We start from the raw sequence: 47,477 nt of genomic DNA on the forward strand, positions 1-47,477 counted from the left end.
CCCGCGTGCCGATCATGATCGACAGCTCCAAATGGGAGGTGATCGAGGAAGGCCTGAAGTGCGTTCAGGGCAAGCCCATCGTCAACTCGATCTCGATGAAGGAGGGCGAGGACGCCTTCCGCCATCACGCCGTCCAGTGCCTGCGCTATGGTGCCGCCGTCGTCGTCATGGCCTTTGACGAGCAGGGTCAGGCCGACACCGCCGCGCGCAAGATCGAAATCTGCACCCGCGCCTACAACATCCTCGTCAACGAGGTCGGCTTCCCGCCCGAAGACATCATCTTCGACCCCAATATCTTCGCCGTGGCGACGGGGATCGAGGAACACGACAACTATGCCGTGGACTTCATCGAGGCGACCAAGGTCATCAAAGACACCCTGCCCTACGCCCGCGTTTCGGGCGGTGTGTCGAACGTGTCGTTCAGCTTCCGTGGCAATGAGCCGGTGCGCCGCGCCATCCACTCGGTCTTCCTGTACCACGCGATCAATGCGGGCATGGACATGGGCATCGTCAATGCGGGCGACCTGCCCGTCTATGACGACATCGACCCCGAACTGCGCGAAGCCGTCGAGGATGTGATCCTCAATCGCCCCCAGCGCACCAATGTCTCGAACACCGAGCGTCTGGTGGACATGGCCCCGCGCTATAAGGGCGAGAAGGGCGCGGCCAAGGTCGTCGATCTGTCGTGGCGCGAACAGCCCGTCGGCAAGCGTATCGAACACGCCCTGGTAAACGGCATCACCGAATTCATCGAAGCCGACACCGAGGAAGCCCGCGCCCAGTCCGAACGCCCGCTGCACGTCATCGAAGGCCCGCTGATGGACGGCATGAACGTCGTCGGTGACCTGTTCGGGGCTGGCAAGATGTTCCTGCCGCAGGTGGTGAAATCCGCCCGCGTGATGAAACAGGCCGTCGCCTATCTGGAACCCTTCATGGAGGCGGAAAAGGCCGGCAAGCCGCGCGAACAGGCGGGCCGCATCCTGATGGCGACCGTGAAAGGCGATGTGCACGATATCGGCAAGAACATCGTCGGCGTCGTGCTCCAGTGCAACAACTACGAGGTCGTGGACCTGGGCGTCATGGTGCCCGCCGACAAGATCATCGACGAGGCCATCGCCCACAACTGCGACATCATCGGGCTGTCGGGCCTGATCACGCCGTCGCTGGACGAAATGGTGTTCGTGGCGTCGGAAATGGAGCGTCGCGGCCTGAACATCCCATTGCTGATCGGTGGTGCCACCACCAGCCGTACCCACACGGCGGTGAAGATCGAGCCTGCCTATAAGGCCGGATCGACAACCTATGTCGTCGATGCCAGCCGCGCCGTCAGCGTCGTCTCGGGCCTTCTGTCCAAGACCGACAAGGAAAAGAACGAGGCCGCCACCCGCGAGGAATACGCCCGCATCCGCGAGCAATATGCCCGTGGTCAGGAAGTGAAGGCCCGCGCCGCCCTGCCCGCGGCCCGCGCCAACCGCTTCCGTGCCGAAAATCCGGTACCGCCGCCCGCGCCGTCCTTCATCGGCACCCGCGCCTATGAGTGGGACCTGAAGGATCTGGCCGACCACATCGACTGGACGCCCTTCTTTGCCAGCTGGGAGCTGATCGGGCGTTTCCCTCAGATTCTGGACGACGATATCGTGGGCGAGGCCGCACGCGACCTGTACCGCGACGCCCGCGCCATGCTGGACCGGATCGTTTCCGAGAAATGGTACACGGCCAAGGGCGTGGTCGGCTTCTGGCCCGCCAATGCCAAGGGTGACGACATCGTGGTCTGGGCCAACGATGACCGCCGCGAGCAGATCGCCACCTTCCACGGCCTGCGCCAGCAGATCGCCAAGAACAATGGCAAGCCGAACCTGTGCCTGTCCGACTTCGTGGCCGAGGACGGTGCCGACTATATCGGTGCCTTCGCCGTCACGGCGGGCCACGGCGAGCTGGCCAAGGCGGCCGAGTTCAAGGCGGCGGGCGACGACTATTCCGCCATCATGGCGACGGCCCTTGCCGACCGTCTGGCCGAAGCCTTTGCCGAGCGCCTGCACAAGGAAGTCCGCACCAAGCTGTGGGGTTATGCCGCCGACGAGGACCTGTCGGTTCAGGACCTGATCGAAGAGAAGTACAAGGGCATCCGCCCTGCCCCCGGCTATCCGTGCCAGCCGGACCACACGGAAAAGGCAACCCTGTTCCGCCTGCTGGACGCCGAAGCTCAGGCCGGTATGGAGTTGACCGAAAGCTATGCGATGAACCCGCCCGCCTCGGTCAGTGGCCTCTATTTTGGCCACAACGAAAGCCACTATTTCGGTGTCGGCAAGATCGACCGCGATCAGGTCGAGGACTACGCCGCCCGCAAGGGTTGGGACGTGGCCACAGCCGAGCGTTGGTTGGCACCTATCCTCAACTACTGAGGCCAGGACCATATTGAAAAGGCCGCCCCAACGGGCGACCTTTTTGTTTGGGCGCAGACCAAGACGACAAAAGAATAAGGCGGTGATCCGAAGATCACCGCCTCAAAGTCTTTGATCCATCAGGGAGGCGGCGAACCGCCTTCCCTTCATGGATTAGAACTTCGCGGTCAGACCGATGAAGTAACGACGACCCAGGATGTCGTAGGTCGACGGGTCGGTGTTGGCCTGAACACCCGGATCCCAGGTGCGCGGCTCTTGGTCCGTCACGTTGTTGATACCGCCACGAAGCGACAGGGTGTCATTGATGGCCCAGCTACCGCTCAGATCGAAGTAGTTGGTCGCCTTCAGCACATCCGTCGAGCCGTAGACAGTCATTTCGCCAACACGACGCCAACGCGTCGTCACCGACCACGGGCCATTAGCCCAGTTGGCCGAGAACAGCGACTTCCATTCCGGGAAGGTATTACCGAAGTCGTCCGAGATGGTGCCCAGACGGTCGGTCAACACGCCACCGGCGACAACCGAGTCCTCACGGGTACCCATCCAGCCAACAACGGCGTTGAAGTTCAGCATACCCCAGTCCGGAGCGCCGATATCAGCCAGTTGCAGGCCCCAGTCGACTTGCAGGTCAACACCCGAAGTCTTCAGCACGCCGAGGTTGTCCAGGTTCTCGATCGCATCGACGATCGAACCGTTGAGGGCATCACGACGGAACAGCTGGCAATAACCGTTGCTGTTGCTGTAGTCGGGGTTTTCGCCAGTGCCGTTGAAGCAACCGTTCAGAGCATCCGAGATCGAGATGCTCGAGATCACGTCTTCGATTTCGATGCTGTAGTAGTCGATCGAAGCCGAGAAACGCGAGAACCACGGCGACTGCGACTGCGATTGGTAAACCAGACCGATCGAGTAGGTATCGGCGGTTTCTTCCTTCAGATCGACGTTACCGCCAGACCAGCCGTTAACCTGGCTGTTCGAGAACTCGTAAGTGTCGATAACAGCAGGCGACAGGCCTTGGGCCAGACACAGGTCTCGGACCTTGGCAGCATCCGGACCTCTACGGAAGAAGCCGCGAACGTCGCACGGGTCACCGCCAGGGGCCGACGCGCTAACGCTGCCGATGGCCGGGAAGTCCACGCCCGACGGCGAGAACAGCTCACCGATCGAAGGCGCGCGAACCGAGCGGTTGAAACCACCACGTACGCGGAAGCCGTTGACGACTTCCCAGTCGATGTCGGCGCGATAGGCGGTCGTACCACCGATCGAGCTGTAGTCGGCGTAACGCCAGCCCAGGGTCAGATCCAGCTGCTGGATGAACGGCTTGTTCGAGATCAGCGGCAGAAGGGCTTCACCGAACAGGTCGATACTGCGTACCGAGCCGCTTACCGAAGGTGCGGCGTTGAAGCCGGCGATTTCCACACCGCCGATGTTGCCGCCATCCGGCTGACCATTGGCACCAAGGTGCGGCGTGATCGGGTTGACACGTGCCAGCGACGGGTCCGACTCGAAGTCGTAGGTGTTCTCACGGTACTGGATACCGACAGCCACGCGGGCTTCACCGGCCGGAAGGTCGAACGCCTTACCTTGCAGGGTGCCTTCGACGACGATCTGCTCGTTTTCAGTCACGGTGCGCGACTTACGGCCGATGTAGTCGATACAGGCTGCGGAGATCGGTTGCACACCAAACGGGTTGAAGCCGCCTTCGCAGAGGCTTCTGCCACCGTCAGGTGCATCAAGCAGGGTTTGAACGGCCGAACGCGACACGTTGCCGGTCTGGGTTTCAGCATTGTTCACACGACCGTACTGGGCGTACAGGTCATAGGTCCATTCAGTGTTCGGCAGAGTACCGCGTACACCACCGGTCAGCTGATAGACGTTATAGTCGTAGGTCGCATTACGACCGCCGAGATCCGTAAAGCGCTTGTTCAGCTGGAACGAGCTCAGCGGGTTCGGACGGCTGTTCAGGAACGCCTTCAGATCCGCCGGGATGAACGGGTTGGTCGCCGGAGCGCGGAAGCCCGTGCTGGATGCAGCAGGCGTAGCCGCCAGTTCCTGACTGGCCTTGTACTGGTTCAGGATGGCGTCTGCATAGAACTCGGCGTTCTCGCTGATGGTATAGCGACCGCTCGTGTAAAGGTTCCAGCGCTCCATCGGCAGTTGCAGATAGTTCAGAGCGCCCGTGTTGAACAAATAGTTCGAACCCGGAGAATAGAAGCCATCATATTCAATACCGCCCGGGCTCTTGAAGTTCAGAGCCTTGGCGTGGCTGAAGACGGTGCCGTCATTGTTGAAGCCGAACGCACCGGTCAGTGCCAGGGTCGGGTCATTGAAATAGCTGCGCACCAGAGCGGCCGACGGCAAGTTGGCGCTGTCGAAAACGGCTGAACCCATCGGGCTGGTACCCGAAGCGCCCGAAACAGCAGCAAACTCACGAGCCGCGTTGAAAATGTTCTCGCGGGTCGAACGGTTGATCGAGATCACAGCATTACCGCGATCATCGGCGAAGTTACCGCCAATGGTCATGGTGTAGCTTTGGTTCACACCGTCTTCACGGTCGGTTTGACCGTACTGGGCGTCCACTTGGACACCCGAGAAGTTGTTGTTCAGAATGAAGTTCGCCACACCGGCGACGGCGTCCGAACCATAGGCGGCCGATGCACCGCCAGAGATGGTTTCAACGCTGCGGACCAGTGCCGACGGGATCAGGTTAACGTCAGCCGAACCGTCGCTGTTCGACGGGACCAGACGGCGACCGTTGACCAGCACCAGGGTACGCTTGGAACCCAGGCTGCGCAGGTCCAGGTTGGCCTGACCGCCATTCGACGGGTTGTTCGACGTCGACGAGATCGACGGCGTAAACTGCGGCAGATCGTTCATCAGGGTATCGATCGTAATCGAACCCGTAGCTTGAATGTCTTCGCTGTCGACAGTGACGATCGGGCTAACCGACTTATAGTCCTGTCGAGCGATACGGGACCCCGTAACGACGATTTCGCTGACTTGGGTAACATCGTCTTGCGACGATTGCGCGTGCGCAGCAGTCCCCACACTGGCGAGGGCAGCACCAGCCAACACACTGCTGGCGAGCAGCCACTTACGCCCACTCATATTAGACATATCGAGTCCTCCTCCGTGGAACGCCGATACGGTCGCATCCGAGCAAAACCGTCAACGGGCGGTCGCAAAATTTGGTTATTTGTGGCGAATAAGCTGTAATTGCGTCACATTTCGATCACAGTAACATTACGATCAGGCGGGCTTTTTTCATAGATGGTGCAAATATAGGTTTTGTGAAACATCCGGCATTTTCCAGGACAATCCGAACCTTTTTGTTTCATTTTTTATCATTAAAAAACAATGCGTTATTGAATATTGTCAAAGCTTGATACCCCACCCTACGCGACCGAGCTTTGCTTCAAAGTTTTCGAATGCGAGATGGATGATCCCGTTATTTTCATCAAAAACTGACACATCAATATGCAACCAACCTCAATGAGGCCATTCACAGGCCACATTTAGGTTACGCGAACGCGACTCACCGGCACGAAATGCGGCACGAACAGAAAAAGCGGCAACCGGAGTTGCCGCCTTCACTCCATAGATCTAGCGGCGCTTAGAAGCGGGCGCGCGCACCGATGTAGAAGTATCGACCGATCACGTCATATGTCGACGGGACTGTTTGGTACTGGTGGCCGCTTTCGTAGATGGGCGGGTTCCTGTCGAACAGGTTGGCGTCCGTGGCCTGGATCGAACCGCTCAGGCCAACGTTCGTCAGCAGGTCACGGACTTCAGCGCTCAGGGTGCCGGTGGTGGCAACCGGAACCGATAAGGCAGCCGACGATTCAGCCAGTTGGTTCGAGCTGGCATAGGTGCTGTACAGCATGTCACCATAGAACTCGACGCTGTCATTGATGTCGTATTTCAGCGTGGTGTTGAAGTTGGTGCGCTCGTACAGCGATTGCAGCAGGTTGACCGGGTTGAAGTCGTACCGGAAGTCCGAAGCCGCATCGCAACCGTTGGTGTTCGGGCCCTGCAAAGCCTGCGATCATAGACGTGGCGAGCCAACGCTCGCGCTTCGTGATTTAAGTCATAATTCCTCCGTGGTGGAGGTGACACAGCACGACATCCCCCGGTCTGTACCGCCCCCATAGAAACTGCAAAAATAGACCTTCATCAGTTCTGTCGTTTGCGCCATTCGGTGAACCTTTTCCCCGCCCATACACACAGGTCCCGTGACGCGCGCAGAAACAAAAGCTTTCAAGTATTTTGATTGAAGGCCTAAGCGCGGCTATAAATATCAATAGTTTGCAATGATTTGGGCAGTGACCAACTAGCCGGATCACAACCGAGGCGCTAACCTTTAACGGCCCTCCCCTTCACGCAGACAAACCCGCCATGCAGTTCATCAAAGCCTTTGATTTTGCCTATGGCCGGTGCGACCGGATCTCCCCGCTTGTCGAACGTGTGATCGCCAACAATCCAGGACCGTTCACATTTACCGGCACCGGAACCTATATCGTCGGTCGAGGCGACGGAGCCGTAGCGGTCATCGATCCCGGTCCTGCGGATGAGGCGCACCTTGATGCCCTGCTTGGAGCTATCGGCTATCGAAAAGTCAGCCACATACTGGTCACCCACACCCACGCCGACCACGCCCCCCTGAGCCGACCGCTTTCAAACGCGTGCGGCAAGCCACCGATCTATGCGGCTGCGCCCCCGGAACGCTCTGGCGAAAGCGTTCGACTGGATGAAGCAGACGATGAAGCCTTCTCGCCTGACGTGATTATCCGTGGCGGAGAAACGATCGAGGGCGATGGCTGGACGATAGAGGTAATGGCCACCCCGGGGCATGCCTCGAACCATATGTGCTTTGTGCTGGCCGAAGAGAACGGCCTGCTCAGCGGCGATCACATAATGGGCTGGTCCACAACCATCGTCGCCCCGCCAGACGGGGACATGTCGGACTATATGGCCAGTCTCGAGGCGGTTATGGCCCGTGATTTCCATATCGTCTGGCCCACCCACGGTGCCCCGATCACCGATGTCGAGCCCTTTCTGAAAGGGTATCACGCCCATCGGATGGCCCGTGAAGAACAGATCATCGAGCGGTTGAAAGCAGGCGACACCACGATCGAGCGGATGGTGCCTGTTCTCTATGCCACGGTGAGCCAAAGCCTGTGGCCGGCAGCCAGCCTGTCTGTGCTGTCACATCTGATCAAACTGGCCCGCGAGGGGCGCGCTGTGACCGATGACGAGAATAGCCTGTCAGGGCGCTGGAGCCTGATCGGCTAGATATCAACGCAGGGCATTCATTTCCGAGACGATCCGCCTGGCCAGATCGCACGCCTGAGGCCCGATTGGCAGGCTGTCCCGAGCCGAGACGCGAACATCTGTACGCCCGGGCCGGATGCGTACTGTGACGTCATGCTGGATGCCGAACCACATGCCTTCTTTCCAACCGTCCACTCTGAACGGCGACATTCCCATAACCGTCACGCCCGACTGTTTGAGCGCCCAAGCGACAACTTCGGGAGACAGCTGGCTGTCGATCGCTTCAAGCCCGTCGCATGCAACCGTATCTGTGGCACGTACACCCGCCGCGCGGCGGTCGGACAGCATGGCGCGCCCGAAGACCGGCGGGTCATCTGCATTCGAAGTGACATCCCGCGGCGCAGGGCCGAAACGCGTAAGCTGGTACTGCGTCGCCCCCAGCGTCACCGCGCCGATCACAACGGCAGCGGCCGCATAGGTCCAGAGATCGCGGTAACGGATCAGGAGCAGCAGCGACACCGCTGCCGCCCCTGCCCCGATCCATGCCAGAACAGGGGCCACCTTCAGGCCCAGCGTACCGAAACCGGTATCCAGGCCGATCATGCCCGTTCGGGTCGCCAGAACGGCACCCAGCACCAGCAACGGCACCAACAAGGTCACCAGAACCAGAAACTTGGCCAAGGCCGTTGGCGATGTTTTCCCTGACGGCATCCAGACCCCCTAAATGGCTGTTAGGCTATTGAAGGCAGGCGATAATCCTTCATTCGCTCACGCAACAGCTTCTTGTCGATCTTGCCCGTCGCGCCAAGCGGAATCTCTTCGACTGCGACAACATCATCCGGCATCCACCACTTGGCGATCTTGCCCTGCAGGAAGTCCAGATGCTCCTGCTTGTCGAGAGTTTCGCCCTCTTTCAATTTGACGATCAGCAGCGGACGTTCGTCCCATTTGGGATGCGCGGCACCGATCACTGCGGCCAGTTCAACCTTCGGATGGCCAAGGGCCAGGTTTTCGATTTCGATCGAACTGATCCATTCGCCGCCGGACTTGATTACGTCCTTGGCCCGGTCGGTGATGTGCATGAAACCGTGGGCGTCGATGGTGGCCACATCGCCGGTGTCGAAATAGCCTTCATCATCGACCACCGAGCCTTCGCCCCGGAAATAGGCCTTGGCCACGGTCGGACCCTTGATCAGCAGACGCCCGAAGGTTTCGCCATCGTGCGGCAGTTCCTCGCCCTTGTCGTTCTCGAGTTTGAGCGAGACACCAAGCGGCGGAATTCCCTGTTTCACACGCTGGCGGATTTGATCGTCCTTGGGCCAGCTGCGCATTTCAGGACGCAGGTTGGATACCGTACCGACCGGCGATGTCTCGGTCATGCCCCACCCCTGAACGACCTCGACGCCGTATTCGTCCTCGAAAGTGCGGATGAGTACTTCCGGCACAGCCGCGCCGCCGATCAGAACACGTTTGACGGTGGACAGACGCGAACCTGTTTCGCGCATATGCTGCAACAGGCCTTGCCATACGGTCGGCACCGCCGCCGAGAAGGTCACGCCTTCGCTTTCCAGCAGTTCGTAGATGGAGGCACCGTCCATCTTGGCCCCCGGCATCACCAATTTGGTGCCGGTCGCCGGTGCCGCAAAGGCAATGCCCCATGCATTGGCGTGGAACATCGGCACCACCGGCAGGATGACATCATCCGGCGTCGCGCCCAGAACCGAGGCCTGCATGGTGATCAAGGTGTGCAGGAAGTTCGAGCGGTGCGAGTACAGCACCCCCTTCGGATTTCCAGTCGTGCCCGAGGTGTAGCAAAGACCGCAGGCGGTATTCTCGTCGAACCCGCCCCAGACCGCATCGGCCGACGCCTGATCGATCAGATCCTCATAGGCCTCGCAGTTCGGCAGCTTGGTCTGCGGCATGTGCGCCTTGTCGGTCATGATGACAAAGCGTTCGACCTTGGGAATGTGCGGCAGGATGGCTTCCAGCAGCGGTACGAACGTCAGGTCCGTCAACACCACGCGGTCCTCGGCGTGGTTGATGATGTAGACCAACTGCTCGGCGAACAGGCGAGGGTTCAGGGTGTGGCAGATCGCGCCGATCCCCATGATGCCGTACCACGCCTCGATGTGACGGTCGGTGTTCCAGCAAAGGGTAGCGATACGGTCGCCCGCCTCCACCCCCCAGGCCTTGAGGACGTTCGAGAATTTTTTGGCCCGACCGTACATATCGGCATATGTCGTGCGGGTAATCGGGCCTTCGACCGAGCGGGTGACAACCTCCGTTCGCGGGTGCCAGTCGCGGGCGTGATCGAAAATGCGATCTACAGTCAGCGGCCAGTCCTGCATAAGTCCGAGCATCAGGCGTTCCTCTTAAATAAATCCCTGTCGTGCGCTCTTGTTGTTCTTTGATCGGCGCTATTTGGAAACGCTATGCCAATAAGGCGAACGCTTGCAACGTGACCTTAGGTAAGCTTATCGGACAAACCGGTGATTTTCGCCCTTGTTCGTCTTGCGCCAAAGCCGGCGACAGTGAATGAGAACGCCTCATGACCATTCTTATTGCCATCACCGGCGGCTCTGGCTCGGGCAAATCCACGCTGGCCGAAGCCCTGATTTCTGCCCTTCCCGAGGGCGTTGCAGCCCTTATTCGCGAGGATTCCTATTATAAGGACGCTGCCTCGGTTCCCGGCTTCGATGCGGCAACGCACGACTTCGATCATGTTGACGCGCGCGATCACGATCTTCTGATCCGCGACCTTACGTCACTGAAGAACGGTCAGGACATTGTCGCCCCGGTCTATTCCTTCATTACCCACGGTCGCGAAGCCGGTGGCGAGCCGGTGCATGCTGCCGAGGTGGTGATCATCGAAGGGACCCACCTGCTGTGCAATCCACAGCTGGCATCCCTGTTCGATGTGAAGGTGTTTGTGGACACGCCCGCAGACATCCGCTTCATCCGGCGCCTGTTGCGCGATCAGGCCGAGCGCGGCCGCACGGCGGATTCCGTGGTCAACCAGTATCTGCTGACCGTGCGCCCGGGACATGAGTCCTTCACCGAGCCATCGCGAGTACATGCGGATTTCATCGTTGCCGATGCAACAGCCGCCGTACGCCTTGTAGATCGCGATGTTGTACTACGCCTGATTGCACCAGTGTTACTGCACCCGTTACTAGTGCAATATGTCCGCTAAGACGTCGGGGATTAAATACAACAGCTACAACTCACTGCGGTCTTAATACGCACCAAGTAGTAACGCTGTTATCCTTGCATCAATAGCAAAGCTCGGTCACTATCCGGGGGCAGATGAAATCTCATCAACCCCCGGATTTTCATGCAAGTACCCCTGGACCCGCGGGTCCCCACGATTATCAACGAAGCTCGCCTTCGGTTTGTCACCGAAGGCTATGCTGCAGCTCGCATTGAACCCATCGCACGCGCCGCAGGCGTTTCAACCGCAACCCTGTACAGTTTTTTCGCCAGCAAGGCCGATCTGTTCGACGCCGTGCTGGAAAGTGCGGCAACGGAATTCTACGACAAGCTGTCACGTGTTTCGGACACTGCGGACAGGCCGACAAAGGCCGATCTGGTGGACTATCTGACCCGCTATACCGAGTTTCTGTCTGACGGGTTCGTGCGCAAGATGTTCAGGCTGATCCTTGCCGAACGCCCACGGTTCAGCAAACGCGCTGCCGAGTTCTTCGACAAGGGCCGGGGCGATATAGCCCACAGGCTGATCCAGACCTGCGAAAGCATGGCAAACAACGGCCTGATCCGGGTGGAAAAGCCCAGTTGGGCGGTCAGCCAGCTGCTGGGCATGATCGAACACCCGGTACTGCTGCTGCCGTTGGCGACCGACAAGGACCCCATCCAGTCCCGCAGCGCCCGCGCCATTGCAGAGGATGCGGTTGAGACTTTTTGGGCGCGATACGCTGTCTGATCAGGGGTAAAGGCGTTCGGTCACCCACACGCCGCCTTCGCGCACAAAGCGCATGCGGTCGTGCAGGCGGAACTTCCGGTCCCGCCAGAACTCGATAGCCACAGGCACAACGCGCCAGCCGGACCAGTGCGGCGGGCGCGGCACGTCCTGCCCTTCAAAGCGCGCGGTTTCTTCGGCAACGCGCTGTTCCAGCGTGGCGCGGCTGTCCAGCCCGCGGGACTGGGATGATGCCCAGGCTCCGATGCGGCTTTCACGCGCGCGGCTGGCGAAATAGGCATCGGCCTCTTCTGCGGTTACCGGCTCCACCACACCGCGCACCCTCACCTGACGGCGCAGCGACTTCCAGTGGAATACCAGCGCAGCCTGCGGATGGGCGGCCAGTTCCTGTCCCTTGGCGCTCTCGACGTTCGAGTAGAAGGTGAAGCCCCGCGCATCGATGTCCTTCAACAGCACGATCCGCGCATCTGGCATGCCGTTCGCATCAACCGTGGCCAGCGTCATGGCATTGGCATCGTTGGGCTCGGACTGGACGGCTTCTTTCAGCCAGTCCGCAAACACCGCCATCGGATCGGCACCGTCAAAGATGCTGTCGTCAGAGTTGCGGACCAACTGCGCTTCATAATCGGCGCGCGACGGGCTGGGTGGAATAGCAGCGTGACTCATGGCAAGGCTTATAGACCCCTTCGACGCTTTGACCCAAATACTGAACCGGGCCTCGTCGAATGTGATTACGGTTAACGCCCCTTTGACCATATTGGCCGCAAGCTCCCCCCTATGGAGCAAAGACGGCTGACAGTTCACGAGGCGCGCCAGATCCTGGGCCTGACAGGTCCGGTATCGGCTGCGGATTTGTCCAGCGCATTCCGGCGCATCGCCAAGGCCGTCCACCCTGACTCGCCTCATGGCGATGTCGTGCTGTTTCGCTATGTGGTTGACGCCTATCACCTGTTGCAGAACCAGCCTCCTCCGCGACCGGCGCTGGGTGCACCTGTGCGCAACCTGCATGTGGTGCGCCCCGATCCCGTCGCCGTGATCACCCCGCTACAGGCCATCGTCGGTGGCACGTCAGAGGTCTGGATCAATGAGAAGCTATACCGGCTGAAACTGCCCGCCGGACTGCGCCACGGCGACAGGCTGCGCCTGAAGGATGTCGGCACCATCCCTGTGCGCATCCGGCCCCAGCGCGGGATAGAAGTGTTCGGCTCCGACCTGTTCGTGCACAAACGCGTGCCCGCCCACTATCTGCGCGACGGGGGCCGGATCGAGCTGGACACCCCTGTCGGCCCGCAAAGCGCATGGCTGGTGCCGGATATGAAGGAGCCGGTGCGCCTGTCCTTCCCCGGAAAGGGGCTTCCCGCCAGAGGCTCCTACCCTGCGGGCGACCTTTTCATCACCCTTGAAGCCCGCGACAGCGATATTTCCGACGCCCAACATCTGCGCCAGCGCTTCACTGAGGTCTGGACGGCACGGGCGACTGCTGCGTAAAGCCGTACCCATGTCACATAACAGCTTCGGTCACCTGTTCCGCATCACCACCTGGGGCGAAAGCCACGGGCCGGCCATTGGCGTCGTCGTTGACGGCTGCCCGCCGCTGATCCCGTTGACCGAAGCGGACATCCAGCCTTTTCTGGATCAGCGCAAACCGGGCGGCAGCCGCTTTGTCACCCAGCGCCAAGAGGCCGATGCGGTGAAAATCCTGTCGGGCGTATTCGACGACGGTAACGGCCCCGTCACCACCGGCACTCCGATCAGCCTGATGATCGAAAACACCGACCAGCGGTCCAAGGACTATGGCGAGATCGCCCACGCCTTCCGCCCCGGTCATGCCGACTTCACCTATCAGGCCAAGTACTGCATCCGTGACTATCGCGGCGGTGGCCGTTCATCCGCCCGCGAAACCGCCAGCCGTGTCGCCGCTGGTGCCGTCGCCCGCAAGGTTCTGGGCGACAGCATCCAAATCCGCGCAGGCGTAGTGCAGCTGGGTCCGCACCGCATTCCTGACGATCAGATCGACTTTAGCGCCGTTTACGACAACGCCCTGTTCGCCGCATCCAACGAAGTGGTTCCGGAATGGGAAGCCTATCTGGATACCGTGCGTAAAGCGGGCTCCAGCATCGGCGCGGTCGTGGCGCTGGAAGTCACCGGCGTGCCCGCCGGATGGGGCGCACCGCTCTATGCGAAACTGGATAGCGAACTGGCTGCGGGCCTGATGACCATCAACGCCGTCAAGGGCGTGGAAATCGGCGCGGGCTTTGAGGCCGCCATGCTGTCCGGCGAGGAAAACGCCGACGAATTGCGCATCGGACCGGACGGCGAGCCTGTCTTCCTGTCAAACAAGGCGGGCGGCATCCTCGGCGGCATATCGACGGGCCAGCCCGTCACCGCCCGCGTAGCCTTCAAACCCACCTCCTCCATCCTCACCCACCGCCAGACCATCAACCGCGACGGTCAGGAAGTGGACCTACGCACCAAAGGCCGCCACGACCCCTGCGTCGCCCTTCGCGGCGTTCCGGTTGTAGAAGCGATGGCAGCGATTGTGCTGGCGGATGCCAAGTTGCGGCATCGGGCGCAGGTGGGCTAAGGAGCCGTAAGGGCGTCAGTATTGGTTTAAAGTTGTTGCGTGAACTCATTCAGACTTCCACACCAACCCAAGAGCGTACCAATGGCCCTCAACATCGCAGATGTTCTTCAGCAGCTTGGCGACGCTCTGGATTCCGACGCCTACAATCCTGACAAGGACGGGCTCTCACCCGATGACATCAGTGACATGCTGGGCTGGATTTCAGCGGCTAACTACGGTGCTTCAGTCCTACTGAGCCGACTGCGACGCGCGGGCGTCGATCTACGTCATCCCGATGGCCGCAACCTCGACGCCTGGACCGTCGAGCAGGTTAAAATGGGTAACTCGGCGCGAAACGCGCGGCATATGTACTGCCATGCGCACGGGATACCGCTTGAAGACTGACACCTCAGGTGTCGGCATCCTGCGCCATCGACCATTTTACAGATTACCGTTATTCAAATGAGTGTTAAGCTGCGCGCTGATGTTCCAAACGCGCGCCATTCACTAAGGATAGTACGGTGAAAAAGCCCCTATCAGTCCTATGTATATCCCTGTTTCTGGCATCGCCCGCGATATCCCAGGAAACACTGACCGTGGGCCGTCTGCATCACGGGGAGTTGACGGCCAGCGACGTCGATCCAAACCTTCGCATGCCGGTCGATTGCTACACAATCAGCCTGCGCGCAGGAACCAACTATGCGATTGATGTTCAAGGTGAAACCACCCTTAACCCCAAACTGATTGTCATTCCCGGAGATGATACAGCCGCTCCGGACTGCAAAAGCTTTTCTGATGGCGTGGACGGTCAAGGTGGCCAAAAAATCTCCTTTCTAACCTTCCATGCGGAGACCCCGATAAAAGTCGCTGTTGCGATCTTTAGTATCGGACTTCGCAATATTGAGACTGGTCGTTACAGTCTTCGTCTAACGAGCAACGATGATAGAAGCGTTCGAATTGCGCCCGGCTCCTATTATTACGGCGAACTGATAGCCGACGACCGTCAGACATCAGAGGGTGCCCTTTTCGATTGCTACCAATTTGCCGCCACCCAAGGCGAGTTGGCGCGGTTTACCTTGGAAATGTTGGGCCCAACGCTAACGATCTTTTCCGATGACGCCTGTAAAGGCAGCGTTCTGGCACAAAGTGTGGACGCTGAGGTCTATCTGAATGTTCAAAGCCTGCGGCACACGATGCCTCGGACCGGCACCTATTCGCTAAGTGTCCGATCCCATATGTCGAGTCGCGATAGCCGCTATACGCTTAGAATGTTCTGAGGCTAGCCCGACCGGCCCGCATCCTTGATACAGGCAACGGCCTTGCGAAGTTCGGCGCTCTGCTCTTCACCCGAACCGAACAAGGCCTTCTGCGGGTTGAAAGATACGTCAAGCGTGGCTGAAGCCTCGCCAAGTCGACCCGCACAGCTCCAGATCAAGCTGTCACCATCCACTCTCGCCCAGACCACCACCGGGGCATGAACCGATGAATGCGCGGGGGCGCTCAACGCCTCGGCAATGCAGGCGGCGTAAGTGTCGGTCTCCATACACCCCGCCACAGACGATCGCGACATCTCCAGAGGTTGATCGAAATAGGCGTCGTGCTGGATCATATAGGCGCTGACGGCAGCGCCGATTGCGCGTGCCTCGCGCGCATCGCCGATGAACATGATGTTATAGGTGGGCGGTATCGAAGCCTGAACGGCGGTAGCCGCTAAAAGGGCGCTGCCAACGGCGACTGGACTGATCACCCTTCCCCAATTCGTGACAAATCCGGCCATCATCACTCTCCGCTTCTGCTTGCTGCCAGTAAACACTGCGCGGCCCGCTGAACGTCTTCTATCGAAGGGTTATCAAGGGCGGCTCGATTAAAAGTGGCGACCTGCCGCGATCCATCGAATCCGGCTCGACCTGTCCCGGTACAGGTCCATTCCACCGAGGCGTTGTCATGTGACGGGGCGATGGTTAGAGACACTGTTCCTTCCGGTGCCTCCATTTCCTCTAGACGGGCACCGACACAGACCGGAAGGCTGACCCATCCTCTTTGATGGGACGTCATACATCCCTGAATGGGACGTCGGTCCAGAACGCTTTCCTCGATCCAAAGGTGGTGGCCAATCAGCTTGAGAAGCAGCCGTTCGTTATCCGCCCATACATCCTGCGTAACCTCGTCGCCGTACACCTTCAATAGCGATACCCATTGAAGTTCCGGCTCCATCGACAGAAGCGCGCCCGCAAACATCAAGCCATTGATCAAAGTATGCGCTCCCGATGAAAGCCACACAGAGAACGACAATACTTAATTGTCGTCAAGGCATGCATCCGGTCGTGATCTACCGCCAGACCATGTGACGGTGCCGAAGAACCGAACTGCTCGCCAATTCTCCACCGCTACGTTAGAAAGGAGCAGCGCGTAACAATCCGTGATCGCCACACCCCTATTCGTAACAGTTACTGTTCCTTATATAGCTCTCAACGACGCAGCAACGGGCTGCACACTTCAAGCGTTGGGGAGATCACCATGATCGATGTCCGTCCTTTCAATACCCTCGGTGGTGCCAACCACGGCTGGCTGAATGCCAAGCACCACTTCTCGTTCGCCAACTATTACGATCCCAATCGTATGGGCTGGGGCCGTCTGCGCGTGTGGAACGATGACGAAATCGGTGCGAAGTCGGGCTTTCCGCCTCACCCGCACGCCGACATGGAAATCATCACCTATGTCCGCACGGGGGCCATCACCCACCAGGACTCCATGGGCAACCAAGGCCGCACCGCCGCTGGCGATGTGCAGGTCATGAGCGCCGGTACCGGTGTGCGTCACGCCGAGTACAATATGGAGAACGAGCTCACGACCCTGTTCCAGATCTGGATCGAGACGGACCGTCCGGGTGCCGAGCCGTCTTGGGGTCAGCGCGAGTTTCCGAAGGCCGACCGCTCGGGCAAGTTCACGGTCGTGGCTTCCGGCGATCCGGCGGACGAAGCCCTGAAGATCAACGCCGACGCCAAGGTTCTGGCCGCCACGCTGAAGGCGGGCGAGAGCCTGAGCTATGACCTGAAGTCGGGCCGCCGCGCCTACCTCGTCCCCGCCGTGGGTCAGGTGGACGTGAATGGCACCACGCTCAACGCCCGCGACGGCGCAGGCATCATCGACGAGGCCGTGATCACCATCACCGCCAAGGAAGATGCCGAACTGGTGATGGTCGACAGCCTGTAAGGCGGTCGCCTTCCCCCAACGATCAAGGGCGCTGGATCACTCCGGCGCCCTTTTTCGTGTCCCTAAGGTTTAGCGGCCCGCCACACCATGCGGGCATTGGCAAAGGGCTGCCCCTGATCGTCTGCCTCGCGTTGGCTTTCGATCTCGAAACCATAGCGTTCGTAAAAGGCGATAGCCCTGATGTTGTCGGTATAGACTTCCAGGGTCATCCGGTTACGCCCCCGTGCGACATGATCCAGCAGGGCGCGGCCTATACCCCGCCCCTGCATGGCCGGATCAACGAACAGGGCCGCGATATGGTCCTTGAGCAAACACACAAAGCCCGCCGGTTTTCCCGAATATTCGGCCACCCATGTCCGGGCCATCGGTAGATAGACATCCTCCATCAGCGGTTGCTGCTCGCGCAGGGTCGCCTCGCCGATAAAGGGATGGGCGATCATCGACGCCCTCAGCCAGATATCCGACAGGGGCGCAGTATCCTGATCTACCGCAAACGGGCGGATATTCAGCGGCTTATTCATGGAAAATCCGAAACCTGTACGCAGTAATCCGTTGCGATGTGCGGCACGATGCGCCCGCAACGGCGATCCTTACGGGGCTCTGCGCATAATCCTTCCGTAGGCTGATGGCCTTGGGCGGGTCGATATAACACAGATCGTTTTCACGCAAAGCTGGTTCAGCCGCCGCACAACCGTTAAGGTTGCACCCCCGCTGTCGAGGTCATGTCCATGCGCCCCACCCCAGGTTCTATCATCCGTTTTGCCGTTATCAGCCTGTCTGGCCTGATGCTTTCAGCCTGTGTGGCCGGCGCGGTTGTGGGTGCGGGTGCTGCCGTCGTCGGCGGAACGGCCAAGGCGACAGGGGCCATCATCGGTGCAGGCGTCGATGCCGTCACCACCTCTGACGAAGAGGCCCGCGCCAAGCGCATCAAGGAAGAACGCCGCTGTGAACGGCGGCAACGTCGCGGAAAGAGCTGCTAGATCAGGCCTGCGCCCGCCCCAGCGTCCAGACCACCAAGCCCGCTATGGCCGATGCGCCCATCGCCGCCATGACTATGGGCAGTGTATCCGCCATCTGGCCGTAAAGCGCACCCCAGGCCAGAGCGATCATCAGGCCGCTGACCACGACCACAGCCATGAGCATTCTGGAAAACCGCTCGAACGCCTGACGTCGGGCCAGCCGCTCCATCACGGATAGATCAAACGCCGGATCAGGTTGCTTCGGCGCGTAGGACGCCATCAAGGCCATCAGTTTTTCTTCAGGCGTCATTTCATCCTCCCAGAGCGGCAACAAGCCGCTCACGGCTTCGGCTGATATGGGATTTCACTGTTCCGATCGGAATAGTCAAAGCCTGCGATATCTCTTCGTGCGTCCAGCCCTCGGCCAGCGACAGGGCGGCACAGGCGCGGGCTTCGGGGGCCAGCGACCGCATCGCCTGCTCCATCGCCAGCCTGTCTTCCTGAGTGACACCAGCGGGTACGGAGAGGGATTGCAGCCAGTCCTGATCGCGGCGGGCGCGGCGCTGGTTGCTGCGGATGTGATCCTGAGCCCTGCGCCACGCCATGCCGATCAGCCACGACCTGAAACGTTCCGGATGGCGCACGGCATAAAGACCCTGCCACGCGTGGACGAAGACCTCCTGCGCCACGTCGTCGGCATCGGCCCAGCCACCGCCCAGCATCCGGCGCAGGAAACCCCGCACCATCGCCTGATGGCTGGCTACCAACCGCCCATAGGCAAGGTCCGAGCCGTTTTGCGCCTCGGCTAGCCAGCGGATGTCCTGCGATGTCATACGACCGCGCCCGTAACCGCCGCCCTACTTCTTGAGTGTCAGAGCGACGGCCATAATCAGAGCCCAGACCGCAACCGCCCCCATGGTGAAGGCGACAATGGCAAACGGGTATCCTGCCGCGCCGGATGACCATGAGGCATAGGCAAAGCCCGCAGCGAATACACTGAACAGACCCACCAGAGACCAGTAATGCATCGGCCCCTGGACGCTCGGGCGGCGCGGAGCTCCCTCATCCCATCGCGCGGGCGCATTCACGCCCGGCTCGGCCAGCGAAAACCCCTTGGTCAAGGCTGCCAGCACTTCCTGCGGTGGAGCTTCGCCCTTTTCGGCATAGACCTTGAGCACATCCAGCATGGAACGATGCTGGCGATACTTCAGGAACGAGGTGAAGGCAGCATAGAAGAGCCCGAAGATCGGGATCAGCATAGCGATATAGAGAAAGTTCATGACAGCACCCTCCGGTGGTGACGATAACGTTGTTCTATCCGTTAGTCGTCACCGTGGGTGCTGTTGGATGCAGGGGCCTGAAAAAAATGACAGAACGCGCAACTTTTGGGCATCGCCCAAAGTGATGATCGTCTCCGCCGTCGCTATGGCCGTCCTTGCAGTTCCGGCTTTATGGTGGCTGAACCGCGAGGCCAACTGCCGTGAGCTTCTGGAGCGTCCCCAATTAGCCGATGAACGGATCGTCCGCGACAGAGCGGGCCGTTGCTATGCCTGCCGCGATGAGGGCTGGTTGTACGACATCGCCTTCGAAACCTGCTCTCTACCGCCTGCCCCCTAGCGGACGCCGATATATTTGTGCGTCTGGATGCTGAGCCGCCATTGCGGGTGCTTCAGGCAATAGTCCATAGCCGCCTGGGTGTTGGCGGCTTGTTCGGGGCCATCCATGGGTTGCAGCCAGAAACGCTCGAAATCCATGTGCTCGAAGCGCTCGGGCATGGCCTTTTCCTGCGGATAGACCAGTTTCAGCTCCTGCCCCGAAGTCTGGACGACCTCGGCGTCGGCCTTGGGGCTGATGCAGATCCAGTCGATGCCGTCTGGGGCCTTGAGGGTGCCGTTGCTCTCGATGGCGATCTCGAAGCCGCGCGCATGCAGGGCGTCGATCAGCGGCGCATCCAGTTGCAGCAGAGGCTCGCCGCCCGTGCAGACGACCAGTTTGGGGTCGCCCTCGCGGCCCGTCCAGAAGCTGTTGACGTGGTCGGCCAACAGGTCGGCGGTCTTGAACTTGCCGCCGCCGTCGCCGTTGGTGCCGACGAAATCGGTGTCGCAGAAGGTGCAGACGGCGGTGTCGCGGTCACGCTCCAGCCCGCTCCACAGGTTGCAGCCCGCAAAGCGCAGGAACACCGACACGCGCCCAGCCTGCCCCGCCTCGCCCTGAACGGTCAGGAAGGTCTCCTTGACGGAATAGGTCATCAGTCTTCCTTCCACTGGCGGTAACCCGCCTCGCGCAGTTCGCACGCCGCGCAGGTGCCGCAGCCATAGCCCCATTCATGGCGATGCTCGCGGTCGCCCGCATAGCAGGTGTGCGAAGTCTCGATGATTGAGTCCACCAGCGGCTGGCCGCCGATGCCGTGGGCCAGTTCCCAAGTCTGGGCCTTGGTCAGATACATCAGCGGGGTTTCAATCGGCACCGGACGGTCCAGACCCAGCGTCAGGGCCTGCGACATGGCGTCGATCGTGGCCTGACGGCAGTCGGGATAGCCAGAGTAATCCGTCTCGCACACGCCGGTCACCAGAACCTCCAGACCACGACGGTCCGACAGGGCCGCCGCCGCCGTCAGGAAGATCAGGTTGCGCCCCGGTACGAAGGTCGCAGGCAGGCCCCGCGCGTCCATTTCGATGGCTTTTTCGCTGGTCAGGCTACTTTCGGCGATCTTGCCATACCCCGTTAGGTCAACGACATGGTCGTCGCCCAGCCGGTCCGCGAACTGCGGCAGAACCCGCTTCATATCCTCACGTACAGCCAGCCTCGCCTGCATTTCGACGACATGCCGCTGCCCGTAATCAAAACCTATGGTTTCGACCCGACCGAACTTGGCCAAAGCCCAAGCCAGACAGGTCGCGCTGTCCTGACCTCCCGAGAAAAGGACAAGGGCGGACTTGGCATCGGAAATCGGGGAAGCGTTCATGAAAAACCTGCGGTCGGCCAAACGGCCGCGCGCATCCAGACAAATTCAACGGTTAAGCTAGGGGCAGAACTTATAGCGCCTTCTGCCAAGTGCTGCAAAAAAGCAGCATTTCTGCGACCAAACGAACGGCACATTTACCGACACAATGAGGCTTAATCGTTCGGCAAAGGTTTAGCAGTGATGTTACATTTCCAAAAGTGGAGTGCGGCCTATGCCGTCGATCGAGACGCTCACAGAATGTGTGCCACCAATTAGTCCTGAGGCCACCGTGCCTGAGGTTTTCAATTGGTTTGCCAATCATCCCGACAGCATGGCTTTGCCCGTGGTTGATGGCGGTCGCCCTGTTGGCCTGATCGATCGTCAGGATTTCCTGCTCAAACTGGCTTCTCCTTTGGGGCAAAGCCGATATTCGGCCCGACCTGTCTCCATGATCATGGATCCGGAACCGGCGGTGGTCGATGCCGATGTACGCATCTCTGCCTTTTCGGAAACCATCCTGAAGTCCAGCGCATCCACCCTTATGCGCGGTTTCATCGTAACGCGGCGCGGCAGATATTTCGGCGTGGGAACCGCCATCAGACTTTTCCACTTCGTCAACGGCCTGCAGGCCGAGCGCATCCGCGATCAAGAAGCCCTGATCAGCGAACTGGAAACGCGCAAGGCCGATCATACCGCCTTTGCCGAAGCCATAGCCCAGTTCGTCAGGACTTTGACGACCGCACTGGAAAAGCCGCTGAAAAATGTCGAAGCTTTTGCTGGCCTCATCGGACGACAGCCCCATTCCGACCAGCTTCCGGAATATGTAAGCGCCATCAGGCAGGCTTCGCGTGATGGTGCCCTGCTCCTGCAGCAAGCCCGCGATCTGGCACAGGCCGACGCCGGCCACTTCCCTATTGACCTGCAGCCGGTTGTCCTGCGCGTGTTTATGGATTCCATCGCCGCCGACTGGGCGAAACGCGCCGAAAGCGCGGGCATGAACCTGATGGTCAGCTACGAAGGCGATACCGAATTGGCGGCCATGATCGATGGTCCTCGTTTCCGCGCAACCTATGACACCCTGATCGACTGCGCCCTGAAGTGGTCGCGCAATGGCACCATCGAAGCAGGCCTTAAAGCAACCGTTGTCGATGGACGCGTACAGTTGCAGGCCAGGGTCCGGGACGACGGACCGGGACTTGAACCCGATCTGCTGAACAACTGCTTCGGCGATCTGGCGACTACAGGTGATTTGGCGACAGCCAATGCCTGGAATCTGCTGAATGCGCTGAAAGGTCGTATCTTCGCGGAAAACAACAAGGGCCGCGGCACGACATACGGTTTTGACGTCACGGTCGACCACGCCATCCTCGCCGAGCCGGAACAACCGAACATCGCCCAGCTGGACGGGCTGGACGTTATGGGCCGCCCGCACGTTCTAATTGCCGACGACAATGCCACCAACCGCGTTGTCGCCCGCGCCCTGTGCGAGATGTTCGGCTGTACCTCGGAAACCGCTGAGGACGGTCAGGAAGCCGTCGATGCCGCCCGCGATGGCTGTTTCGACATGATCCTGATGGATATCAAAATGCCGCGCATGGACGGTGTCCAGGCGACACTTGCCATCCGCGGCTTCGGTAACGACCGCGCCTCGGTGCCGATCATTGCCCTGACGGCCAACGCCGATCCGGACGATGTCGAAGGCTACATCAAGGCTGGCATGCTCTGTGTGGTTGAAAAACCGATCAAGCCCGAACGGCTGCGCATGGCCATGATCCGCGCCATGTCTTCGCGCAGCGCCGTGGAAAGCCTGTCGGAAGCACCGCTTCAAGCTGTAAATCACTGATAGCATCGCTAGACAAACCTTGGGGAAAGGCCTCACTGTTCGGCCCGCCCTCCCCAAGGAGTTTCAATGACTAATCCTGACTTGCTCGCGATCCTGCCTCAGTTGGCAGCGGGCTCAGCACACACCCACGCCCTCGGATTCGAGTATCTGGGCGTCGAAGAGCGGCGCGTCCGCATGCGCGTACCCTATCGCCCCGAACTGGTTGGCGATCCTGCATCCGGCATACTGGCAGGCGGGTTGGTCAGCACCCTGTTGGACCATGTGGGCGGCATGTCCGTCTGGCTGGCCCTGGATCAGTTCCAGTCCATTGCCACCTTGGATATGCGCGTCGATTACATGCGCGCCGCCGCACCGGGACGCGACCTGTTGGCCGAGGCCGAGTGCTACCGTCTCAACCGGACAATGGCCTTTGTGCGGGCATGGGCCTTTGAGGACGATGCTTCCGATCCTGTAGCGGCTTCCCAAGCGGCCTATATCATCCACAAGCCCAACCTGCGCGATCCCGAGACGGGAGACGCCGCATGACCAAGCCCTTGCTGGATCACCTTCCCTATGCCCGCTTCCTGAATCTGAAAACCGACGTGTTCGGCGACGAAGTGACGGTGGTCATGCCTTTTTCGGAACACCTCATCGGCAATCCGATGATTCCGGCCCTGCACGGTGGCAGCACAGCCGCCCTGCTAGAGTTTGCCGCGATGGCCAAGGTGTCCCACCTTTACCCTCGCCTGCGCCTTCCCCGACCGATCAATGTGTCGATCGCCTACCTTCGCGTAGGCCGTGCTGCCGATGTCTACGCCCGTGCACACATCAGAAAAGCAGGCAAGAAAGTGGCCTATGTCACCGCCGAAGCCTGGCAGGAGGGGCAGGACAAGCCCATCGCAACACTGACAGCGCACTTCCAACTCGATGATTCTACAGGAGATTAATTTCACGCCACGGTGAAATGGTTAAAAAATGGTTAATAGTCTCTTTACGAATAAGCTTAACCGTTGTTAAACATAATTCGCCAAATCGGCGTTTTATGGGGAACCATCATGGACCGTACCGAAGTCGTCACCAGCATCTCCTCCGAGCTGTATGCAACCGAACAGTCGGTTGATGCCGCTATTGCTCATGCCGCTGCCATGGTTCAGGCCATGATCGCCGGCCGCGCAGCCCTGTCGGTCTCGCCGGTCTCTGGCGCAGCCTCGCAAACCAAGGCCCTCGCTACGCTCGCAGCCCTGTCGGCTGCCCGCGAAGCCATCGTCGACTGCCATGCCGAAATGCAAAAAGACCACCGCCGCATGGGCTGGGGCACTTATGCAGCTGGTCCGGTCGACAAACCTCTGGAGTGGGACGACACGCCGATGCGCCCGACCAAGGGTCACCTGCGCGCGGTTTGATGTATTCTTTGTAACGCCACTATTTGTTAGGGATTACAGTGAGAAATAGCCCCCATCGATGAATTTCGATGGGGGCTTTCTTGTTTACCTCACTGATAGGCTGGATCGGTGCCGGCTTGATGCTAGGTGGGTGCGTTATTGCACTCGTGCTTGGCGGTCCACGTGAGCGAACTGGAGCCGTCGTGTATCTCTTGTGCTGGCTGTTATCGACATTCCTTCGCGTGCAGTTCGGTCAGGCGTTGTCCAGTACTGCTGCCATATGGGTACTCGATATACTGCTACTGTTTACTTTTGGCGCCTTGATCTGGAAGTCGGATAAAGCTTGGCCCGTTTGGGCAGCGGCCCTTCAACTGCTGATCATGACTTGCCAGTTCTTATTCCTGATTAATTTTGCGCCCACGGTATCGGCCTATTCGACCGTAATTAACTTCTCGTCGCTGGGCATTATTCTTGCTCTGGCATGGGGCAGCGTCGCGAGCTGGCAAGAGCGTTTGGCAATAAGCGCCTCGTCAAACGATCTAGGTAGATATTCCTAACGCCATAACCTATTTTGAGCTTCCCCCGGGAAGCTCAAATGCCACTGACCCACGCCAAGATCTGGAAAGGCTTGGACGCCCTCGCCAAACGGGAAGGCGTTTCACCGTCCGCACTGGCGCGGCGGGCCGGACTTGATCCAACAAGCTTTAATCCGTCGAAACGCTTTGGACCCGGAAATCCCCCAAGGCCACGCTGGCCTTCGACCGAAAGCCTGATGCGGGTATTGGACGCCAGCGGCCTGTCGCTTGGCGAGTTCGCGACGATGGCCGACGACACCAGCGAGCTGAGCCTGCCCCTGCTGGGCCTGGCCAAGGCGGGTGAACAAGGCTTCTTCTCGGATGACGGCCTACCTTTGGCCGAGGGTTGGGACCGGACCCCCCTGCCCTCCTTGAAAGAAGGTTTGATCAGTCTGGAGATCGAGGGCGATTCCATGCAGCCGCTCTACCGTCCCGGCGACAAGGTGATTGTCGATCTGGAGGACGCGCGGGTCAGGAGCGGCGACCGCGTCGCGTTGAGAACCCTCTCGGGCGAGACACTGGCCAAGGAATTGGGTGAGACATCCTCAAAGCGGATCGAGTTGATATCGGTAAACCCCGCCTATCCCGCACGCTGGCTGGACCGCGATGATATCCAGTGGATTGCCCGCATAGTGTGGGTCACCCAATAAATCAAAAGGCCGCCTCCTAGGAGACGGCCTTGATAGTCGGAACGACGGATCGATCAGTACTGGCTGACGTAACGGGCGTTCACCCAGCCGCCGCCCGCGATCTGCACCCACTCGCCTTGCGAGCCGATGGCGGTAAACGGCTGACCGGCCGACAGACGGCCCGTCGTGCGATAACCGGTACCCGGACCCGAACGGATGTTCAGGTTGGATGCGGCGCGGTACATATCCTGACCGCCTTGCGAAGCAGCACGTTCGCGCTGTTGGTTGCAGCCGATGTAAGACCCCGCTGCGGCACCGGCACCTGCGCCGATGACTGCGCCCAGAGCACGCTCGTTACGCGAAACCTGGCTGCCCGCCAGACCACCGATAACGGCACCGATCGCCGCACCGGCCTGTTGTCGGCCACCCGGCGCATCACAGTTGGTCACACCGTTGGCCTGGGCATTGGCCGTCATAGGTACCGACATCGTACCCATTGCAGCAATCAGCGACGCGGTTGCCAGTCCGGTCTTGAAAATCTTCGACATGGCTCTCTCCTGTGTTCGAGTTGGTCGTTGTCATCACAATGCACGAAGTCGCCTGAAGGCTCCCCGACGCGGAATGTCAGCTTTGGTTCATCTCATGTAAAAGGCCGCTCTCCCCGTAGGAAAGCGGCCTTTATGTCCAGCTCTGGTCTTTAGTATCAGCCAGCCAGTTCGCCGTTGGCACCCTTTTCGATCAGCTCGATGGTTTGCGGCAGGCCATAGATGGCTGCGAACGAACCGAAGCGCGGCCCTTGCGATGCACCCAGCAGCACTTCGTAAAGCGCGCCGAACCATGCACGCAGCGGCTCGAAATTATGCTCCTTACCCACCGCATAGACCTCGTTCTGGATGACTTCGCCATCCGTGGTGTCCTGCGGCAGAGCCTTCAGACGACCGGCGAGGTCCAGCAGGGCCGCCTTTTCCATCTCGGTCGGTGCGCGATAGACCTTGGAGGGCTTCACGAAGTCCTCGTAGTAGTTCAGCGCATAGTCCATCAGACGATCGAGAAGCGGCTCGTTTTCCGGCGTGGCATATGGCAGGTATTTGGCGAAATAGGCCCAGAGCTGTTCCTTGCTCGAAGCGTTCGCCACACCCACCAGGTTCATCATCAGCGAGAAGCTGACCGGCGAGGTCGTCTCCGGCGGGTTGCCACCGTGGATCGACCAGACCGCATTGTCGATCTGCTTGTTCGGCTCTTGCGTCTTGTACTGCTCGACGAAGGACATCCAGTCATCGGTCGCGCGCGGGATCACGCCGAAGTGCAGGCTCTTGGCCGACTTGGGCGACTGGAACATGTACCAGCTCAGCGATTCCGGCGGGCCGTAACGCAGCCACTCCTCCATCGTCAGGCCATTGCCCTTCGACTTGGAAATCTTCTTGCCCTCGATGTCGAGGAACAGTTCGTAGTTGAAGCCGACCGGCGGCGCGCCATCCAGAACGCGGCAGATCTTGGAGCTTTCACGCACGGACTCGATCAGGTCCTTGCCGGCCATTTCATAGTCCACGTCCAGCGCGGTCCAGCGCATGGCCCAGTCCGGCTTCCACTGCAGCTTGACGTGGCCGCCGGTGACCGGAACCTCGGTGCGACCGCCCGCAGGGTCGTCGAACACGATGGTGCCCTTCTCGAGGTTGCGCTCGAGGGTCGGGACTTGCAGCACGTGGCCGGTGATCGGGCTGACCGGCAGGAACGGCGAATAGGTCGCGCGGCGCTCTTCGCCCAGCGTCGGCAGGATGATGTTCATCACCGCATCGAAACGCTCGAGCATCAACAGCAGGGTTTCGTCGAAACGACCCGACTTGTAGGTCGCGGTCGAGGACATGAACTCGTAATCGAAGCCGAAGCTGTCGAGGAAGGCGCGCAGGCGGGCGTTGTTATGCGCGGCAAAGCTGTCGTGCGTGCCAAACGGGTCGCGCACCGCCGTCAGCGGCTTGTGCAGGTCCTCGCGCAGCATTTCCGGATTCGGAATGCCTTCCGGCACCTTACGCAGGCCGTCCATGTCGTCCGAGAAGGCGATCAGCTTGGTTTCCCAGTGATCTCCGGTCAGGGCGCGGAAGGCGTTGCGGACCATGGTGGTGCGGGCGACTTCGCCAAAGGTGCCCATGTGCGGCAGGCCCGACGGGCCATATCCGGTCTCGAGGATGACCGGACGGGCCAGACCCTCGAACTGTTTCAGAGCCTCGTCCGCCTTGCCAGCATCGATCAGGGACTGCGCGACAGCGCGGTCGGCATCCGACAGCCGTTTTTTGAGCACGTGCGCCAGAAGGTTACGGGCTTGCTCAAACGGCCACGAACGGGCCTCACGGGACAGGGTTTCAAGGTTCTGTAGCATCGGGCGGGTTTGCCGCCTCGCACGCGCGGGGTCAACGACGACTTATCGCCATAGCAGCGGTTTTTGCAGGTCTATCGCGCTTTGAGCACATTGCGGATGGCCAGACTGGAGTGGATGCGCGACACGCCGGGCAGGCGCGACAGCACATCCTTGTGCAGCACCTCATAGGCCGCCATCGTCGGCGCCACCGCCCGCACCACATAGTCGGACGCCCCCGCCATCAGGTAGCAGTCGCGGATTTCGGGATAGTGGCGCACCGCCTCCTCGAAGCGGCGCATATATTCATCCGTTTGTTTTTCCAGCGAAATCTGAACGAAGGCGACCAGACCTTCCTCTTCCTCGGCCCCCAGCAAAGCCGTGTATCCGCGAATGACGCCGCGTTGCTCCAACTGGCGCACGCGCCGCAGGCAGGCCGACGCCGATAGTCCAATGGAATCAGCCAGATCGGCATTGCTGATACGCCCGTCCACCCGAAGCTTCTGGACAATACGGCGGTCAACCTCATCAATGATCAGCACAATAAACCACCAAGATTATTACAGATTATTGCATTTTATATCTCATATTCACTGATAGTTGCGCAATAAGACAGGAAAATCCTGATATCTGCGCGTAGCTTTCGCAGCGTCAGGCCGACTGGGCCGCACAAGGCGAGCGTGAAACATGCGTGTTCTGGTTCTAGGGGCAGGCGTCATTGGCACCACGACGGCGTGGTACCTCAATCAGGCCGGACACGAGGTGACGGTCGTGGATCGCCTTTCCGGCCCTGCGCTGGAAACCAGCTATGCCAATGCGGGCCAGATCTCTCCCGGCTATTCCGCGCCGTGGGCCGCGCCGAATATCCCGACCAAGGCGGTGAAATGGCTGTTGATGCGCCATGCCCCGCTGATCCTGCACACCCGTTTCGACCCGGCGATGATCCGCTGGACGCTGCAGATGCTGCGTAACTGCACCCCTGCCCGCTATGCGGTGAACAAGGGCCGCATGGTGCGTCTGGCCGAATACGCCCGTGACGAACTGGACCTGCTGCGCCAGAAAACCGGCATCCAGTACGACGGCCGCCAGCAAGGCACACTGCAACTGTTCCGCACCGAAAAGCAGTTGAAGGACGCGCAAAAAGACGTCTCGGTCCTGCAGTCCGAGGGCGTGCCCTATGAACTTCTGGACGCCGAGGGATGCCGCCGCGCAGAGCCGGGTCTGGCCTTCTCCGAGGTTCCCTATGTCGGAGCGCTGCGCCTGCCGGGCGACGAGACGGGCGACTGCCGCATCTTTACCCAGACCCTTGCCAAGATGGCCGAAGACGCTGGCGTGAAGTTCCGCTGGAACGAGACGATCAAGTCGATCCACCGCGAAGGCGACAGGATCACCGACGTGCTCACCGATAAAGGGACGCTTAGCGCCGATGCCTATGTGCTGGCGCTGGGGTCCTGGTCGCCGCGCATGGTCAAGGATCTCGAGCTGAAACTGCCGGTCTATCCGGTCAAGGGCTACTCGATTACCGCCAACATCCTTGACGACGCGCGCGCCCCCGTCTCGACCGTAATGGACGAGAGCTACAAGATCGCGATCACGCGCCTTGGTACGCGGATCCGTGCGGGCGGCATGGCCGAACTGAACGGTTTCAACAAGGATCTGGTCTCGCGCCGTCGCGAAACACTGAACTATTCGGTCGGCAGCCTCTTCCCCGGCGCAGGTGATCTGGAAACGGCCGAGTTCTGGTGCGGCCTGCGTCCGAACACGCCGGACGGCACACCGATTGTCGGGGCCAGCCGCTATTCCAACCTGTGGCTGAATACCGGTCACGGCACCTTGGGATGGACCATGTCGTGCGGCTCTGCGGCAGTCGTGACCGACCTGATTTCGGGTAAGACCCCCGCCATCGAGACGGATGATCTGAATCTTTCGCGCTACGGTCGATAAAGGCAGCACTTGACCGCCCGCGCGGTCAGGTGTTCACCCCGCCCTGTGAAAACTTCCGACTTCGATTTCGACCTGCCCGAGGACCGCATCGCCCTGCGGCCCGTATCCCCGCGTGACAGCGCGCGCTTCCTCGTCGTCAAGGACGGCACGCTGGAGGACCGCATCGTCCGCGACCTGCCGGACCTGCTGCAACCGGGCGACGCTCTGGTGTTCAACGACACCCGCGTCATCCCGGCCCGCATGAGCGGCATGCGCGAGCGCGTCGGGCCTGAAGGCGAAATCCTGAAGGTCGAAGTTGAGGCCACCCTGCACCACCGCGACGCCCCCGATGTCTGGTCCGCCTTCATGAAGCCGGGCAAGCGGCTTAAGGCCGGTGACCGCGTGCGTTTCGGCACCGATACGGACCGGGCCTGCGAGATGGGCAGCGTCGATGCCACCATCGAGGCCAAGGGCGAAGATGGCCTTGTGACCCTGAAATTCGATCTGGCCGGACCGGCTCTGGACGACGCCATCCGCAATGTCGGCGTCATGCCCCTGCCGCCCTATATCGCGGCCAAGCGCCCCGAGGACGATCAGGACCAGAAGGACTACCAGACCGTCTATGCCCAGCATGACGGCTCGGTCGCGGCCCCGACGGCGGGCCTGCACTTCACGCCCGAACTTCTGGCGGCCCTCAAGGCGCGCGGTGTCTCTACGCATGCCGTGACGCTGCACGTCGGCGCGGGCACCTTCCTGCCCGTGAAGGCCGACGACACCAAGGACCACAAGATGCACTCCGAATGGGGCACGGTGTCCGAGGAAACCGCCAACGCCCTGAACGATGTGCACGCCAAGGGTGGCCGCATCGTCTGCGTCGGCACCACGTCTCTACGTCTGCTGGAAAGCGCAACGGGTGAGGACGGCGTCATCCGCCCGTTCCACGACGACACCGCCATCTTCATCACGCCGGGCTACAGGTTCCGCGCCGTCGATGTGCTGATGACCAATTTCCACCTGCCGAAATCGACGCTGTTCATGCTGGTCAGCGCCTTCGCAGGGTTCGAGACGATGCACGCGGCCTATAAGCACGCCATCGAGAACAAATACCGCTTCTATTCCTATGGTGACGGCAGCCTGCTGTTCCGCGCAAAATAGTTTCGATCACAGCGTTTTATTCCGGAGACGGAGCGGCTTATAGGAAGGTCATGCCTACGCACTACGACGATCTGCCTGAAGACCTCTCTGCCGCGCTCGATATTCTGGCCTCGGCGGCCAGTGAACTGCGCGATCCGTGGTGGGTGTTCGGCGGAGCGGCGATGGCGCTGAGCGGCCTGACCGAATGGCATGTGCCGGATGTGGACGTGCTCTGCAGCCCGCGCGATGCCAAGACCCTGATCGAGAGCCTTTATGGCGAAGTCAGCCCCGATCCCGGTGAAGGCATGTTCCGTTCCCGCGTGTTCGGCCAAATCCTGACCACGCCGGTTCCGGTCGAGGTCATGGCCGAGATGGAGGTCCGCAACGGCGGCGAATGGACCCTGATGACCTTCAATAGTCGTATCCCTGTGGCGGTTGACGGCGGACGCATCTATATCCCCTCCGTCGCCGAGCAGATTGAGACCTGCAAACTGTTTGGCCGCCCCAAGGACCTGCAACGCGCCGAACAGCTTCAGCGCCTGCTCTAACCGCGTAAGATCACTTTGCCTTTTCCGTTTGATATCAAGGCCACCGATGGCCGCGCCCGTACCGGCGTCCTGAAAACCGCCCGCGGTGACATCCGCACGCCTGCCTTCATGCCCGTCGGCACCGCCGCCACGGTAAAGGCGCTGACGGTCGATCAGGTGAAACAGACGGGTGCCGATATTCTGCTGGGCAACACCTATCACCTGATGCTGCGCCCGGGACCGGAGCGCATGGAGCGTCTGGGCGGGCTGCATAAATTCATGCGCTGGGACAAGCCGATCCTGACGGACTCGGGCGGCTTTCAGGTCATGTCCCTGTCGGGCATTTCCAAGCTGACCGAAGAGGCGGTGACCTTCTCCAGCCACATCGACGGCTCCAAGCACGTTCTGACGCCGGAACGCTCGATCCAGATTCAGGCCGACCGTCTGGGCTCCGACATCGTGATGCAGCTCGACGAATGCGTCGCCTATCCTGCCGATGAAAAGCGCGCCCGCAAGGGTATGGAGCTGTCGGCCCGCTGGGCTGTGCGTTCCAAGAATGCATTCGGCACCCGCGACACCCAGGCCCTGTTCGGCATCCAGCAGGGTTCGACCTATGAGAACCTGCGCAAGGAAAGCTCCGAGCGGCTGCAGGAAATCGGCTTTGACGGCTATGCCATCGGCGGCCTCGCTGTCGGTGAGGGCCACGAGGCCATGTGCGAAGTCCTCGACTATGCGCCGGATTTCCTGCCGAAAGACCGCCCCCGCTATCTGATGGGCGTGGGCAAGCCGATCGATCTGGTCGAAGCCGTCTATCGCGGCGTCGATATGTTCGACTGCGTGCTGCCGACCCGTGCTGGCCGTCACGGTCAGGCGTGGACGTGGGACGGCCCGATCAACATCAAGAACGCCAAGTTCGCCGAGGACGAAAGCCCGCTGGACCCGATGGTCCCCTGCCCCGCTTCGCAGGACTATAGCCGCGCCTATCTGCACCACCTGATCCGCGCCGACGAAATCCTCGGCAAGATCCTGCTCAGCTGGCACAACATCGCCTTCTTCCAGGCCCTGACCGCCGCCATGCGCGACGCGATCGAAAAGGGCGAGTTCGAACAGTTCCGCAAGGACTTTCGCGCCCGCCACCTGAAGGCCTGACCGAATTGAAAAAGGGAGCCGAACGGCTCCCTTTTTTTTATCAGCGGCGGCGGAATCCAACGGGCGCGGCGGGCGGGGCGCAGTTCTTCTGTTGGCCGATGCCTTTCAGGAAGGCACGGCGTTGCAGGCCCGCGCGGACCGCAGCCTGCACAGCCTGACTGTGACGATGTGCGCCGCTGAGACGGCGCACCCATGAGCGGGCGGGAATGAAGTCCGTGACCGTATCGCGCACAGCATCCAATGTGGCCCCGGCAGCGGCATCCGCGACCTGATCCTCCGCCGCAGCGTCTTCAGCCGCCACATCCAGATCGGGGCCGAGTGCCTCGTCCAGTCGGGCAATCTCTGCACCGATAGGCGCGCAACGATTCATGCCCTGCACGCTATAGGGTGCGGCGACCGCTTCCAGCAGGACTTCGGGAATCTCCTGTCGGACCAGGTTCAAATCCTCCAGCGGCGCTTGAAGCGCACTACCGAGTCCGGTGTTGACCTGATCGGCGCTCTTGCGCGCCGTATCGGAGGGATTGATCGTCTGCAGTGTCGAACACGCCCCCAGCGACAGGCTGGTCACGGCGAATATGGCGAGAGTTTGCGCTTTCATATCCCCTAAACAGACCGGACTGCCGCGCGTTCCACAACGCGGGTCGCAAAGCTTTGCAGTGTGTCCTGAGGACCACCGTGTCGCTGGTATTGTCTGGAGAAGGGGAAGATTACAGTGGTACGCCCCCTCGGGCTCGAACCGAGGACCCTCTGATTAAAAGTCAGATGCTCTAACCAACTGAGCTAGGGGCGCACACTGTAGTATCAAACACTTAGCTGTCAGTCCGTGGTGAACCGCGGCGACCGCTCCGTGTGAGGCGGCTTTCTCTTGGATTCCGACGCCAAGGTCAAGGCCTAGTTGACGGTAAACAATCGAAAATGTCGAAAACCCCCCTATTTTCAGGCTTTGGACGGGAGGTTTTTTGACAACAGACTTCACCACAAAGAGCAAAAACCGCATCGGGATAACGCAAGTCTTTGTTTTAGGGCGCTTTTGATTCCACATTTCATAGAATCAGAAACCTCGCCCGCAGGTGTTTCATCCCGCATTCAAGGGTGTTGACCACCCGCAAACCGTAATGGACCGTCACCAGTTCATAACCCATTCATGGGACAGTCCCCACCTCAGCGCAACTTGGGTCCGGAACCCCTCTTTCGGCACCGCGTTGCACTTCTTCCAGAGTTGCCAGATGAAAATTCAAATGAAGCTTTTTTCCATTCCGACTGCCGTGGCTCTTGCCGCAGGCTTTGCCCTTGCAGGCTGCGATAATTCGCAGAGCTATTCCGAGCCGGCAGTGATGGAAGTCGAAGAGGTCGAGGAAGCAGCCCCTGCGGCTGATGAGAGTGCTGCGCCTGCAGTGGCAGAGACGCCTGCACCCGTCACCGAAGCGGTCCCGACCGAGGCCCTGCCGCCTGAAACCAAGACCTCCGAAGAGTCGGTCCAGCCCGAGAGCGAAACCCTCTTCTATTAATTCCGGCGCAAAGGGGGGCATCCCCCCCTTGCCCAACACGATCTTTGATCGCCGCGATGGTCTCGCGGCTTTTTGGCTTAAGGACTTACGGTTTGTCGTTGAAACTCGGGCATCTACTTGGCGGCACCGCAGTATGTGCACTGATCATGGCGGCTGCCCCTGCTATGGCCGATGTGCCAAGAGCGGCTGTCCGTGAGGCCGAAGGCGTAACCTTTCCCGACGGCCTGAAGGCCAAGCTCGAACGGGCCGTGGGAGAGATTGAAAACGAACCGCAGTCCGACCTGGAGGCCCGCCGCCGTGGCCGCGCCGCAGAGGAGCTGGCCGTGGCCATGCTCAACACCGAGGGATATTACCGCCCCCTCGTCACCTCTACGGTTGAAAACAGCCGCGCCGTTCTGCTGATCGACCCCGGCCCGCAGTTCGTGATCCGCGACCAGAAACTGGTCTGGACCGCAGGTGCGCCCGACGCCCGCCGTCCGCCCTCGGCAACGGTTGCGACCGTGCAGGCGTCTCCTGAAGCCGGTGCCCCCATAATCGTGGAGCCCGAGGCCTCTGGCGAAGAGACTTTGGATGACTGGGAAGTTCAGGTGCCGCCGGGCATGGTCGAGGCGTCGGGCGATGTGCCTTTCGTCCGCATCGGCAAGGCCCCGTCCCATCCCGACATCGACATCATTGCCCGCACCGAAAAAGCCGTCGCGCTTGAAGATGGCATGCCTGCGCGGCTTGAGCCCGTTCTGGCTGCCGAAGCCCGTGGCGTGGTGGTTCTGAAGAACAACGGCTTTGCCTATGCTTCGGCCGATCCGCGGCTGCTGGAAATCGAGGACGTTTCCCTGTCCCGTACGACGGGCCAGCGCGCGACGATCGATACGCCGGAAGCCGATGTGGTCATCGATCACCAGATGCGGCCCGAGTTTCACTTGAACCCCGGCCCGCTGGTCCGCCTGCGTCGCGAAATCAGCGGCGAGATCAGCACCGAACCGCGTGACGACGGTCGCATCCCAACCCGTACGCGCAAGGCCTTCGTAGAACGTCTGATCCCGTGGGAAGACGGCGACATCTACACCCCCGAATCCATCGCCGAGATGGAACGCAGACTGGTCGATACGGGCGTCTATTCCACGGTCGATATCAGCCTGCCCCGATCCAATTCGGCAGAAATACGTGACAGGACCGAAGTCGAGGTCCCCGTTTCGGTCAATCTGGTTGACCGCCGCCGCGACCAGATCGAAGCCCGCGGCACCTATGCCACCGACGATGGCTTCAGCGCCGGCGTCTATCGCAACCGATACAACCGCAGCGGTCGCGCAGAGACCCTGACCTATGGCGGCCATTGGGGTTCGATCGACAGCCGGTTGGGCGCTGAATACAGCCTGCCCCATTTCCGGCGCGTCAACCGGACCTTGCGCCTCAGCGCATGGCTGGTGAACGAAGATACGGACGCCTATGAGCGTCAGGCCCTCACCTTCGGTGCCGACTTCAATCAACGCTGGGGTCCGAACTCGTGGTTTTCTTACGGCCTGGGTATCGATGCCGGTCGCTATGTCGAGCTGCGCTATGATCCCCTGGACCAGCACGCCATCAAGATGGACCGCAATCTGGCGCTGATCACCCTGCGCACATCGGCCATGCTGGACCGTTCCGACGACCTGCTTGACCCGACGAAGGGCTGGCGTATTTCCGGCTCGCTGCAACCCACCATCGTGGCGGGTGAAGACAACGTCTACTTCCTGCGTGGCACGGCTGAAGCCTCGGCCTATTACCCCATCGGCAGCGCGCGGCGCACGATCATGGCCGGTCGAATGAAACTGGGCAGCATTGTCGGCGGCGGTGAGCTGACCGTACCGTCGGACCGCCTGTTCTATGCGGGGGGTGGCGGCTCTGTTCGCGGCTATTCCTACCAGAGCATCAACCCGCGTCTACCCGACAATACGCCGCGCGGCGGCGTCAGCCTGTTCGAGACCTCGCTGGAGGTACGCCAGAATATCGGCCAGTCATGGCAGGCCGTCGGCTTTGTCGATGGCGGCGCGACCGGCCCGGATGAAGCCCCCAATCTCGGCAATATGCGATACGCCGCCGGTCTGGGTGTCCGGTACAAACTTCCGTTTGGCCCTGTACGGGCCGATGTCGCCTTTCCGTTGAACAAGCGTGAAGGTGACTCCAGCTTCCAACTCTATATCAGCATTGGCCAATCGTTTTGACCGATCTGCCGCCGGACCCGACCGAATCCGAAATCACCAGATCGCCTGATCACGAAGGCGACGAAGCCAGTCCGCGCCAGAAGGCCAAGCGCAAGCGGTCCTTACTGCGCACTGTTGCGGTTTTCACCGGCATCGGGATCGGCTCCATTATCGGCATTGGCGTGATCGCTCTGGTCGGCGGCCGCTATTATCTGGTTTCCGATGCGGGTCGCGAGCTGATCACCAGCTTCGTCGCCGGCAAGGAGATCGGGCGCTACGGGGCCATCAATGTCGAGGGTGTTCGCGGCGATATTTTCGACGACTTCACCATCGGCCGCGTGACCGTCACCGACAAGGACGGTGTCTGGCTCGAAGCCCGCGATGTCCGCGTGGACTGGAACTACTGGTCGCTGCTGGCCCGTCGTTTCCATGCCGAACAGATCAGCGCCAAATCCATTCACGTCATCCGCCGCCCCGAGCTGGAGCCCAGCACCGAGCCGGGCGGCCCGCAGCCACTAACCATCGATATCGACAAATTCGCTGCCGATATCGAGCTGATGGAGGACTTCTCCAAGGAATACGGCAAATGGCGGCTGTCCGGATCGGCGGCCCTGCCGCGTTCGGGCAACAAGGACATCAAGGTCGATGCCCTCAGCCTCAGCCGCCCCGGTGACTTCCTCAAGCTTCAGGCCGTCCTGAGCGACAAGCCCGAGGACCTGCGTCTCGATCTGCAAGCGCAGGAGGCCAAGGGCGGCCCGCTGGCAGGCAGTCTCGGCTATTCGCCGGATCAACCTTTCTCGGCCACCGGCCTTATCGACGGCCGCAATGTCCGGCTGGTCATGACCACCGGCCAGTTCACGCCTCTGCGCGTCAACGGGCACTTCTCCGAGGCCAACTCCTACCTGTCCGGCTACGCGAACTTCTCGGGGTCGGACCTTATGGCACCCTTCATCGAGCGCTTTGGCCGGACGGCCAGCATCGGCCTTGCTGCCGCGCCTGACAGCAAGCGTGAAGGCTATCAGGGGATGGCCTGGAAACTGGTCGCCGAAAACATCACCTCGACGGCCTCTGGCTATATCCGCACCCGTGACGGCACTTTTGCCGACAACATCCGTCTCAGTGTCCGCACCCCGTCCCTCTCGCGTCTGGCGGGTACCAAGATCGGCGACGCCGCCGCCTATGAGGGCGTCTTTAACGGTGATGCCAAGACGTTTGACCTCAAGGGCTCGGTGGATGTGCGCAATGCCGAGGTCGCAGGCTATGGCCTCAGCCGTCTGAACGGTCCGCTATCTCTGGCCGCCAAGGATCAGACCTATACGCTCAAGGGCCAGTTGGCCGGTGCGGGCGGCACGACACAGGGCGTCATCGGCGGTCTTTTGGGCAGCACGCCGCGGCTGAACCTGACGGCATCGCGGTTGAACGATGGCAACATCCTGCTGCAGGATATTGATCTTAGAGGCTCTGCCTTGACCCTTACGGGGTCCGGTCGCCGCAACCTGATGGGCGGGCTGGCTTTCAACGCCGATTTCGACGTCAGCAATGTGGGCGTTCTGAAGCCCGGCGCACGGGGCCGCTTTGGCGGCAAACTGCGGGGTAGCATGCCCCGTACGGGCGGCGCATGGGGCCTTGAGTTCGACGGCGGTGGCCGCGACTTCCTGCTGGGCATCGAAGAGGTTGACCGCCTTCTGGGGCGCACCCCCAAGCTGCGCCTGAACGGCAATCTGAACCGTGGCATCATCACCATCGGTCAGGGCAGCCGTTTGATCGGCGAAAAAGCCGACCTGAACGCAACCGGAACCATCAATGGCGATCAGCTGAACCTCGCCCTTGATTGGAGGGCCCGTGGACCGTTCGGCGTCGGCCCTATCGCCATCGACGGCAATATGGCCGGTGACGGTACCATTGATGGCAAGCTGAATACCCCGCGCACCCGTTTCAACGCCGATTTCGATCAGGTGGCCATTGGCCAACTGATACTGCGGGCCGCCAAGCTGGGTCTGGAATTCAATGTCGGTGACGGCAGTTCCGATGGCTTTGTCACCCTGACCGGGACCAATCGCGGACAGGCGGCACGCGGTCAGGCCCGCTTCCGTCTGGGCAAGGACACGATCGCCCTCAGCGAAGTGGATGTGAATGCCGGTGGCATTACAGCCAAGGGCTTCATCACCCTGTCCGACATGGTCCCTTCAACTGCCGACCTTGAAGTGACCGGCCGTCCGGGCGCTTTCATCCAGCGCGGTGAAGTGCGCGGCTTTATCAAACTGCCCGCCAACGCCGGACCGGAAAGCGTTGACGTCTCGCTGCGTGCCCGCGATCTGATCCTGCGGGGCACCAGCATGCATTTCAGCCGAATCGAGGTTGTGGGTCAGGGCAATCTTTCGGCCCTTACGCTCAATACCAATCTGGCCATGACGGGCGAGAATCCGATCTCGTTCAACGGGCCGCTAGTCTATCGCCGCCTTGCCGACGGGCACCGTCTTGAAGGCAGCGGAAATGCCGTCATCCGTGGCATTCGCGCGCAGCTGCTGCCCAGCACCTTTGTGGAGCGCCGCGGCGAGACTAACCGTGCGCTGGTTGCAGCCCAACTGGGCGACGGTACAGCCACCCTGTCCTGGGATCCACGCACCATTTCGCGCGGTCGCCAGGGTTGGGACGCCAAGCTCGCCCTCGACAATGTCCCGCTGAAATCCTTGAACAGCGACCTTCAGGGCTTGATCACCGGCACAGCCAACCTGTCCAACACGGGCGCGGATACGCTGTCCGGCGGTGCGGACGTCACCTTCAGGAATGCCGGTAGCGCCAGCGTCACAGCAGGTCAGCAGAGCATTCTGGTTGACGGTCGAATGCTGGCTGACATCCGTGCCCGCGAGATGGAAATCCAGGCCTGCGCCGCCTATGGCAATGGCAACGGTGTTTGCAACCCGACGAACCAGTCCCAGGCCGCGCTGGCCCTGTTGAACCTGACCCTGCCGATGGTCAATCAGGCCAACCCCGCCAGACTGCTGACCGACGAGACTCGCGATCTGTCGGGCCGCATCCAAATCAACGGCGAGGTCAAGCCGCTCTGGGATCTGGTGGACGGTATCGACCGCAAGCTGGAAGGCAATCTGCGCGCCAACGTCAATCTGGGTGGCCGCGTCCGCAATCCGACGATTGTCGGCAGCGTCGCCCTGGTGAATGGCAAGTTCGACGAGGGCTCTACGGGCCTGCGCCTGCAGGACGTTTTCCTGAATGCAGACTTCAATCAGGAAGGTGTGCGTCTGTCACGCCTCTCCGCCAAGGACTATGGCAACGGGCAACTGTGCGGCTATGGAACCTTGTGGTTCGAACGTCGCGGCAGCACCCTGCCCAACAGCTTCAACGAAACCTTCACCTGCGATCTGTCAGCCAGTGCACGCCCCGCACCGTCGCGTAACTCGGATGCCTCGCTCGGCAATCTGACGCTGGCGCTGAAAAACTTCCGCATGGTGGACAATGACGTGGCGACGGTGAACACCAGCGGCGTCGTTCAGGTCGAACGTTATGCCCGCGCGATCACCCTGCGGGGCAATCTTGATGTGGACCGCGCGGAGATCACCCCGAACCTGCCGGGTTCGTCGGGCATTATCCGCGCTCCTGTGACAGACCGTAATGCGGTACGCCGACCCGTTTCGGCCCGCCCGCGCTCGGGTGCCACACCGCTGCTGTCCACGCCTATCGCCATGAACGTCAGCCTGAAAGCCGACGAGGTCGTGGTGCGGGGTCGCGGTCTGAACCTGTTGCTGCGTACCGATGCCCGTATTCGCGGCACCCTGACCTCGCCTGACCTGTCAGGGACGGCCCGTGTGGTACGCGGTGACTATGATTTTGCCGGCAAGCGCTTCGTCTTTGACGACAATGGCACCGTCGCGCTCTCGACCGATCCGAACAAAATCCTGCTGAACCTGACCGCGACGCGTGAAGACCCGTCGATCACGGCCATGATCAAGGTGACCGGTTCGGCGGCCAATCCGCGCATCGCCCTGACTTCCGAACCGGAGCTGCCGCAGGATGAAATCCTGGCACGCGTGCTGTTCGGGCGTTCGGTGTCCCAGCTGTCGGCACTGGAAGCGGCCCAACTGGCTTCGGGCGTCGCATCGCTTGCAGGTGGTGGCGGTCTGGACATCATCGGCAACCTACGCGAGCTGGCCGGCCTTGACCGTCTGTCGTTCGGAGGTGAAGCCTCGAACATGACAATCGCGGGGGGCCGCCGCCTGGGCAAGAACCTGTACCTCGAGATCATTGGCGGCGGCGCAGCCGGTGCCACGGTCCGTGTGGAGTGGCAGGTCCGCCGCAACATCGCCATCACCTCGGCGTTCAGCGGCGACAACACCTCCAACATCTCCGTCCGCTGGCGACGCGAGCGCGACTAGAGGCACAAATGAAAAGGCCGGGCACAGAGCCCGGCCTTTTTTCTGGGATCAGAGAACTTCGAGAACCGTCTCCAACGGACGGCCGACCCGTGCGCCCTTGGCGGTTTCCACAATAGGACGTTCCACCAGTACAGGGTTGGCGATCATGGCCGCGCGGATTTCATCATCCGAAGCGCCCGCCGCCACCAGCGCCTTGGCCTCTTCCTCGCGCATACGAAGCATGCCACCCAGGCCCTTGCCCGTAGACGCGGCCAACCGGTCCAGAGTGGCCGCATCCCAGCCGGTCTTCAGATATTCGATGACCTGAGGGCTGAGGCCCTTGTCCTGAAGCAGCTCCAAAGCTTTACGCGAGGTCGAGCATTTGGGGTTGTGATAGAGGGTAACCGTCACGGCAGCTTCTTCTCATACTGTTGGCAATATCGTCCCCCGCGATAGGCGGTGACCAGTAGAAGCGCAAGGAACGGCTTCAAGGCCATAAGGGCGATGTTCTGCGGCTGGAGCAGAATATCGCGTGTGTGGCCATCCATCATATAGGTGGCGACAGCCGCGATCGAGACGGCCATGATGGCCAAACCGACAATCGGCATAACCGGCCCCGGACGGTGCCATTGCCAGACACCCAGTACGATACAGATCAGCACAATGATCGCCGTCACCGTACCGCTGATCCAGTCAAACACATCGGCGACTCGATCGAACAGCACCGTATCGACAGCCGACGCATCGAGGGTCACCGGCCCTCGTATCCGCTGCAACTGGTTGACGACCTGATCCCGCGTAGGCCGAAACGCGAAGAATACAACGACGGCGAACAGGCCGCGCACCGTCACGGCCAGACAGGCCAGCCGCGCCATGATCCGCGCTTGCCGGTATGATGGAACCTGCCCGAACAGTTGTTTGATCACCGCCAACCCCGCCTCCGATAAGGCTTGGTTATAGGGTCGCCGACAGCTTGGCGAGCCGTTTATTGCAAAGCCCGCCGACAATGGCCGCTACGTAGATACCCAATAGGGCCGCCGCCAACATATCGGACATCAAGAACCAGCCGTCGACCAGGGCCACAACAAACCCGTCCTCGATTTGATAGCTGCCCCGGATGCTCCACAGTTCGATGGCGCACAGAAGCGCCAGAACCATCGGCACCCCCCAACCCGCGCGCCTCCACTGCCAACGCCCGAGCAGGACACAGATCCCGACAGACAAAAACGCACTGCCGATCAAGGCCAGGGACAGCCAGTCCGAAACATAGAACTGTATTGTAGAACCGGCCCGGTGGTGACGACCGGCCATTAACCGCGACATGAAATCGGGCTGCGCCAGCATCCAACCGACGGTGGTCACGGTCTTGGCCCCCATCAAGGCCAGACCCACCACAGACAGCCTGGCCAGAAGGACAGCCCATTTCCTGCGGTCCGGCTTGTTCGCCCCACTCTCGTTCATGTCACCCCGCATCCCCTATGGCGGGATTAGATCACAGAATGAGTTCAGGCAAACGACGATATGCGGGCAGCCCCGCGTAGCCCGCCGATATGCAGCCAGCCACACAGCCCCAGCGCCACAGCGGTGATCACACCGGTCCATGCCGGAAAGCCCCCAAGAGCCAATGGTGCCCCCACCAGCAGGCTGACCAGAATGGACGACAGCTCGAACAGCGACCATGTGATACCGGCCAAGGGCAAAATCCGGTTCGGTTTGCGTAACTGTACAAACGCCAATGTCATGGCCAGCACCGCCAGCCAAAAGGCCAAGGCCGTTGTGCCCCCCCGCTCTTCGGCGGCAACATCGCCAAAGCCCGCCATGATACCCCCTGCATGGGCAAGCAGCACACACGCCCACAGGCCGAAAGCGATGACCGACCCGCGCAGCAGCGCTTTGGCATCCTCGCGCGATTCGATGGGGGCCAACGGGGATAGAAAACGACGGTTCATGCGTAACTCCGGCTTACGGAGAAAAAACCTATCGCGAGACGTCACAGATTCCCATCTGATACGCCATAAATCGTCGCTCCTTCACCTTTGTTCTCCGGAGGGTTAGGGTCGGTACATGGAGCTGACCCCCAACGATGAACTCGTCCTCTCTGCCCTTGCCCCGCGTGCGGGTGAACTGATCGAACGGGCCGTTCGGTGGGTCAAGGTGAACTCGGGCAGCCGCAATACCGAAGGCCTGATGGCTGTGCTGACCGAGCTAGAGGCCGCCTTTGCCCCCCTGCCGGTAAACATGGAGCGTGTGGGCACCGCCAGCTCTACAACAGTCGCCGCCGATGGCACGGTCAGCACCCAGGAATATGCCCCCGCGCTAAAAATCACCTGCCGTCCCGACGCGCCGATCCAGATCATCACCACCGGCCACTATGACACGGTCTTCGATGCGAACAGCCCGTTCCAGACCATCCGCACCCGTGAAGATGGTGCACTGAACGGTCCGGGCATCGCCGATATGAAGGGCGGGATCAGCGTGATGCTGGGCGCGCTCGAAGCGTTCGAGGCCCATCCGCTGAAAGACAATGTGGGCTGGACGGCCCTGCTGTCGCCGGACGAGGAGATAGGGTCGCCCGGATCGGCCCCCCTGCTGGCCGAACTGGGGGCCAGGGGGCACATCGGACTGACCTACGAACCCTCCCTGCCCGACGGTACGCTGGCGGGCGAGCGCAAGGGCAGCGGCAACTATCACCTGATCGTCCGCGGCAAGGCCGCCCATGCAGGCCGCGCCTTCCACGAGGGGGCGAACGCCATCGCCGCCGCCGCCATCATCACCACCCGCCTGCACGCCCTGAACGGCCAGCGCGAGGGCGTGACCGTCAATGTCTCCAAGATCGACGGCGGATCGCCGCTCAACGTCGTGGCCGACAACGCCGTGGTGCGTTTCAACGTGCGGGTGCCCGATGCCCAGTCGGCGTCGTGGGTCGTCGATGCCATCGGCGAGATCACGTCAGAGCCGCCTTTCGACGGCATTGCCCTGCACCTTCACGGCGGGATGACGCGCGCGCCCAAACCGATGGATGCCAGCCAGTCTGCCCTGTTCAATGCGGTGAAGTCAGCGGGCGACCTGCTGGGCCAGTCCATCCGCTGGCAGCCTTCGGGCGGTGTCTGTGAGGGCAACAACCTTCACGCCGCCGGTTTGCCCAATGTCGATACGCTGGGCGTCATCGGCGGCGATATCCATTCCGATCAGGAATATGCGTGGCCCGACAGTTTCTTGGAACGCGCACGCCTGTCGGCCCTTATCCTCAGCAAGATCGCGTCGGGCGAAATCGATGCGAAACGGCTGAAACAGCTTCGCCTGGAGACCCTGTAAGTCATGCTGATTGTTCGCCCCGCCATGCCGACGGACCTCGACGACCTGATGGAACTGGCCATCCTGTCCGGGCCGGGCTTTACCAGCCTGCCCGAAGATCCGGATGTATTGAGCGAGAGACTGGAAATCAGCCAGAAGTCCTTCCGTGGCGAACTGCCAAAGGAAGATGCGTGGTACACGCTGATGCTGGAGGACGGCGACACGGGCGATGTGGACGGCATCGGTTCGGTCAAGGCGACCGTGGGCCTGAAACGGCCCTTCTTCTCCTTCCGTCTGGTGAACAATATCGTCCAGTCGCCGTCGCTGAATGTCCGACTGAACCATCAGACCCTTGTGCTGGTGAACGAGTGCGCGGGGTGGACAGAGGTCGGCTCTCTGTTCCTCAAAGCCGACCGCCGCCGCGGTGGCGCGGGCCGCCTGCTGGCCCAGTCGCGCTATATGCTGATCGGTGCCGAGCCAGATCTGTTTGCCGATACGGTTCTGGCCGAGTTGCGCGGTGTGTTTACCCCTGACGGGGCCTGTCCGTTCTGGGATCATGTGGCGCACAAATTCTTCCCGATGAATTTTGACGATGCCGACCGGATGACCGGATCGACCGACAAACAGTTCATCCTCGACCTGTCACCGCGCCACCCCATCTATGTCGAACTGCTGCCCGAACCGGCACGCGCGGTGATCGGCAAGGTCCACCCGCAAGGCATTCCGGCTATGGCCTTGCTCGAGTCCGAGGGTTTCCGCCCTAACGGGCTGGTCGATATTTTCGATGCCGGTCCTACTGTCACCTGCGGGCGCGACAACATCCGCACGGTGCGCGACGCCCGTGCGCTGAAGGTCGCAATCGGTCACGACATCCAGGCGGATTTGCCCGCCCTGATTTCCACCAACAGCCTGTCCAAATTCCGTGCCGTACGTGTGAAGGCCGATATCCACGACGACACCGTCACCATTACCGCCGATGCCGCTGCGGCCCTGAAGGTCAAAGCCGGCGATTCCGTCCGCGTCAAAGTCTGAGTTGCCCCCATGACCACTTTCCAGTCCATCGATCCCACCACCGGCGAAGTCGTCTGGGAAGGCCCAGAGAGCACCCCGCAGCAGGTCGCAGACGCTGTTGCCAAGGCCCGCGCCGCCATGAAAGATTGGGCGCTGCGCCCACGCGCGGACCGCGTGGCCATCCTGAAGGCCTATCAGGCTAAGCTGAAGGAACGCGCCGCCGAGATCGCCGAGACCATCAGCCGTGAAACCGGCAAGGCCCTGTGGGAGACGCAGGGCGAGGTCGGCTCGATGCAGGGCAAGGTGGACATCTCTATCCGCGCCTATGACGAGCGCACGGGCGAGCGTTCAAACGACACCGCCTTTGGCCGCGCAACCTTGCGTCACCGCCCGCATGGCGTGGCGGCGGTGCTTGGCCCGTTCAACTTCCCCGGCCACCTGCCGAACGGTCACATTGTTCCGGCCCTGCTGGCGGGCGACACGGTCGTGTTCAAGCCGTCCGAAGAAGCCCCCAAGACGGGCGAACTGATGGTGCAATGCCTGCTGGAAGCAGGCGTGCCGGATGGCGTGATCAACATTGTCCAAGGCGGCAAGGACGTCGGCGCGGCCCTGCTGGACCAGAAGATCGACGCCCTGATGTTCACCGGCTCGGGCGCGGCGGGCGCGCATTTCCGCAAGAAGTTCGCCGATGATCCGCACGTGATCCTCGCGCTGGAACTCGGCGGCAACAATCCGCTGGTCGTCTGGGACGTGGCGGATGCAGAGGCTGCGGCCACCCATGTGGTGCAGTCGGCCTTCATCACCTCGGGCCAGCGCTGCTCGTGCGCGCGCCGCCTGATCGTGCCGAACGGCCCGCAGGGTGATGCCGTGGTCGAGGCGGTCACCCAGCTGTCGGACCGTCTGCGTTATGGCGCGTGGAACGGCAATGAAGAGGTTTACGGCGGCCCGCTGATCTCCGCCCGCGCCGCGAAAAAGGCCCTGGCCGACCTACAGGAGCGTATCGATCTGGGGGCCAAGGTCATCCGCGCCTCCGGCCCGATCGATGGCCTTTCGGATGCCTTCGTCAAACCCGCCATCATCGATGTGACGGGTGTGGACGTGCCGGACGAGGAAATCTTCGCGCCCTTCCTGTCGGTCATCCGCGTGGACAGCTTTGATGCCGCGCTGGAAGCCGCCAACGCCACCCGCTACGGCCTGTCGGCAGGCCTGATCAGCGATGATGCCAAGCTGTGGGACCGCTTCATCACCACCATCCGCGCGGGCGTCGTGAACTTCAACCGCCCGACCACCGGCGCGGCGGGCGACATGCCCTTCGGCGGCCTCGGTGCCAGCGGCAACCACCGCCCCAGCGCATACTACGCCGCCGACTACTGCGCCTATCCGGTTGCCAGTTTCGAAGCCGACGGCGTCAAGAACATCACCGGTGAAATCAAGGGCTTGATGTAATGGGTCCACACGCGGTCGAAGCCAATGCCGATGGATTGATCGGGCCGACGCACTCCTATGCGGGTCTGTCGCCGGGCAATCTGGCGTCCAGCCTGAACAAGGCGAAGGCTTCGTCTCCGCGTGCCGCAGTCCTGCAGGGGCTGGACAAGATGAAGCGGCTGGCCGACCTCGGCCTGCCGCAGTTCGTCCTGCCCCCGCATGAACGCCCGAACATCCCCTTCCTGCGCTCTCTGGGCTTTACAGGTAACGACGCGCAGGTGCTGGAGCGGGCATGGAAGGACGCGCCGAGCTTTGCCGCCGCCGCCTGTTCGGCCTCGCCCATGTGGGCGGCCAATGCCGCGACCGTGACCCCCAGTGCAGACAGCCAAGATGGCCGCGTGCATTTCACGCCCGCCAATCTGGTCACCAACCTGCACCGCAGCCTTGAACACGAGCAGACGCAAAGGGCGCTGACCGCCCTCTTCCCCGACGCGAGCCATTTCGCCGTCCATCCGGCCCTGTCGCCTGTCAGCCATTTGGCCGATGAGGGCGCGGCCAACCATGTCCGCCTGTGCGCCGACCACGGCAGCGAGGGCGTGAACCTGTTCGTCTGGGGCCGCGACGCGTTCGAGGCGTGGGATGGCCCCTTCCCCGCCCGCCAGACCCGCGAGGCGTGCGAGGCCATCATGCGCCGCCATACCGCCTCGAACGTGGTGCTGGCCCGTCAGGGACGCGAGGCCATCGCGGGCGGCACCTTCCACAATGACGTGGTGTGTGTGGGCGCGCTGGATACCCTCTTCTTCCACGAACTGGCGTTTGAAGACCTTGAGGCCACCAAGGCCGCCATCCGCGCCGCCGCCAAGGGCTTCGAGCCGAAGTTCGTCGAGGTTTCCGCCGCCGACCTGCCACTGGCCG

General features: G+C 61.2%; 49 protein-coding genes and 1 tRNA gene. 28 read left to right on the top strand and 22 right to left on the bottom strand.

Features of this window, described 5'->3' with window-relative positions; all coding sequences use genetic code 11:
- A partial coding sequence (metH, locus tag B3H86_RS08590) for a methionine synthase (protein ID WP_292052968.1) occupies positions 1–2,402 on the top strand: 2,402 nt, incomplete at its 5' end.
- A 153-nt stretch (positions 2,403–2,555) separates the two neighbouring features.
- Here metH and B3H86_RS08595 read toward each other — a convergent pair.
- Positions 2,556–5,516 carry a TonB-dependent receptor domain-containing protein gene (locus B3H86_RS08595; protein ID WP_292052970.1) on the bottom strand — a complete coding sequence of 987 codons (2,961 nt, stop codon included), beginning with the start codon at positions 5,514–5,516 and terminating at the stop codon, positions 2,556–2,558.
- A 496-nt stretch (positions 5,517–6,012) separates the two neighbouring features.
- Entirely contained in the window at positions 6,013–6,435 is a 423-nt protein-coding gene (locus B3H86_RS08600; protein ID WP_292052972.1) for a hypothetical protein, read from the bottom strand.
- Positions 6,436–6,794: 359 nt separating this feature from the next.
- Here B3H86_RS08600 and B3H86_RS08605 point away from each other — a divergent pair, with 359 nt between their 5' ends.
- Positions 6,795–7,691, top strand: a complete 897-nt coding sequence (locus B3H86_RS08605) for an MBL fold metallo-hydrolase (protein ID WP_292052974.1) — start codon at positions 6,795–6,797, stop codon at positions 7,689–7,691.
- A 3-nt stretch (positions 7,692–7,694) separates the two neighbouring features.
- On the opposite strand, the gene B3H86_RS08610 is transcribed toward B3H86_RS08605, so the two are convergent.
- Both B3H86_RS08610 and B3H86_RS08615 read right to left on the bottom strand, forming a co-directional pair.
- Positions 7,695–8,351 carry a DUF1499 domain-containing protein gene (locus B3H86_RS08610; protein WP_292052976.1) on the bottom strand — a complete coding sequence of 219 codons (657 nt, stop codon included), beginning with the start codon at positions 8,349–8,351 and terminating at the stop codon, positions 7,695–7,697.
- Between the two features lie 50 nt (positions 8,352–8,401).
- Positions 8,402–10,030 carry a long-chain-fatty-acid--CoA ligase gene (locus tag B3H86_RS08615; protein ID WP_292052977.1) on the bottom strand — a complete coding sequence of 543 codons (1,629 nt, stop codon included), beginning with the start codon at positions 10,028–10,030 and terminating at the stop codon, positions 8,402–8,404.
- Positions 10,031–10,218: 188 nt separating this feature from the next.
- Between B3H86_RS08615 and udk the strand changes: the two genes are divergently transcribed.
- Together udk and B3H86_RS08625 are read left to right on the top strand one after the other, a co-directional pair.
- On the top strand, positions 10,219–10,863 hold the full coding sequence (udk, locus tag B3H86_RS08620) for a uridine kinase (RefSeq protein WP_292052979.1): 645 nt from the start codon (positions 10,219–10,221) through the stop codon (positions 10,861–10,863).
- 141 nt (positions 10,864–11,004) lie between these two features.
- On the top strand, positions 11,005–11,610 hold the full coding sequence (locus tag B3H86_RS08625) for a TetR/AcrR family transcriptional regulator (protein WP_292052981.1): 606 nt from the start codon (positions 11,005–11,007) through the stop codon (positions 11,608–11,610).
- On the opposite strand, the gene pdxH is transcribed toward B3H86_RS08625, so the two are convergent.
- The gene (gene pdxH / locus B3H86_RS08630; protein ID WP_292052983.1) at positions 11,611–12,273 is read right to left on the bottom strand and encodes a pyridoxamine 5'-phosphate oxidase; all 663 of its coding nucleotides are present in this window, start codon (positions 12,271–12,273) and stop codon (positions 11,611–11,613) included.
- A 111-nt stretch (positions 12,274–12,384) separates the two neighbouring features.
- Between pdxH and B3H86_RS08635 the strand changes: the two genes are divergently transcribed.
- The 4 genes from B3H86_RS08635 (at position 12,385) to B3H86_RS08650 (ending at position 15,447) form a co-directional block, all read left to right on the top strand.
- Positions 12,385–13,095, top strand: a complete 711-nt coding sequence (locus B3H86_RS08635) for a J domain-containing protein (protein WP_292052985.1) — start codon at positions 12,385–12,387, stop codon at positions 13,093–13,095.
- A gap of 10 nt (positions 13,096–13,105) precedes the next feature.
- Complete coding sequence (gene aroC, locus B3H86_RS08640; protein ID WP_292052987.1) at positions 13,106–14,191, top strand: chorismate synthase; 1,086 nt, start codon at positions 13,106–13,108, stop codon at positions 14,189–14,191.
- 81 nt (positions 14,192–14,272) lie between these two features.
- Positions 14,273–14,575, top strand: coding sequence for a hypothetical protein (locus B3H86_RS08645; RefSeq protein WP_292052990.1), 303 nt, complete (start codon positions 14,273–14,275; stop codon positions 14,573–14,575).
- 191 nt (positions 14,576–14,766) lie between these two features.
- Positions 14,767–15,447 (top strand): hypothetical protein, encoded by a 681-nt coding sequence (locus B3H86_RS08650; RefSeq protein ID WP_292052991.1) that lies wholly within the window; start codon positions 14,767–14,769, stop codon positions 15,445–15,447.
- Positions 15,448–15,449: 2 nt separating this feature from the next.
- Here B3H86_RS08650 and B3H86_RS08655 read toward each other — a convergent pair whose 3' ends face one another.
- Together B3H86_RS08655 and B3H86_RS08660 are read right to left on the bottom strand one after the other, a co-directional pair.
- A complete protein-coding gene (locus tag B3H86_RS08655; RefSeq protein ID WP_242913188.1) occupies positions 15,450–15,917 on the bottom strand; it encodes a hypothetical protein in 468 nt (155 codons plus the stop codon).
- Positions 15,918–15,949: 32 nt separating this feature from the next.
- The gene (locus B3H86_RS08660) at positions 15,950–16,423 is read right to left on the bottom strand and encodes a hypothetical protein (protein ID WP_292052994.1); all 474 of its coding nucleotides are present in this window, start codon (positions 16,421–16,423) and stop codon (positions 15,950–15,952) included.
- Positions 16,424–16,687: 264 nt separating this feature from the next.
- On the opposite strand from B3H86_RS08660, the gene B3H86_RS08665 reads away from it, so the two are divergent.
- Positions 16,688–17,383 carry a pirin family protein gene (locus tag B3H86_RS08665; protein WP_292052996.1) on the top strand — a complete coding sequence of 232 codons (696 nt, stop codon included), beginning with the start codon at positions 16,688–16,690 and terminating at the stop codon, positions 17,381–17,383.
- 62 nt (positions 17,384–17,445) lie between these two features.
- Here B3H86_RS08665 and B3H86_RS08670 read toward each other — a convergent pair whose 3' ends face one another.
- Positions 17,446–17,904 carry a GNAT family N-acetyltransferase gene (locus B3H86_RS08670; protein WP_292052998.1) on the bottom strand — a complete coding sequence of 153 codons (459 nt, stop codon included), beginning with the start codon at positions 17,902–17,904 and terminating at the stop codon, positions 17,446–17,448.
- A gap of 207 nt (positions 17,905–18,111) precedes the next feature.
- On the opposite strand from B3H86_RS08670, the gene B3H86_RS08675 reads away from it, so the two are divergent.
- Positions 18,112–18,363, top strand: coding sequence for a hypothetical protein (locus B3H86_RS08675; protein WP_292053000.1), 252 nt, complete (start codon positions 18,112–18,114; stop codon positions 18,361–18,363).
- 1 nt (position 18,364) lies between these two features.
- On the opposite strand, the gene B3H86_RS08680 is transcribed toward B3H86_RS08675, so the two are convergent.
- Genes B3H86_RS08680 through B3H86_RS08690 form a run of 3 tightly spaced genes read right to left on the bottom strand, consistent with a single transcriptional unit; the run spans position 18,365 to position 19,622 of the window.
- Entirely contained in the window at positions 18,365–18,652 is a 288-nt protein-coding gene (locus B3H86_RS08680) for a hypothetical protein (protein WP_292053002.1), read from the bottom strand.
- 1 nt (position 18,653) lies between these two features.
- On the bottom strand, positions 18,654–19,175 hold the full coding sequence (locus tag B3H86_RS08685) for an RNA polymerase sigma factor (protein ID WP_292053004.1): 522 nt from the start codon (positions 19,173–19,175) through the stop codon (positions 18,654–18,656).
- Between the two features lie 24 nt (positions 19,176–19,199).
- Entirely contained in the window at positions 19,200–19,622 is a 423-nt protein-coding gene (locus tag B3H86_RS08690) for a hypothetical protein (RefSeq protein WP_292053006.1), read from the bottom strand.
- Positions 19,623–19,746: 124 nt separating this feature from the next.
- Between B3H86_RS08690 and B3H86_RS08695 the strand changes: the two genes are divergently transcribed.
- Positions 19,747–19,959: a hypothetical protein gene (locus tag B3H86_RS08695; RefSeq protein WP_292053007.1), complete on the top strand. Its 213-nt coding sequence runs from the start codon at positions 19,747–19,749 to the stop codon at positions 19,957–19,959.
- On the opposite strand, the gene queE is transcribed toward B3H86_RS08695, so the two are convergent.
- Positions 19,956–20,591, bottom strand: a complete 636-nt coding sequence (queE, locus tag B3H86_RS08700; protein WP_292053010.1) for a 7-carboxy-7-deazaguanine synthase — start codon at positions 20,589–20,591, stop codon at positions 19,956–19,958. The genes B3H86_RS08695 and queE overlap by 4 nt on opposite strands.
- The gene (gene queC / locus B3H86_RS08705; protein WP_292053012.1) at positions 20,591–21,307 is read right to left on the bottom strand and encodes a 7-cyano-7-deazaguanine synthase QueC; all 717 of its coding nucleotides are present in this window, start codon (positions 21,305–21,307) and stop codon (positions 20,591–20,593) included. Before queC ends, queE begins: the two co-directional genes overlap by 1 nt.
- Positions 21,308–21,518: 211 nt before the next feature.
- Between queC and B3H86_RS08710 the strand changes: the two genes are divergently transcribed.
- From B3H86_RS08710 to B3H86_RS08735, 6 genes are all read left to right on the top strand, one after another.
- A complete protein-coding gene (locus B3H86_RS08710) occupies positions 21,519–23,129 on the top strand; it encodes a response regulator (protein ID WP_292053013.1) in 1,611 nt (536 codons plus the stop codon).
- 66 nt (positions 23,130–23,195) lie between these two features.
- Positions 23,196–23,654 (top strand): PaaI family thioesterase, encoded by a 459-nt coding sequence (locus B3H86_RS08715; RefSeq protein ID WP_292053015.1) that lies wholly within the window; start codon positions 23,196–23,198, stop codon positions 23,652–23,654.
- Positions 23,651–24,055, top strand: coding sequence for a PaaI family thioesterase (locus tag B3H86_RS08720; RefSeq protein ID WP_292053017.1), 405 nt, complete (start codon positions 23,651–23,653; stop codon positions 24,053–24,055). The genes B3H86_RS08715 and B3H86_RS08720 overlap by 4 nt, the downstream gene beginning before the upstream one ends.
- 108 nt (positions 24,056–24,163) lie before the next feature.
- Entirely contained in the window at positions 24,164–24,511 is a 348-nt protein-coding gene (locus B3H86_RS08725; protein WP_292053019.1) for a hypothetical protein, read from the top strand.
- Positions 24,512–24,591: 80 nt separating this feature from the next.
- Positions 24,592–25,047: a hypothetical protein gene (locus B3H86_RS08730; protein ID WP_292053021.1), complete on the top strand. Its 456-nt coding sequence runs from the start codon at positions 24,592–24,594 to the stop codon at positions 25,045–25,047.
- 38 nt (positions 25,048–25,085) lie between these two features.
- Positions 25,086–25,715: a S24 family peptidase gene (locus tag B3H86_RS08735; protein ID WP_292053022.1), complete on the top strand. Its 630-nt coding sequence runs from the start codon at positions 25,086–25,088 to the stop codon at positions 25,713–25,715.
- 53 nt (positions 25,716–25,768) lie between these two features.
- Here the strand turns inward: B3H86_RS08735 and B3H86_RS08740 are convergent, their stop codons facing one another.
- The 3 genes from B3H86_RS08740 to B3H86_RS08750 all read right to left on the bottom strand — a co-directional run bounded on the left by B3H86_RS08740 (position 25,769) and on the right by B3H86_RS08750 (position 28,586).
- Entirely contained in the window at positions 25,769–26,242 is a 474-nt protein-coding gene (locus B3H86_RS08740) for an SH3 domain-containing protein (protein WP_292053023.1), read from the bottom strand.
- A 155-nt stretch (positions 26,243–26,397) separates the two neighbouring features.
- Entirely contained in the window at positions 26,398–28,068 is a 1,671-nt protein-coding gene (locus B3H86_RS08745; protein ID WP_292053024.1) for a lysine--tRNA ligase, read from the bottom strand.
- Positions 28,069–28,139: 71 nt separating this feature from the next.
- Positions 28,140–28,586, bottom strand: a complete 447-nt coding sequence (locus tag B3H86_RS08750) for an Lrp/AsnC family transcriptional regulator (RefSeq protein ID WP_292053025.1) — start codon at positions 28,584–28,586, stop codon at positions 28,140–28,142.
- A gap of 145 nt (positions 28,587–28,731) precedes the next feature.
- Between B3H86_RS08750 and B3H86_RS08755 the strand changes: the two genes are divergently transcribed.
- From B3H86_RS08755 to tgt, 4 genes are read left to right on the top strand one after another with little or no spacing between them, the layout of a single operon-like run.
- The gene (locus tag B3H86_RS08755; protein ID WP_292053028.1) at positions 28,732–29,988 is read left to right on the top strand and encodes a D-amino acid dehydrogenase; all 1,257 of its coding nucleotides are present in this window, start codon (positions 28,732–28,734) and stop codon (positions 29,986–29,988) included.
- Positions 29,989–30,033: 45 nt separating this feature from the next.
- The gene (gene queA, locus B3H86_RS08760; RefSeq protein WP_292053030.1) at positions 30,034–31,122 is read left to right on the top strand and encodes a tRNA preQ1(34) S-adenosylmethionine ribosyltransferase-isomerase QueA; all 1,089 of its coding nucleotides are present in this window, start codon (positions 30,034–30,036) and stop codon (positions 31,120–31,122) included.
- A gap of 50 nt (positions 31,123–31,172) precedes the next feature.
- Positions 31,173–31,649: a hypothetical protein gene (locus B3H86_RS08765; protein ID WP_292053032.1), complete on the top strand. Its 477-nt coding sequence runs from the start codon at positions 31,173–31,175 to the stop codon at positions 31,647–31,649.
- A 15-nt stretch (positions 31,650–31,664) separates the two neighbouring features.
- Positions 31,665–32,777 (top strand): tRNA guanosine(34) transglycosylase Tgt, encoded by a 1,113-nt coding sequence (gene tgt, locus B3H86_RS08770; protein ID WP_292053034.1) that lies wholly within the window; start codon positions 31,665–31,667, stop codon positions 32,775–32,777.
- A gap of 40 nt (positions 32,778–32,817) precedes the next feature.
- Here the strand turns inward: tgt and B3H86_RS08775 are convergent, their stop codons facing one another.
- Both B3H86_RS08775 and B3H86_RS08780 read right to left on the bottom strand, forming a co-directional pair.
- Complete coding sequence (locus tag B3H86_RS08775; RefSeq protein ID WP_292053036.1) at positions 32,818–33,375, bottom strand: hypothetical protein; 558 nt, start codon at positions 33,373–33,375, stop codon at positions 32,818–32,820.
- 115 nt (positions 33,376–33,490) lie between these two features.
- Positions 33,491–33,567, bottom strand: a tRNA-Lys gene (locus B3H86_RS08780).
- A 448-nt stretch (positions 33,568–34,015) separates the two neighbouring features.
- Between B3H86_RS08780 and B3H86_RS08785 the strand changes: the two genes are divergently transcribed.
- The 3 genes from B3H86_RS08785 to B3H86_RS08795 all read left to right on the top strand — a co-directional run bounded on the left by B3H86_RS08785 (position 34,016) and on the right by B3H86_RS08795 (position 40,853).
- Complete coding sequence (locus B3H86_RS08785; protein ID WP_292053038.1) at positions 34,016–34,285, top strand: hypothetical protein; 270 nt, start codon at positions 34,016–34,018, stop codon at positions 34,283–34,285.
- A 146-nt stretch (positions 34,286–34,431) separates the two neighbouring features.
- Positions 34,432–36,483 (top strand): autotransporter assembly complex protein TamA, encoded by a 2,052-nt coding sequence (locus B3H86_RS08790; RefSeq protein WP_292053039.1) that lies wholly within the window; start codon positions 34,432–34,434, stop codon positions 36,481–36,483.
- On the top strand, positions 36,480–40,853 hold the full coding sequence (locus tag B3H86_RS08795) for a translocation/assembly module TamB domain-containing protein (RefSeq protein ID WP_292053042.1): 4,374 nt from the start codon (positions 36,480–36,482) through the stop codon (positions 40,851–40,853). Before B3H86_RS08790 ends, B3H86_RS08795 begins: the two co-directional genes overlap by 4 nt.
- Before the next feature lie 48 nt (positions 40,854–40,901).
- On the opposite strand, the gene B3H86_RS08800 is transcribed toward B3H86_RS08795, so the two are convergent.
- From B3H86_RS08800 to B3H86_RS08815, 4 genes are read right to left on the bottom strand one after another with little or no spacing between them, the layout of a single operon-like run.
- Complete coding sequence (locus B3H86_RS08800) at positions 40,902–41,243, bottom strand: arsenate reductase family protein (protein ID WP_292053045.1); 342 nt, start codon at positions 41,241–41,243, stop codon at positions 40,902–40,904.
- Positions 41,240–41,764, bottom strand: coding sequence for a hypothetical protein (locus B3H86_RS08805; RefSeq protein ID WP_292053047.1), 525 nt, complete (start codon positions 41,762–41,764; stop codon positions 41,240–41,242). The genes B3H86_RS08800 and B3H86_RS08805 overlap by 4 nt, the downstream gene beginning before the upstream one ends.
- Positions 41,765–41,786: 22 nt before the next feature.
- A complete protein-coding gene (locus B3H86_RS08810) occupies positions 41,787–42,293 on the bottom strand; it encodes a hypothetical protein (protein WP_292053049.1) in 507 nt (168 codons plus the stop codon).
- A gap of 44 nt (positions 42,294–42,337) precedes the next feature.
- Positions 42,338–42,781, bottom strand: coding sequence for a hypothetical protein (locus B3H86_RS08815; protein ID WP_292053051.1), 444 nt, complete (start codon positions 42,779–42,781; stop codon positions 42,338–42,340).
- Between the two features lie 115 nt (positions 42,782–42,896).
- Here B3H86_RS08815 and B3H86_RS08820 point away from each other — a divergent pair, with 115 nt between their 5' ends.
- From B3H86_RS08820 to B3H86_RS08835, 4 genes are all read left to right on the top strand, one after another.
- Positions 42,897–44,147: a hydrolase gene (locus B3H86_RS08820; protein WP_292053052.1), complete on the top strand. Its 1,251-nt coding sequence runs from the start codon at positions 42,897–42,899 to the stop codon at positions 44,145–44,147.
- 3 nt (positions 44,148–44,150) lie between these two features.
- The gene (locus tag B3H86_RS08825; RefSeq protein ID WP_292053054.1) at positions 44,151–45,158 is read left to right on the top strand and encodes an arginine N-succinyltransferase; all 1,008 of its coding nucleotides are present in this window, start codon (positions 44,151–44,153) and stop codon (positions 45,156–45,158) included.
- A 9-nt stretch (positions 45,159–45,167) separates the two neighbouring features.
- The gene (gene astD / locus B3H86_RS08830) at positions 45,168–46,583 is read left to right on the top strand and encodes a succinylglutamate-semialdehyde dehydrogenase (RefSeq protein WP_292053056.1); all 1,416 of its coding nucleotides are present in this window, start codon (positions 45,168–45,170) and stop codon (positions 46,581–46,583) included.
- Positions 46,583–47,477, top strand: an 895-nt coding sequence (locus B3H86_RS08835; protein ID WP_292053058.1) for an N-succinylarginine dihydrolase, incomplete at its 3' end; no start/stop codon positions are given. The genes astD and B3H86_RS08835, both read left to right, overlap by 1 nt.

It is taken from the genome of Brevundimonas sp. UBA5866, from assembly GCF_002432125.1.
Taxonomy (GTDB): domain Bacteria; phylum Pseudomonadota; class Alphaproteobacteria; order Caulobacterales; family Caulobacteraceae; genus Brevundimonas.

Excerpts from the sequence above, each read along its gene's own strand:
- B3H86_RS08595 (WP_292052970.1), bottom strand. The coding sequence starts at position 5,516 with ATGTCTAATATGAGTGGGCGTAAGTGGCTGCTCGCCAGCAGTGTGTTG.
- B3H86_RS08605 (WP_292052974.1), top strand. The coding sequence starts at position 6,795 with ATGCAGTTCATCAAAGCCTTTGATTTTGCCTATGGCCGGTGCGACCGG.
- B3H86_RS08615 (WP_292052977.1), bottom strand. The coding sequence starts at position 10,030 with ATGCTCGGACTTATGCAGGACTGGCCGCTGACTGTAGATCGCATTTTC.
- udk (WP_292052979.1), top strand. The coding sequence starts at position 10,219 with ATGACCATTCTTATTGCCATCACCGGCGGCTCTGGCTCGGGCAAATCC.
- B3H86_RS08625 (WP_292052981.1), top strand. The coding sequence starts at position 11,005 with ATGCAAGTACCCCTGGACCCGCGGGTCCCCACGATTATCAACGAAGCT.
- pdxH (WP_292052983.1), bottom strand. The coding sequence starts at position 12,273 with ATGAGTCACGCTGCTATTCCACCCAGCCCGTCGCGCGCCGATTATGAA.
- B3H86_RS08635 (WP_292052985.1), top strand. The coding sequence starts at position 12,385 with ATGGAGCAAAGACGGCTGACAGTTCACGAGGCGCGCCAGATCCTGGGC.
- aroC (WP_292052987.1), top strand. The coding sequence starts at position 13,106 with ATGTCACATAACAGCTTCGGTCACCTGTTCCGCATCACCACCTGGGGC.
- B3H86_RS08645 (WP_292052990.1), top strand. The coding sequence starts at position 14,273 with ATGGCCCTCAACATCGCAGATGTTCTTCAGCAGCTTGGCGACGCTCTG.
- B3H86_RS08665 (WP_292052996.1), top strand. The coding sequence starts at position 16,688 with ATGATCGATGTCCGTCCTTTCAATACCCTCGGTGGTGCCAACCACGGC.
- B3H86_RS08670 (WP_292052998.1), bottom strand. The coding sequence starts at position 17,904 with ATGAATAAGCCGCTGAATATCCGCCCGTTTGCGGTAGATCAGGATACT.
- B3H86_RS08675 (WP_292053000.1), top strand. The coding sequence starts at position 18,112 with ATGCGCCCCACCCCAGGTTCTATCATCCGTTTTGCCGTTATCAGCCTG.
- B3H86_RS08680 (WP_292053002.1), bottom strand. The coding sequence starts at position 18,652 with ATGACGCCTGAAGAAAAACTGATGGCCTTGATGGCGTCCTACGCGCCG.
- B3H86_RS08685 (WP_292053004.1), bottom strand. The coding sequence starts at position 19,175 with ATGACATCGCAGGACATCCGCTGGCTAGCCGAGGCGCAAAACGGCTCG.
- B3H86_RS08690 (WP_292053006.1), bottom strand. The coding sequence starts at position 19,622 with ATGAACTTTCTCTATATCGCTATGCTGATCCCGATCTTCGGGCTCTTC.
- B3H86_RS08695 (WP_292053007.1), top strand. The coding sequence starts at position 19,747 with ATGATCGTCTCCGCCGTCGCTATGGCCGTCCTTGCAGTTCCGGCTTTA.
- queE (WP_292053010.1), bottom strand. The coding sequence starts at position 20,591 with ATGACCTATTCCGTCAAGGAGACCTTCCTGACCGTTCAGGGCGAGGCG.
- queC (WP_292053012.1), bottom strand. The coding sequence starts at position 21,307 with ATGAACGCTTCCCCGATTTCCGATGCCAAGTCCGCCCTTGTCCTTTTC.
- B3H86_RS08710 (WP_292053013.1), top strand. The coding sequence starts at position 21,519 with ATGCCGTCGATCGAGACGCTCACAGAATGTGTGCCACCAATTAGTCCT.
- B3H86_RS08715 (WP_292053015.1), top strand. The coding sequence starts at position 23,196 with ATGACTAATCCTGACTTGCTCGCGATCCTGCCTCAGTTGGCAGCGGGC.
- B3H86_RS08720 (WP_292053017.1), top strand. The coding sequence starts at position 23,651 with ATGACCAAGCCCTTGCTGGATCACCTTCCCTATGCCCGCTTCCTGAAT.
- B3H86_RS08725 (WP_292053019.1), top strand. The coding sequence starts at position 24,164 with ATGGACCGTACCGAAGTCGTCACCAGCATCTCCTCCGAGCTGTATGCA.
- B3H86_RS08735 (WP_292053022.1), top strand. The coding sequence starts at position 25,086 with ATGCCACTGACCCACGCCAAGATCTGGAAAGGCTTGGACGCCCTCGCC.
- B3H86_RS08740 (WP_292053023.1), bottom strand. The coding sequence starts at position 26,242 with ATGTCGAAGATTTTCAAGACCGGACTGGCAACCGCGTCGCTGATTGCT.
- B3H86_RS08745 (WP_292053024.1), bottom strand. The coding sequence starts at position 28,068 with ATGCTACAGAACCTTGAAACCCTGTCCCGTGAGGCCCGTTCGTGGCCG.
- B3H86_RS08755 (WP_292053028.1), top strand. The coding sequence starts at position 28,732 with ATGCGTGTTCTGGTTCTAGGGGCAGGCGTCATTGGCACCACGACGGCG.
- B3H86_RS08765 (WP_292053032.1), top strand. The coding sequence starts at position 31,173 with ATGCCTACGCACTACGACGATCTGCCTGAAGACCTCTCTGCCGCGCTC.
- B3H86_RS08775 (WP_292053036.1), bottom strand. The coding sequence starts at position 33,375 with ATGAAAGCGCAAACTCTCGCCATATTCGCCGTGACCAGCCTGTCGCTG.
- B3H86_RS08785 (WP_292053038.1), top strand. The coding sequence starts at position 34,016 with ATGAAGCTTTTTTCCATTCCGACTGCCGTGGCTCTTGCCGCAGGCTTT.
- B3H86_RS08790 (WP_292053039.1), top strand. The coding sequence starts at position 34,432 with ATGGCGGCTGCCCCTGCTATGGCCGATGTGCCAAGAGCGGCTGTCCGT.
- B3H86_RS08810 (WP_292053049.1), bottom strand. The coding sequence starts at position 42,293 with ATGAACGAGAGTGGGGCGAACAAGCCGGACCGCAGGAAATGGGCTGTC.
- B3H86_RS08815 (WP_292053051.1), bottom strand. The coding sequence starts at position 42,781 with ATGAACCGTCGTTTTCTATCCCCGTTGGCCCCCATCGAATCGCGCGAG.
- B3H86_RS08820 (WP_292053052.1), top strand. The coding sequence starts at position 42,897 with ATGGAGCTGACCCCCAACGATGAACTCGTCCTCTCTGCCCTTGCCCCG.
- B3H86_RS08825 (WP_292053054.1), top strand. The coding sequence starts at position 44,151 with ATGCTGATTGTTCGCCCCGCCATGCCGACGGACCTCGACGACCTGATG.
- astD (WP_292053056.1), top strand. The coding sequence starts at position 45,168 with ATGACCACTTTCCAGTCCATCGATCCCACCACCGGCGAAGTCGTCTGG.